Annotated in this window: 43 protein-coding genes and 2 pseudogenes (1 of these 45 running past the window's edge); 27 read left to right on the top strand and 18 right to left on the bottom strand. The window is 68.9% G+C overall.

Going from position 1 to position 57,671, the window contains the following annotated elements:
• On the bottom strand, positions 1 to 782 hold the start of the coding sequence (locus ACFWBQ_RS34675; RefSeq protein ID WP_385506597.1) for a SpoIIE family protein phosphatase. It extends 1,846 nt beyond the left edge of the window; the window shows 782 of its 2,628 coding nt (coding positions 1–782); its start codon is at positions 780 to 782; its stop codon lies off the left edge, out of view.
• 400 nt (positions 783 to 1,182) lie between these two features.
• On the opposite strand from ACFWBQ_RS34675, the gene ACFWBQ_RS34670 reads away from it, so the two are divergent.
• From ACFWBQ_RS34670 to ACFWBQ_RS34620, 11 genes are all read left to right on the top strand, one after another.
• Positions 1,183 to 6,615 carry a HAMP domain-containing protein gene (locus tag ACFWBQ_RS34670; protein ID WP_385506594.1) on the top strand — a complete coding sequence of 1,811 codons (5,433 nt, stop codon included), beginning with the start codon at positions 1,183 to 1,185 and terminating at the stop codon, positions 6,613 to 6,615.
• Between the two features lie 244 nt (positions 6,616 to 6,859).
• Positions 6,860 to 7,540 (top strand): two-component system response regulator, encoded by a 681-nt coding sequence (locus tag ACFWBQ_RS34665; protein ID WP_385506591.1) that lies wholly within the window; start codon positions 6,860 to 6,862, stop codon positions 7,538 to 7,540.
• Between the two features lie 109 nt (positions 7,541 to 7,649).
• Complete coding sequence (locus ACFWBQ_RS34660; protein WP_385506589.1) at positions 7,650 to 10,418, top strand: DNA translocase FtsK; 2,769 nt, start codon at positions 7,650 to 7,652, stop codon at positions 10,416 to 10,418.
• Positions 10,419 to 10,631: 213 nt separating this feature from the next.
• Positions 10,632 to 11,429 carry a helix-turn-helix domain-containing protein gene (locus tag ACFWBQ_RS34655; protein WP_385506585.1) on the top strand — a complete coding sequence of 266 codons (798 nt, stop codon included), beginning with the start codon at positions 10,632 to 10,634 and terminating at the stop codon, positions 11,427 to 11,429.
• A gap of 158 nt (positions 11,430 to 11,587) precedes the next feature.
• On the top strand, positions 11,588 to 13,066 hold the full coding sequence (gene rimO, locus ACFWBQ_RS34650) for a 30S ribosomal protein S12 methylthiotransferase RimO (protein WP_385506583.1): 1,479 nt from the start codon (positions 11,588 to 11,590) through the stop codon (positions 13,064 to 13,066).
• Positions 13,063 to 13,842: a CDP-diacylglycerol--glycerol-3-phosphate 3-phosphatidyltransferase gene (pgsA, locus tag ACFWBQ_RS34645; RefSeq protein WP_385506580.1), complete on the top strand. Its 780-nt coding sequence runs from the start codon at positions 13,063 to 13,065 to the stop codon at positions 13,840 to 13,842. Before rimO ends, pgsA begins: the two co-directional genes overlap by 4 nt.
• A complete protein-coding gene (locus ACFWBQ_RS34640; RefSeq protein WP_385506577.1) occupies positions 13,839 to 14,351 on the top strand; it encodes a CinA family protein in 513 nt (170 codons plus the stop codon). The genes pgsA and ACFWBQ_RS34640 overlap by 4 nt, the downstream gene beginning before the upstream one ends.
• 109 nt (positions 14,352 to 14,460) lie before the next feature.
• Positions 14,461 to 14,844, top strand: a complete 384-nt coding sequence (locus ACFWBQ_RS34635) for a helix-turn-helix domain-containing protein (protein ID WP_069169097.1) — start codon at positions 14,461 to 14,463, stop codon at positions 14,842 to 14,844.
• 208 nt (positions 14,845 to 15,052) lie between these two features.
• Entirely contained in the window at positions 15,053 to 15,523 is a 471-nt protein-coding gene (locus tag ACFWBQ_RS34630; RefSeq protein WP_385506572.1) for a Dps family protein, read from the top strand.
• A gap of 52 nt (positions 15,524 to 15,575) precedes the next feature.
• The gene (locus ACFWBQ_RS34625) at positions 15,576 to 15,752 is read left to right on the top strand and encodes a CsbD family protein (RefSeq protein WP_385506604.1); all 177 of its coding nucleotides are present in this window, start codon (positions 15,576 to 15,578) and stop codon (positions 15,750 to 15,752) included.
• 292 nt (positions 15,753 to 16,044) lie between these two features.
• Positions 16,045 to 16,257 carry a hypothetical protein gene (locus ACFWBQ_RS34620; protein ID WP_385506570.1) on the top strand — a complete coding sequence of 71 codons (213 nt, stop codon included), beginning with the start codon at positions 16,045 to 16,047 and terminating at the stop codon, positions 16,255 to 16,257.
• 39 nt (positions 16,258 to 16,296) lie between these two features.
• Here the strand turns inward: ACFWBQ_RS34620 and ACFWBQ_RS34615 are convergent, their stop codons facing one another.
• On the bottom strand, positions 16,297 to 17,103 hold the full coding sequence (locus ACFWBQ_RS34615; RefSeq protein WP_385506569.1) for an Fpg/Nei family DNA glycosylase: 807 nt from the start codon (positions 17,101 to 17,103) through the stop codon (positions 16,297 to 16,299).
• A gap of 68 nt (positions 17,104 to 17,171) precedes the next feature.
• Positions 17,172 to 21,857, bottom strand: coding sequence for a DEAD/DEAH box helicase (locus tag ACFWBQ_RS34610; protein ID WP_385506567.1), 4,686 nt, complete (start codon positions 21,855 to 21,857; stop codon positions 17,172 to 17,174).
• 102 nt (positions 21,858 to 21,959) lie between these two features.
• Here ACFWBQ_RS34610 and ACFWBQ_RS34605 point away from each other — a divergent pair, with 102 nt between their 5' ends.
• From ACFWBQ_RS34605 to ACFWBQ_RS34595, 3 genes are read left to right on the top strand one after another with little or no spacing between them, the layout of a single operon-like run.
• The gene (locus ACFWBQ_RS34605; RefSeq protein ID WP_385506564.1) at positions 21,960 to 22,823 is read left to right on the top strand and encodes an AraC family transcriptional regulator; all 864 of its coding nucleotides are present in this window, start codon (positions 21,960 to 21,962) and stop codon (positions 22,821 to 22,823) included.
• Positions 22,824 to 22,833: 10 nt separating this feature from the next.
• Positions 22,834 to 23,628, top strand: coding sequence for an AzlC family ABC transporter permease (locus ACFWBQ_RS34600; RefSeq protein WP_385506561.1), 795 nt, complete (start codon positions 22,834 to 22,836; stop codon positions 23,626 to 23,628).
• On the top strand, positions 23,625 to 23,930 hold the full coding sequence (locus ACFWBQ_RS34595; RefSeq protein ID WP_385506549.1) for an AzlD domain-containing protein: 306 nt from the start codon (positions 23,625 to 23,627) through the stop codon (positions 23,928 to 23,930). Before ACFWBQ_RS34600 ends, ACFWBQ_RS34595 begins: the two co-directional genes overlap by 4 nt.
• Before the next feature lie 13 nt (positions 23,931 to 23,943).
• On the opposite strand, the gene ACFWBQ_RS34590 is transcribed toward ACFWBQ_RS34595, so the two are convergent.
• On the bottom strand, positions 23,944 to 24,858 hold the full coding sequence (locus ACFWBQ_RS34590) for a hypothetical protein (protein ID WP_385506536.1): 915 nt from the start codon (positions 24,856 to 24,858) through the stop codon (positions 23,944 to 23,946).
• 79 nt (positions 24,859 to 24,937) lie between these two features.
• Here ACFWBQ_RS34590 and ACFWBQ_RS34585 point away from each other — a divergent pair, with 79 nt between their 5' ends.
• Together ACFWBQ_RS34585 and ACFWBQ_RS34580 are read left to right on the top strand one after the other, a co-directional pair.
• Entirely contained in the window at positions 24,938 to 25,132 is a 195-nt protein-coding gene (locus tag ACFWBQ_RS34585; RefSeq protein ID WP_385506528.1) for a DUF3046 domain-containing protein, read from the top strand.
• Positions 25,133 to 25,283: 151 nt separating this feature from the next.
• The gene (locus tag ACFWBQ_RS34580) at positions 25,284 to 26,405 is read left to right on the top strand and encodes an AI-2E family transporter (RefSeq protein WP_385506602.1); all 1,122 of its coding nucleotides are present in this window, start codon (positions 25,284 to 25,286) and stop codon (positions 26,403 to 26,405) included.
• Positions 26,406 to 26,515: 110 nt separating this feature from the next.
• On the opposite strand, the gene ACFWBQ_RS34575 is transcribed toward ACFWBQ_RS34580, so the two are convergent.
• On the bottom strand, positions 26,516 to 27,427 hold the full coding sequence (locus ACFWBQ_RS34575; protein ID WP_385506600.1) for an SDR family oxidoreductase: 912 nt from the start codon (positions 27,425 to 27,427) through the stop codon (positions 26,516 to 26,518).
• Between the two features lie 274 nt (positions 27,428 to 27,701).
• On the opposite strand from ACFWBQ_RS34575, the gene recA reads away from it, so the two are divergent.
• Both recA and recX read left to right on the top strand, forming a co-directional pair.
• On the top strand, positions 27,702 to 28,832 hold the full coding sequence (gene recA / locus ACFWBQ_RS34570; RefSeq protein WP_385506520.1) for a recombinase RecA: 1,131 nt from the start codon (positions 27,702 to 27,704) through the stop codon (positions 28,830 to 28,832).
• 3 nt (positions 28,833 to 28,835) lie between these two features.
• A complete protein-coding gene (gene recX / locus ACFWBQ_RS34565; RefSeq protein ID WP_385506515.1) occupies positions 28,836 to 29,528 on the top strand; it encodes a recombination regulator RecX in 693 nt (230 codons plus the stop codon).
• Positions 29,529 to 29,655: 127 nt separating this feature from the next.
• On the opposite strand, the gene ACFWBQ_RS34560 is transcribed toward recX, so the two are convergent.
• The 9 genes from ACFWBQ_RS34560 to ACFWBQ_RS34520 all read right to left on the bottom strand — a co-directional run bounded on the left by ACFWBQ_RS34560 (position 29,656) and on the right by ACFWBQ_RS34520 (position 36,857).
• Positions 29,656 to 30,291 carry a hypothetical protein gene (locus ACFWBQ_RS34560; protein ID WP_385506512.1) on the bottom strand — a complete coding sequence of 212 codons (636 nt, stop codon included), beginning with the start codon at positions 30,289 to 30,291 and terminating at the stop codon, positions 29,656 to 29,658.
• 229 nt (positions 30,292 to 30,520) lie between these two features.
• A complete protein-coding gene (locus ACFWBQ_RS34555; protein ID WP_385506509.1) occupies positions 30,521 to 30,928 on the bottom strand; it encodes a rhodanese-like domain-containing protein in 408 nt (135 codons plus the stop codon).
• Positions 30,925 to 31,476, bottom strand: a complete 552-nt coding sequence (locus ACFWBQ_RS34550) for a cysteine dioxygenase (protein WP_385506506.1) — start codon at positions 31,474 to 31,476, stop codon at positions 30,925 to 30,927. Before ACFWBQ_RS34550 ends, ACFWBQ_RS34555 begins: the two co-directional genes overlap by 4 nt.
• Positions 31,477 to 31,551: 75 nt before the next feature.
• Complete coding sequence (locus tag ACFWBQ_RS34545) at positions 31,552 to 31,638, bottom strand: putative leader peptide (protein WP_311605579.1); 87 nt, start codon at positions 31,636 to 31,638, stop codon at positions 31,552 to 31,554.
• A 32-nt stretch (positions 31,639 to 31,670) separates the two neighbouring features.
• Positions 31,671 to 33,305 (bottom strand): FAD-dependent monooxygenase, encoded by a 1,635-nt coding sequence (locus ACFWBQ_RS34540; protein ID WP_385506503.1) that lies wholly within the window; start codon positions 33,303 to 33,305, stop codon positions 31,671 to 31,673.
• Positions 33,306 to 33,493: 188 nt separating this feature from the next.
• On the bottom strand, positions 33,494 to 34,405 hold the full coding sequence (locus ACFWBQ_RS34535) for an amino acid ABC transporter permease (RefSeq protein WP_385506500.1): 912 nt from the start codon (positions 34,403 to 34,405) through the stop codon (positions 33,494 to 33,496).
• Positions 34,402 to 35,067, bottom strand: a complete 666-nt coding sequence (locus ACFWBQ_RS34530; RefSeq protein ID WP_385506498.1) for an amino acid ABC transporter permease — start codon at positions 35,065 to 35,067, stop codon at positions 34,402 to 34,404. Before ACFWBQ_RS34530 ends, ACFWBQ_RS34535 begins: the two co-directional genes overlap by 4 nt.
• A gap of 97 nt (positions 35,068 to 35,164) precedes the next feature.
• Positions 35,165 to 36,007, bottom strand: coding sequence for a glutamate ABC transporter substrate-binding protein (locus ACFWBQ_RS34525; RefSeq protein WP_385506496.1), 843 nt, complete (start codon positions 36,005 to 36,007; stop codon positions 35,165 to 35,167).
• A 64-nt stretch (positions 36,008 to 36,071) separates the two neighbouring features.
• Positions 36,072 to 36,857, bottom strand: a complete 786-nt coding sequence (locus tag ACFWBQ_RS34520; protein WP_385506494.1) for an amino acid ABC transporter ATP-binding protein — start codon at positions 36,855 to 36,857, stop codon at positions 36,072 to 36,074.
• Between the two features lie 343 nt (positions 36,858 to 37,200).
• On the opposite strand from ACFWBQ_RS34520, the gene ACFWBQ_RS34515 reads away from it, so the two are divergent.
• Positions 37,201 to 37,893 (top strand): response regulator transcription factor, encoded by a 693-nt coding sequence (locus ACFWBQ_RS34515; protein ID WP_385506493.1) that lies wholly within the window; start codon positions 37,201 to 37,203, stop codon positions 37,891 to 37,893.
• A gap of 15 nt (positions 37,894 to 37,908) precedes the next feature.
• Complete coding sequence (locus ACFWBQ_RS34510) at positions 37,909 to 39,303, top strand: sensor histidine kinase (RefSeq protein ID WP_385506491.1); 1,395 nt, start codon at positions 37,909 to 37,911, stop codon at positions 39,301 to 39,303.
• A 10-nt stretch (positions 39,304 to 39,313) separates the two neighbouring features.
• Here ACFWBQ_RS34510 and ACFWBQ_RS34505 read toward each other — a convergent pair whose 3' ends face one another.
• On the bottom strand, positions 39,314 to 40,312 hold the full coding sequence (locus ACFWBQ_RS34505; RefSeq protein WP_385506488.1) for a TAXI family TRAP transporter solute-binding subunit: 999 nt from the start codon (positions 40,310 to 40,312) through the stop codon (positions 39,314 to 39,316).
• Between the two features lie 99 nt (positions 40,313 to 40,411).
• On the opposite strand from ACFWBQ_RS34505, the gene miaB reads away from it, so the two are divergent.
• Positions 40,412 to 41,932, top strand: a complete 1,521-nt coding sequence (miaB, locus tag ACFWBQ_RS34500) for a tRNA (N6-isopentenyl adenosine(37)-C2)-methylthiotransferase MiaB (RefSeq protein ID WP_385506485.1) — start codon at positions 40,412 to 40,414, stop codon at positions 41,930 to 41,932.
• 103 nt (positions 41,933 to 42,035) lie between these two features.
• Positions 42,036 to 42,755 carry a class III extradiol dioxygenase subunit B-like domain-containing protein gene (locus tag ACFWBQ_RS34495; protein ID WP_385506483.1) on the top strand — a complete coding sequence of 240 codons (720 nt, stop codon included), beginning with the start codon at positions 42,036 to 42,038 and terminating at the stop codon, positions 42,753 to 42,755.
• Between the two features lie 112 nt (positions 42,756 to 42,867).
• Here ACFWBQ_RS34495 and ACFWBQ_RS34490 read toward each other — a convergent pair whose 3' ends face one another.
• Positions 42,868 to 43,122 (bottom strand): antitoxin, encoded by a 255-nt coding sequence (locus ACFWBQ_RS34490; protein WP_385506481.1) that lies wholly within the window; start codon positions 43,120 to 43,122, stop codon positions 42,868 to 42,870.
• Positions 43,123 to 43,285: 163 nt separating this feature from the next.
• Here ACFWBQ_RS34490 and miaA point away from each other — a divergent pair, with 163 nt between their 5' ends.
• Both miaA and ACFWBQ_RS34480 read left to right on the top strand, forming a co-directional pair.
• Positions 43,286 to 44,224: a tRNA (adenosine(37)-N6)-dimethylallyltransferase MiaA gene (gene miaA, locus ACFWBQ_RS34485; RefSeq protein ID WP_385506479.1), complete on the top strand. Its 939-nt coding sequence runs from the start codon at positions 43,286 to 43,288 to the stop codon at positions 44,222 to 44,224.
• A gap of 568 nt (positions 44,225 to 44,792) precedes the next feature.
• Complete coding sequence (locus ACFWBQ_RS34480; RefSeq protein ID WP_385506598.1) at positions 44,793 to 45,782, top strand: transposase family protein; 990 nt, start codon at positions 44,793 to 44,795, stop codon at positions 45,780 to 45,782.
• 64 nt (positions 45,783 to 45,846) lie between these two features.
• On the opposite strand, the pseudogene ACFWBQ_RS34475 reads toward ACFWBQ_RS34480, so the two are convergent.
• Positions 45,847 to 47,027: pseudogene (locus ACFWBQ_RS34475) on the bottom strand (ISKra4 family transposase); the annotation flags it as partial.
• Positions 47,028 to 47,163: 136 nt separating this feature from the next.
• Between ACFWBQ_RS34475 and ACFWBQ_RS34470 the strand changes: the two are divergent.
• Complete coding sequence (locus tag ACFWBQ_RS34470; RefSeq protein WP_385506477.1) at positions 47,164 to 47,994, top strand: glycoside hydrolase domain-containing protein; 831 nt, start codon at positions 47,164 to 47,166, stop codon at positions 47,992 to 47,994.
• 429 nt (positions 47,995 to 48,423) lie between these two features.
• Here the strand turns inward: ACFWBQ_RS34470 and ACFWBQ_RS34465 are convergent.
• Positions 48,424 to 49,988: pseudogene (locus tag ACFWBQ_RS34465) on the bottom strand (N-acetylmuramoyl-L-alanine amidase).
• A 521-nt stretch (positions 49,989 to 50,509) separates the two neighbouring features.
• Between ACFWBQ_RS34465 and ACFWBQ_RS34460 the strand changes: the two are divergent.
• A complete protein-coding gene (locus ACFWBQ_RS34460) occupies positions 50,510 to 56,755 on the top strand; it encodes a DNRLRE domain-containing protein (protein ID WP_385506475.1) in 6,246 nt (2,081 codons plus the stop codon).
• 130 nt (positions 56,756 to 56,885) lie between these two features.
• Positions 56,886 to 57,149 carry a hypothetical protein gene (locus tag ACFWBQ_RS34455; RefSeq protein ID WP_385506473.1) on the top strand — a complete coding sequence of 88 codons (264 nt, stop codon included), beginning with the start codon at positions 56,886 to 56,888 and terminating at the stop codon, positions 57,147 to 57,149.
• Positions 57,150 to 57,671: the final 522 nt, after the last annotated feature.

Raw genomic sequence — 57,671 nt, 5'->3', positions numbered from 1 at the left:
TAGTCGCGTACGAGAAGGCAGACCGTGGAGGGTTCGCCCTGGGTGTCGCGGACTCTGAGATGAGAGGCGTAGACGGGGATGACGCGCCCGTCGGCGCCCCGGATGCCGTAGCTGCCCTCCCATCTGGAGAGCTGCAGGGCATCGACGATGCCGGTGTTCGTGCCCGGTGTGTGCGGCCAGGCGGCGAAGTCGGTGAGCTGCTTGCCGATGACCTGCTCGGCGGCGTGTCCGAAAAGGAAGGCGGCGTCGTCGTTCCACGCGGCGATGGAGCCGGAGCGGTCGATCTGGACGACAGCGACACGTACGCGCTCGTCGGTGACCGGCAGCAGGGCCGTGGGCAGGACGGGACCCGCGGAGCGGATGCCCACGGGGCGTTCGGGAAGGTCGAGCTGGAACCAGACCTGCTTGTGCGTCGGCGTGTACTCGACGCCCCAGCGGGAAGCGAGCGCGGCGCAGAGCAGCAGGCCGCGGCCGCCTTCCCGATCCGGGCTGCCGAAATCCAGACCGGAGCTCTGAAGAGGGATCTCGCGTTCCGGGTAGTGGTCGGAGACCTCGACGCGTACGCCGTCCTCGGTGCGCAGGCAGAGCACATCGGCGGCGGTGCCCGCGTGCACCACCGCGTTGGTCACGAGTTCGCTGGTAAGGACGACGGCGTCGTCGACGACGTCGGTGTAACCCCACCCCTGCAGGGTGTCGCGGACAAATGCGCGGGCGGTCGCCACCGAGCGTCCGACCGGATCGAAGGTGGCAGCCGCGCGCGCGGTGATCACAGCACTCCCCATATGGTGTCTCGTCGCTTCCCCGAGTCCTGTGCCCGTTTCTCGCCGCTTCGATTCGCCTGCCAGGCTAGACGCTTGCCCGGCGTCCCGTGCACAGGAGGGCCGACTTGGGCGCCCAGGCCACCGGCGGTTGTGCAGGGGCGCACAAGTATGGGGCCCCTGGTGAGGGAAATGAGGCAACCGTGGGAGCTTGCACCCCGTCCGGTTCCGGCCTGGTACGTTTCAACGATTTGACGTCCGCATAGTCACCCGTCGACGGTGTGCTGTGGCGGTGAGTCAAAGTGGAAGTGGGCAAGCTTCCGGTTAAGGCCCGAGCGATACGGTCAACCCCTGCGGGAGGGACACGGTGGAGTCTGGCGTGGCGGCGCGGGGTTCAGGAACGCGCACAAAAGGCGGACAGTCCGTGAAGAAACAGCGCAATGGGACCATCGACGTGGATGCGGCAGCTCTGAACAGACTGCTCGCGGCTCTCGTGGCGATGCGCGACGGCAATTTCCGCAGGCGGCTTACCGTCTCGGGTGACGGCGTGCTCACGGAGATCGCGGCGGTCTTCAACGAGGTTGCCGACCGCAATCTCCATCTGACCGGCGAGCTGGCGCGCGTACGCCGCGTGGTCGGACGTGAGGGGAAGCTCACCGAGCGCCTGGAGACCGGCGCCTGCGAGGGCTCCTGGGCAGCTGCGATCGATGCCTCCAACGAGCTCGTCGATGATCTGGCGCGCCCTGTGTCCGAGGTAGGACGGGTACTTTCCGCGGTCGCCGACGGTGACCTCGAGCAGCGGATGGAACTGCGGTCGCACACGGCCGACGAGACGGTACGCCCGCTGCGCGGTGAGTTCCTGAAGGTCGCCCGGACGGTCAACAACCTGGTCGATCAGCTGTCCGCGTTCACCGAACAGGTGACGCGGGTCGCGGTCGAGGTGGGCACCGAGGGCAAGCTCGGCGGGCAGGCCCAGGTGCGCGGGATGTCCGGGTCGTGGAAGGACCTCACGGACTCCGTGAACACCATGGCGTACCGGCTGACCGCCCAGGTGCGCGACATCGCCCTGGTGACGACGGCGGTGGCCAAGGGTGATCTGTCGCGGAAGGTCACCGTCCATGTGGCCGGCGAGATGCTTCAGCTCAAGAACACCGTCAACACGATGGTCGACCAGCTGTCGTCGTTCTCCTCCGAGGTGACCCGGGTCGCCCGTGAGGTGGGCACGGAGGGCGAGCTCGGGGGACAGGCGACGGTGCCGGGGGTGGCCGGGGTCTGGAAGGACCTCACGGACTCCGTGAACACCATGGCCGGGAACCTGACGTCCCAGGTGCGCGGTATCGCAGAGGTGACGACGGCGGTCGCCAATGGTGACCTGTCGCAGAAGGTCACGGTGAGCGCCCGCGGCGAGGTCGCGCAGCTCGCCGAGACGATCAACCAGATGACCGAGACGCTGCGTACCTTCGCGGACGAAGTGACGCGTGTGGCGAGCGAGGTAGGTGGCGAGGGCCTGCTCGGCGGCCAGGCACAGGTGCCGGGCGCCGCGGGCACCTGGAAGGACCTCACCGACTCGGTGAACACGGTCTTCCGCAACCTGACGACGCAGGTGCGTGACATCGCGCAGGTGACGACCGCGGTGGCCAGCGGTGACATGACGCAGAAGGTCACCGTCGACGTGGCCGGCGAGATGCTGGAACTGAAGAACACCGTCAACACGATGGTCGACCAGCTCCAGGCTTTCGGTTCCGAGGTGACACGGGTCGCCCGGGAGGTCGGCGTCGAGGGCCGGCTGGGCGGACAGGCCGAAGTGCCCGGAGCGGCAGGCACCTGGAAGGACCTCACCGACTCGGTGAACACCGCCTTCCGGAACCTGACGGGCCAGGTCCGTGACATCGCGCAGGTGACGACGGCGGTGGCCAACGGTGACCTGTCGCAGAAGGTCACCGTCGATGTCGCCGGCGAGATGCTGGAGCTGAAGAACACCGTCAACACGATGGTGGCGCAGCTGTCGAACTTCGCCGACCAGGTGACCCGGATGGCGCGTGACGTGGGCACCGAGGGCCGCCTCGGCGGCCAGGCGCGTGTCGACGGCGTCTCCGGAACGTGGAAGGAGCTCACCGACTCCGTCAACTTCATGGCGGGGAACCTGACGTCCCAGGTGCGTCAGATCGCCCAGGTGACCACGGCGGTGGCGCGGGGTGACCTGTCGCAGAAGATCGACGTGGATGCCCGGGGCGAGATCCTGGAGCTGAAGAACACCATCAACACGATGGTCGACCAGCTCTCGGCCTTCGCCGACCAGGTGACTCGCGTGGCCCGCGAGGTGGGCACGGACGGGCGGCTCGGCGGCCAGGCACAGGTGCCCGGTGTGGCCGGCGTGTGGCGTGATCTGACCGACTCGGTGAACGGCATGGCGGGGAACCTCACCGCCCAGGTCCGCAACATCGCGCAGGTCGCCACGGCGGTGGCGCGGGGTGACCTGTCGCAGAAGATCGACGTGGATGCCCGGGGCGAGATCCTGGAGCTGAAGAACACCCTCAACACGATGGTCGACCAGCTCTCGAACTTCGCGGAGCAGGTGACCCGGGTGGCCCGCGAGGTGGGCACGGAGGGCATCCTCGGCGGTCAGGCGGAGGTGCAGGGCGTCTCCGGCACGTGGAAGGACCTCACACAGTCCGTCAACGGCATGGCCAACAACCTGACGCTCCAGGTCCGCAACATCGCCGAGGTGACCACGGCGGTCGCCAAGGGAGATCTCTCCAAGAAGATCACCGTCGATGCCAAGGGCGAGATCCTCGAACTGGTGACGACGGTCAACACGATGGTCGACCAGCTGCTCAACTTCGCCGACGAGGTGACGCGAGTCGCCCGTGAGGTGGGTACCGAAGGCATCCTCGGCGGTCAGGCCCGGGTACGCGGTGCGACGGGCATCTGGAAGGACCTCAGCGACAACGTCAACCTGATGGCCAACAACCTGACCAGCCAGGTGCGTAACATCTCGCGGGTCTCGTCCGCGGTCGCCAACGGCGACCTGACCAAGAAGGTCACTGTCGAGGCACGCGGCGAGGTCGCCGAACTCGCCGACACCGTCAACACGATGGTGACGACCCTGTCCTCGTTCGCCGACGAGGTGACCCGGGTGGCGCGCGAGGTGGGCACCGAGGGCGAGCTGGGCGGCCAGGCACGCGTCCCGGGTGTCGCGGGCACCTGGAAGGACCTCACCGAGTCGGTGAACTCGATGGCGTCGAACCTGACCGGTCAGGTCCGCCAGATCGCCACGGTCACCACGGCCATCGCCAAGGGCGATCTCACGAAGAAGATCGACATCGATGCGCGCGGTGAGATCCAGGAGCTGAAGAACACCATCAACACGATGGTCGACCAGCTCTCGTCCTTCGCCGAGCAGGTCACCCGGGTGGCCCGCGAAGTGGGTACCGAGGGGCAGCTCGGCGGTCAGGCCCGGGTCCGCGACGTCGACGGTACGTGGCGCGACCTCACCGAGTCGGTGAACGAGATGGCCGGAAACCTGACCCGTCAGGTGCGTGCCATCGCCGCGGTCGCCACCGCGGTGACCCGGGGTGATCTCAATCTCAAGATCGACGTGGATGCGGCCGGCGAGATCCAGGTGCTGCAGGACAACATCAATACGATGATCGCCAACCTGCGTGACACCACCCTGGCCAACAAGGAGCAGGACTGGCTCAAGGGCAACCTCGCCCGGATCTCGGGCCTGATGCAGGGCCGCCGCGACCTGGACGATGTCGCCTCGCTGATCATGAGCGAGCTGACGCCGGTCGTGTCCGCCCAGCACGGTGCGTTCTTCCTGGCCATGGCCACCGGTGACGGGGTCGAGGTGGGAGCCGACGGCGGCAAGGACAGTGCGTACGAGCTGCGCATGCGCGGCAGTTACGGCTACTCCGCGGGCTCCATGCCGACTTCCTTCCGGCCCGGAGAGACGCTCATCGGCACGGCGGCCGAGGAGAAGCGGACGATTCAGGTGGATCATGTGCCGCCGGGTTATCTGAAGATCTCCTCCGGCCTCGGCGAGGCACCGCCCGCGCACGTCATCGTGCTGCCGGTGCTTTTCGAGGGCAAGGTGCTCGGTGTGATCGAACTGGCCTCGTTCCAGCCGTTCACCCACATCCAGCGTGACTTCCTCAATCAGCTCGCAGAGATGATCGCGACGAGCGTCAACACCATCAGCGTCAACACGACGACCGAGAAGCTGCTGGAACAGTCCCAGGAGCTCACCGAGCAGCTGCGCGACCGGTCCGAGGAGCTGGAGAACCGGCAGAAGGCGCTCCAGGCATCCAACGCCGAACTGGAGGAGAAGGCCGAGCTGCTGGCCCAGCAGAACCGCGACATCGAGGTGAAGAACACCGAGATCGAGGAGGCCCGGCAGGTCCTGGAGGAGCGCGCCGAGCAACTCGCGGTCTCGATGCGCTACAAGTCCGAGTTCCTGGCGAACATGTCGCACGAGTTGCGCACGCCGCTCAACTCGCTGCTGATTCTGGCCAAGTTGCTCGCGGACAACGCCGAGGGCAATCTTTCGCCGAAGCAGGTGGAGTTCGCCGAGACGATCCACGGGGCGGGGTCCGACCTGCTCCAGCTGATCAACGACATCCTCGATCTGTCCAAGGTCGAGGCGGGCAAGATGGACGTCAGCCCGACCCGGATCGCTCTGGTCCAGCTGGTCGACTACGTGGAGGCGACCTTCCGGCCGCTCACCGCGGAGAAGGGGCTCGACTTCTCCGTACGGGTGTCTCCGGAGCTGCCCGCCACGCTGCACACCGACGAGCAGAGGCTGCTCCAGGTGCTGCGCAATCTGCTGTCCAACGCGGTGAAGTTCACCGACAGCGGTGCCGTGGAGCTGGTGATCCGGCCCGCCGGAGCAGATGTGCCGAACTCGATCAGGGAGCATCTGCTCGAGGCCGGTTCGCTGCGTGACGCCGATGGGGACCTCATCGCGTTCTCGGTCACCGACACCGGAATCGGCATCGCGTCCAGCAAGATGCTGGTCATCTTCGAAGCCTTCAAGCAGGCTGACGGCACAACGAGCCGCAAGTACGGCGGAACGGGCCTCGGCCTCTCCATCAGCCGTGAGATCGCCCGTCTGCTGGGCGGCGAGATCCACGCCGCCAGTGAGCCGGGGCGCGGTTCGACGTTCACGCTGTATCTGCCGCTGCATCCGAGCGAGCTGCCGCCGCAGGGCTATCCGCAGATGGGGCCCGGCCCCATCGAGGTCCACGGGAGTTCCGCCGAAGGAGCTCTCCATCTGGAAGCCTCACAGCGGACCCGTACCGAGCTGCCCCTGGGGGATCCGGCCAACTCCGCCGGGATGTTCCGGCGCCGGCGCAAGGCGCTGGGCGGGTCGGTGCAGCGCCCGGCCCTGGCGAACGGCAGGAGCGGCGAGGCGAGTTCCCCGCAGGCGGAGTGGGTGCAGGGAGCGCGGGAGGAGTCCGAACCACGCCGCACTTTCCGCTTCCACGGGGAGAAGGTGCTGATCGTCGACGACGACATCCGCAATGTCTTCGCGCTCACCAGTGTGCTGGAGCAGCACGGTCTGTCGGTGCTGTACGCGGAGAACGGGCGCGAGGGCATCGAAGTCCTCGAGCAGCACGACGATGTGACGATCGTGCTGATGGACATCATGATGCCCGAGATGGACGGATACGCCACGACCACGGCGATCCGCAGGATGCCGCAGTTCGCCGGACTGCCGATCGTCGCGCTGACCGCCAAGGCGATGAAGGGCGACCGTGAGAAGGCCCTCGACTGCGGGGCATCCGACTACGTCACCAAGCCGGTCGATTCCGATCATCTTCTGGCGGTAATGGAGAAGTGGATGCGCGGAGAATGACCGGACGCGGAGGGAATTCTCATGCGGTGTCGACCCGCTCTGCTCGAAAGGGTGTGAGTGCGGGGTATCCGGGGAACCTTCTGGTCTTCGACCGCGTTTCCGGTACGTGCACAGTGACATCGCGGTGACAGGGTGTGGTGACGGGCGGGGTGCGGCTACCATGACCGGCACAAGGACGGACGGCGCAAGGGAGTCGTCCCCTGGGGCGGCACCCGGTGCGATCCCGGGGCGAGGAGGACGGGCCATGATGCAGAAGGCCAAGATCCTCCTGGTCGATGACCGACCGGAGAATCTGTTGGCGCTGGAGGCCATCCTCTCTGCGCTCGATCAGACACTGGTGCGGGCATCGTCAGGGGAGGAAGCGCTCAAAGCGCTGCTCACGGACGATTTCGCGGTCATTCTGCTGGACGTTCAGATGCCAGGCATGGACGGATTCGAAACGGCCGCGCACATCAAGCGGCGTGAGCGGACCCGGGACATCCCGATCATCTTCCTCACCGCGATCAACCACGGTCCGCATCACACCTTCCGGGGTTATGCGGCGGGAGCGGTGGACTACATCTCGAAGCCTTTCGACCCCTGGGTGCTGCGCGCCAAGGTCTCGGTGTTCGTCGAGCTGTACATGAAGAACTGTCAGCTGCGTGAACAGGCGGCGCTCCTGCGGCTCCAGCTCGAGGGCGGCGCCCACGCGGGCGCGGACGAGAAGGAGCCGGCCGGTCTGCTGGCCGAGCTCTCGGCGCGGCTCGCCGCGGTCGAGGAGCAGGCCGAGGCGCTCTCCAAGCAGTTGGACGACGAGTCGGCGGACGCCGCGGCCGTGGCGACCGCCGCTCATCTGGAGCGCAAGCTCACCGGACTGCGCCGTGCACTCGACGCGTTGGAGCCCGGCACGGGTGGCTCCGCGGCCGCTCTGCCCTCCCAGAGCTGACCTGCAGCGGCTGAGGGCGCGTCAGTTCAGCGCCCGTGCAGGGCGACACGGTCGGGTGAAGCGGTAGGCACACGTGTCCCATGCCGTCGACACCGGTAACCTCAGGCACATGGCCTCACGTACGTCCGGCAAGGGTTCCCAGGGCACGGCGGGCACCGCGAAGCGTGCCGGCCGTACCCAGGGACCGGCGAAGAAAGCCGCACCCGCCAGGAAGACCGCGCCCGCGAAGAAAGCCCCCGCCAAGAAGGCGGTGGCCAAGAAGCCCGCGCCCAAGCCCGCGCCGTCCCCCACCGGTGGTGTGTACCGACTCGTCCGCGCCCTCTGGCTGGGCACGGCACACGGTGTGGGCGCGGTGTTCCGCTCCATAGGGCGCGGTGCGAAGGGACTCGACCCCGCGCACCGCAAGGACGGCCTCGCCCTGCTGCTTCTCGGTCTCGCGCTGATCGTGGCAGCGGGCACCTGGTCGCACCTGCGCGGGCCCGTCGGTGATCTCGTCGAGATGCTCGTGACCGGCGCGTTCGGCCGGCTCGATCTGCTCGTGCCGATACTGCTGGGCGTCGTCGCGGTGCGGCTGATCCTCTACCCGGAGAAGCCCGAAGCCAACGGACGTATCGTCATCGGCCTCTCCGCCCTCGTCGTCGGAGTGCTCGGCCAGGTCCACATCGCCTGCGGATCACCCGGCCGTGAGGACGGTACCGGCGCCATGCAGGACGCGGGCGGGCTGATCGGCTGGGCCGCTTCCAAGCCGCTCGTCTTCACGATGGGCGAGGTCCTCGCCGTACCGCTGCTTCTGCTTCTGACGGTCTTCGGTCTCCTGGTGGTCACCGCCACCCCGGTCAATGCCATTCCGCAGCGGCTGCGGCTGCTCGGCGTCAAGCTCGGCATCGTCGACCCGGTGTACGAGGCCGGTGAGGAGGACGGGAGCGACGGCGAACGCTACGACGAGCGATGGCGCGAAGCGCTGCCCGAACGCTCGCGACGCTCCCCGGCACGCCGTTCGGAGAAGGACGGCGACGTGAACCCGGAGCACGCGGAGGGGGAGGCCCTGGCCAGGCGGCGCCGACCGCGCCGGCGCTCCGCCCAGCCCGCCATGAACCGCACGATGGACGCCGTGGACGTGGCTGCCGCAGCTGCCGCCGCGCTCGACGGTGCGGTTCTCAACGGCATGCCGCCCTCGCCGGTCGTCGCCGATCTGACGCAGGGTGTGTCCGCGGAGCGGGACCGCGAGCGGACCGGGACGCCCGTGCCGGGGGCCAGGGCAGGCGAGAAGGTTCCTGCGGGTGACCGGGGCGCCGGAAAGGCCGCGTCGTCGCCCTCGGGCGGTGTACCCGACCTGACCAAGGCCGCCCCCGAGCGCTCCCAGCCGCTGCCACCCCGCGCCGAGCAGCTCCAGCTCGCGGGCGACATCAGCTACGCCCTGCCCTCGCTCGACCTGTTGGAGCGCGGGGGTCCCGGCAAGACGCGCAGCGCCGCCAACGACGTGGTCGTCGCCTCACTGACGAATGTCTTCACGGAGTTCAAGGTCGATGCGGCGGTCACCGGGTTCACCCGCGGCCCGACGGTCACGCGGTACGAGGTGGAGCTCGGCCCGGCCGTCAAGGTCGAGCGGATCACCGCCCTGACCAAGAACATCGCGTACGCGGTCGCCAGCCCGGACGTCCGGATCATCTCCCCGATCCCGGGGAAGTCCGCTGTCGGTATCGAGATCCCCAACTCCGACCGGGAGATGGTCAATCTCGGAGACGTCCTGCGCCTCGCGGACGCGGCCGAGGACGACCACCCCATGCTGGTGGCGCTCGGGAAGAACGTCGAGGGCGGCTACGAGATGGCCAACCTGGCGAAGATGCCGCACGTCCTGGTGGCGGGTGCGACCGGCTCCGGTAAGTCCTCCTGCATCAACTGCCTGATCACCTCGGTCATGGTGCGGGCGACCCCGGAGGACGTGCGGATGGTGCTCGTCGACCCCAAGCGGGTCGAGCTCACCGCGTACGAGGGCATCCCGCACCTGATCACGCCGATCATCACCAACCCGAAGAAGGCCGCCGAGGCCCTTCAGTGGGTCGTACGCGAGATGGACCTGCGCTACGACGACCTCGCGGCGTTCGGGTACCGGCACATCGACGACTTCAACCACGCCGTGCGCAGCGGCAAGGCCAAGGCCCCCGAGGGCAGCGAGCGGGAGCTCAGCCCCTACCCGTACCTGCTGGTCATCGTCGACGAGCTCGCGGACCTGATGATGGTCGCGCCGCGCGACGTCGAGGACTCCATCGTGCGCATCACCCAGCTGGCGCGCGCCGCGGGTATCCACCTGGTGCTGGCCACGCAGCGCCCCTCGGTCGACGTCGTGACCGGTCTGATCAAGGCCAATGTGCCGTCCCGGCTGGCCTTCGCGACGTCCTCGCTCGCCGACAGCCGCGTCATCCTCGACCAGCCCGGCGCCGAGAAGCTCATCGGAAAGGGTGACGGGCTGTTCCTGCCGATGGGGGCGAACAAGCCGACCCGTATGCAGGGGGCCTTCGTCACCGAGGACGAGGTCGCGGCGATCGTCCAGCACTGCAAGGATCAGATGGCTCCGGTCTTCCGCGAGGACGTGGTGGTCGGTACCAAGCAGAAGAAGGAGATCGACGAGGACATCGGCGACGACCTCGATCTGCTCTGCCAGGCGGCCGAGCTCGTCGTCTCCACCCAGTTCGGCTCGACATCCATGCTCCAGCGCAAGCTCCGGGTCGGCTTCGCGAAGGCCGGCCGGCTCATGGACCTGATGGAATCGCGCAACATCGTGGGTCCCAGCGAGGGCTCCAAGGCGCGCGACGTCCTGGTGAAACCGGACGAACTCGACGGCGTGTTGGCAGTGATTCGTGGGGAAACCGCTTCGTAAGAGTTTTGCGGGCAACCGTTTCGCCCGGCCGTACGTCAAGTTGAAGGAAGGAGCAGCGGGATGATCAGTTCTGCACTCCGTCCTCTGCCCTGCCCGAGGGGCTGCCCGGCGAACCCGATGGCGTACAAAGTCGTCCCTCCCGGTTGCCCCACCCTTTCGTACCACCCCTAGACTGAACATCCAGCAGGTGGCTCACGCTCGAAAGGCGCCCCCGTGTCCATCGGCAACTCCCCCGAAGACGACCGGCCTTCGATCGGTCACGCGCTCCAGCAGGCTCGTATCGCCGCAGGTCTGACGGTCGAGGAAGTCAGCAGCTCCACCCGGGTGCGCATCCCCATCGTGCACGCGATCGAGACAGACGACTTCTCCCGCTGCGGCGGCGACGTGTACGCACGCGGTCACATCCGCATGCTCGCCCGCGCCGTCCGGCTCGACCCGGATCCGCTGATCGCGCAGTTCGACGCCGAACACGGCGGCCGTCCTGCGCCCACTCCCGCGGCGCCGCTGTTCGAGGCGGAACGGATCCGCTCCGAACCCCGTCGGCCGAACTGGACCGCGGCCATGGTCGCGGCGATCGTCGCCGTGGTCGGCTTCGTCGGCTTCACGCTGTTCAACGGCAACGACGACTCCGGCACGGCCCAGGTCGCCGAAGGCTCGACACCCGACAAGACCACCCCCAAACCCACCGCCACCAAGCCGGCCGATCCCAAGCCCGTGCCCTCCGAAAGCGCCATCGCCGCCGCCCCGCGCAACAAGGTGACGGTGAAGCTGAGCGCCACCGAGGGCAAGAGCTGGGTCTCCGCCAAGGACCACAACGGGCGGCTGCTCTTCGACGGGCTGCTGCTCCAGGGCGACTCCAAGACCTTCCAGGACAAGGAGCGGGTCGACCTCGTCCTCGGTGACGCCGGAGCGATCGAGCTCTTCGTCAACGGCAAGAGGGTCGACGACCGGTTCGAGCCGGGACAGGTCGAACGGCTCTCGTACACGAAGGGCGACCCCGAGGTCGGCTGACCTCGCGTCCCACACATCTCGTTCGGTGAGCGTCCGGCGGCCCTGCCGGGTGCTCACCGTTCTTGTTTTCCTTCCGCGTCACCGGCTGTTCGGTCACTCCCTGTAGCAGTGAACCCTGCACGGCAGGACGTGGTCCGGGACAAAGTAGTCTTGAGCCCATGCCCGAACGCCGTACCGTCGCCCTTGTCACTCTTGGCTGCGCCCGTAACGAGGTGGACTCGGAGGAGCTCGCAGGCCGCTTGGCAGCGGACGGCTGGGAGCTCGTCGAGAACGCCTCCGACGCTGATGTCGCCGTCGTCAACACCTGTGGATTCGTCGAGGCCGCCAAGAAGGACTCCGTCGATGCCCTGCTCGAAGCCAATGATCTGAAGGATCACGGCAGAACCCAGGCCGTGGTGGCCGTCGGCTGCATGGCCGAGCGCTACGGCAAGGATCTTGCCGAGGCGCTGCCGGAAGCGGACGGAGTCCTCGGCTTCGACGACTACGCCGACATCTCCGACCGCCTGCAGACCATTCTCAACGGCGGCATCCATGCCTCCCACACCCCGCGGGACCGGCGCAAGCTGCTCCCGATCAGCCCCGCAGAGCGGCAGGACGCCGCCGTCGCGCTGCCCGGGCACGCCCAGGAGGTCACGCCGGCTCCCGCGGACCTGCCGGAGGGTCTCGCACCCGTCTCCGGTCCGCGGGCACCGCTGCGTCGCAGGCTGGGGACCAGCCCGGTCGCGTCGGTGAAGCTCGCCTCCGGCTGCGACCGCCGCTGCTCCTTCTGCGCCATTCCCTCCTTCCGCGGCTCCTTCATCTCCCGGCGCCCCTCGGACGTCCTGGGGGAGACACGCTGGCTCGCCGAGCAGGGCGTCAAGGAGGTCATGCTGGTCTCCGAGAACAACACCTCGTACGGCAAGGACCTCGGCGACATCAGGCTCCTGGAGACTCTGCTGCCGGAGCTCGCCGACGTCGAGGGAATCGAGCGGATCCGCGTCAGCTATCTGCAGCCCGCCGAGATGCGCCCCGGGCTGATCGACGTGCTCACCTCCACGCCGAAGGTCGCCCCCTACTTCGACCTCTCCTTCCAGCACTCGGCCCCCGGAGTGCTGCGAGCGATGCGGCGCTTCGGCGACACGGACCGTTTCCTGGAGCTCCTGGACACCATTCGTGGCAAGTCGCCGCAGGCCGGTGCCCGGTCGAACTTCATCGTCGGCTTCCCCGGTGAGACCGAGGCCGACCTCGTCGAGCTGGAACGCTTCCTCACCGGGGCGCGCCTGGACGCCATCGGGGTCTTCGGGTACTCCGACGAGGAGGGCACCGAAGCCGTCGGCTACGAGAACAAGCTGGACGCCGACGTCATCGCCGAGCGGCTCGCCCACATCTCGCAGCTGGCCGAGGAGCTGACCACGCAGCGTGCCGAGGAGCGGGTCGGCGAGACCCTTCAGGTCCTCGTCGAGTCCGTGGAGTCCGACGAGGACGGCCCCGTAGCGGTGGGCCGTGCCGCGCACCAGGCACCCGAAACTGACGGACAGGTCATCTTCACCGCACGCGAGGGTCTCGTGCCGGGCCGTATGGTCGAGGCAAAGGCAGTGGGCTCCGAGGGAGTGGACCTCGTGGCCGAACACCACGAGCTTGCGGAGGCAGCCAGATGACGGGAGTCCCGGCATCCGCGGCAGGCGGCTCCGGCGCGACGCCGGTACCCCGCGGCGGCAAGCTGGGCACGGCGGCCGTCAACCAGGCCGGTCTGTGGAACATCGCCAATATCCTGACCATGGTGCGGCTGCTGCTCGTCCCGGGCTTCGTGATGCTGCTCCTGCACGACGGCGGTTACGACCCGGTCTGGCGGTCGTTCGCCTGGGCGGCCTTCGCCGTCGCGATGATCACCGACCTGTTCGACGGTCATCTGGCACGCGCGTACAACCTCGTGACGGACTTCGGGAAGATCGCCGACCCGATCGCCGACAAGGCGATCATGGGTGCGGCGCTGATCTGTCTGTCCTCGCTCGGGGATCTGCCCTGGTGGATCACCGGCGTGATCCTCTTCCGGGAACTCGGCATCACCCTCATGCGGTTCTGGGTGATCCGCCACGCGGTGATTCCGGCCAGCCGCGGCGGGAAGATGAAGACGCTGGCACAGGGCACGGCTGTCGGGATGTACGTCCTGGTGCTGACGGGACCGCTGGCAACTCTGCGCTTTTGGGTGATGATGGCCGCCGTCGTGATGACGGTCGTCACCGGCCTCGACTATGTGCGCCAGGCCGTTGTACTGAGGCGCCAGGGGTTGGCGGCGGAGCGGTCCGCAGCCCTGGAGGCGGTTGCGGCGGCAGCGGATTCGGGCACGGGTCCGGGCGCTGCGAGCAGGGATGCGGGCGGAGGAGCCGTGGAGCCCGTGGTCGGGAACCGGGGTGCGGCGGAGGCCGAGCGGTGACTACCGTGCCGGCCCGCGTGCTGAAGCGGCTCGTGGAGCGAGGCGAGACGCTCGCAGTCGCCGAGTCCCTCACCGGCGGCCTGGTCGCGGCAGAGCTCACCTCCGTACCTGGCGCCTCCCAGTCCTTCCGGGGGTCCGTCACGGCGTATGCCACGTCCCTGAAGCGGGATGTGCTGGGCGTCGACGGAGTGCTTCTGGCCGATCGCGGCGCGGTGGACCCCGATGTCGCGCTCGCGATGGCAGCAGGCGTACGGCTGACCCTGGGCGCAGACTGGGGAGTGTCGACCACCGGGGTCGCGGGTCCCGAGCCACAGGACGGGAAGCCCGTCGGAACGGTCTACGTGGCGGTTTCCGGGCCGGGTGGCATACGGAAAGTAGCCGAGCTGAGGTTGAACGGTGAGCGGGCGGACATCCGTAGAGAGAGTGTACGGAGCCTGCTCGAGTTGCTCTCCGGCGAACTCGGTGAGGATGCGAGGGCACAGGATACGGAACAGAACGGGGGGAATTGATGTTTGCAGCCCTGAGTGAACACGACATCGCTCCCCGCACGGCCGCAGCGCGAGGCGGTACGGTGGGGCGTGAAGGATGCGGCTACGCGGTCCGAGGAGGGAGCCACCGATGATTCTGCTCCGTCGCCTGCTTGGTGACGTGCTGCGTCGGCAGCGCCAGCGCCAAGGCCGTACTCTGCGCGAAGTCTCCTCGTCCGCCCGAGTCTCGCTCGGTTATCTCTCCGAGGTGGAGCGGGGGCAGAAGGAGGCATCCTCCGAACTGCTCTCCGCCATTTGCGACGCGCTTGACGTACGGATGTCCGAGCTCATGCGTGAAGTGAGCGATGAACTGTCCCTGGCAGAGCTGGCCGAGTCGGCAGCGGCCAGCGACCCGGTGCCTGTGCCGGTACGCCCAATGCTCAATTCCGTCTCCGTGTCGTCGGTCGCAGGCGTGCCGACGGGACGAGTGACAATCAAGGCGCCCGCGGAAGCGGTGGATGTCGTCGCCGCTTGACCTGTGTGGTTCGTTGAGAACCGAAAGCCCCGGTCGACCCTCATGGGTCGACCGGGGCTTTCGGTGTGTGCGGGACCGTTCGCCGGGCAGGCGCGGAGTGAGGCGGTTCTCCGCAGCAGTGCGCAGCAGCCGCCCGCTGACTGTTTTGTGAGATATGTGCCATCGTGGACGAGTGGTACACCGAACAGCGATCTGATCGGAGAAGTGCATGTCTGTCGTGAAGAGTCCTTTGTCCGAGAGCGACCGCAAGGTCGTGGGGGACGCGCTGCAAGGCGCCCTGGTCGATCTGATCGACCTCTCCCTGGCGGCGAAGCAGGTCCACTGGAATGTGGTCGGGCCGCGCTTCCGGTCCGTGCACCTTCAGCTCGACGAGGTCGTGGACACGGCACGGCAGCATTCGGACACGGTCGCGGAAAGGGCTTCAGCGGTCGGCGTCAATCCTGACGGTCGGGCCCGGACTCTGGCCAAGACCACGGCCATCGATTCCGTGCCGGAGGGCTGGATCAAGGACGTGGACGCGGTACGTGCCCTCGTGGACGCCCTCCGTGTGGTGATCGACCGCATGCGGGAACGGATCGACGTGACCGGTGAACCGGATCCCATCAGCCAGGACATCCTGATCACGCTGACGGCAGACCTGGAGAAGCACGCCTGGATGTTCCAGGCCGAGAGCGCCTGACCTGCGACCAGCGGTACACGAGTGAGGAGTCGACGTGCGCGACAAGAACGCGATGGACAAGCTCAAGGGCAAGGCCAAGGAAACGACCGGCAAGTTGACCGGTGACCGCCGCAAGGAGACCGAGGGCAAGACCGACCAGGCGAAGGCCAAGGCCGAGGGGGGCATGGGTGAGGCCCGTGACCGCGCCGAGGGTGTCAAGGACTCGCTGACCGACGACGACGGGCGATAGGCCCCGTCAGGGCGATCTGTGGGTCGTGTCCGCCCCCGCTGACTGATGTCGCGGGGGCGAACGCATGCCAGGACGCATGCCGGTATGCATGCCGGTGCGTGGGATGCAGGCGGGGTCGTATCGGGGGAAACTGCGGGAGGGCCGCGGTTCACCCTCTCTCCCAGCTCCCAGCGGCCCGCGGGAGCGCGCGTCATCGTCTCGTTCGCGCCGCGCACGCCGGTAGTGCACCGGTGCGCCCTCCCTCAGCAGATCGTGCCGTACTAGCGTCCAGCGTCGGCCGGAGGAGGCAGCCATGGTGCGGCGGTGGGCGCTGGTGCTTGTCCTCGGCGGAGTGTGGTGGTGGGCCGTGCTCCGCCTGATACTGGAGCCGGAACAAGCCGGACTGGTCGAGGGCGCGGTGGCAGCCGGCGGCTGGGGACTGAGCCTGCTGCCCGTTCACGTGACGGCGACCGCACGGCCCGGGCGGGCGTCGGAGCGGGCTGCGCAGGGCCGTGGTGACCGGTGAGCTCGGGGCGGAGCGGCCGGCCCCGCTGTGGGCCGTCGCCTAACGCGTGGGCCCCGACTGGCAGCGCGGACACCAGTACGTGGGCCGGTTGTCCTGGTCCGCTCTCCGGATCGGCGTGCGGCACCTCAGACAGGGGCGGTGGGCCCGGCCGTAGACGAAGAGCCGCTCCCGCGTGGGGGCCCGGCCGAGGGCGGCGACCGGGCCGGTCGTCGTCCGTGTGGGGCGGTCACGGTTGGCATCGAGGAGCTGCTTGGCGGTCGTCACCAGTCGGCTGACCGTGGGTAGGGGCAGCTCTCCCACGGGCAGCCAGGGCGTGACGCGGGCCAGGAAGCAGAGCTCGCACTTGTAGACATTGCCGATGCCGGCCAGGTTGCGCTGGTCCAGGAGTGCTTCCCCGAGGGGGCGTACGGGGTCGGCGAGCAGATTACGCAGAGCCGTGTGCGGTTCCCAGTCGGGCCCCAGCAGATCAGGGCCGAGATGGCCGACGGCCTGCCCCTCGTCCCGGGTGCGGAGCAGCTCGAGGACGGGGAGCCGATAGCCGACGGCGGTGAGGTCCGCAGTGGCGAGTACGGCGCGGATCTGGTGGGCGGGCCCGCCGCTCCAGCGCTGTCCCGCGTCGTAGACGCGCCAGGCGCCGTCCATCCGCAGATGGCTGTGAAGGGTGAGACCGTCCTCGATGCGGGTGAGGAGATGCTTGCCCCGCGCGGTGACGTCGAGGACAGCACGGCCGGTCAGGTCTGCGGTGGCGAACCGTGGGACCCGTAGGTCGGAGCGGGTCAGCACATGACCTGCGAGCGCCGCGTCGAGACGCTTGGCGGTCTGCAGGACGGTGTCACCTTCGGGCATGTCTCCATGATGCGCGGCCCGTGGCGTGGACGGGAGCCGGCCGCAGGCAGCCGCCGCCACCGGAGGCCTCAGGCGCGCAGACGCAGCCCCCTCGGCGTGGCGAGGAAACCGGCGGCTTCCAGGGTGCGGCCCAGCGGGGAGGTGAGGGAGGAGGCACCGTTGGTGCGTTCCACCGTCACCGTGCCGAGGGTCCCGGCGCGGGCGGCCGCCGCCAGCGCCTCGGCCGCCGCCAGGAGTGCCGGATCGGCGGGGTCGGTCGGCCAGGCCAGCAGGGTCTTGCCGCCGCGCTCCATGTACAGCGTCAGCTCGCCGTCGACGATGACCACCAGTGCGCCGGCCTTGCGGCCCGGCTTGTGCCCTGCGCCGTCCGGGGAATCGGGCCAGGGCAGGGCGGCGCCGTACGCGTTGGCCGGATCGGCCGCCGCGAGGACGAGCGCGCGGGGGGCCGCGCCGGGGTCCGTACGGTCACGGGCGGTCGACGTCGCCCTGAGCCGGTCCACGGCACCGTCCATCGCGAACTGGGCTGCTCCCAGTCCCTCGACGACATACCCGCGGCGTGCCTGGCCGCTGTCCTCGAAGGCGGCGAGGATGCGGTACGTCGCGGAGAACCCGCCCTCAACGCCTTCCGCCTGCACCGCACCTCGGGTCACCACACCGTGGCGGTCGAGGAGCGTCCGGGCCAGGGCGTGTGCGCGGTGGGTCGGTTCGGGTTCGGCCGGGGGCAACAGGGACCAGCGACCCGAGACGGTTGGCGGGCCCGTGCGGGAGGCCGGGCGCGCGGCGGCGGTCAGCGACCCGTAACGGCCGCGCGGGACACTGCGCTTCGCGCGGTGGGCGGTGGAACCTGCCGTGCGTCCCGAGCCCAGGAGCGAGCGCAGCGGGGCGAGTGTGTCGTTGGTGAGGCGGCCGGACCAGAGCAGGTCCCAGAGCACGTCCGCCAGTTGTGGATCGGTGCAGTCGGGGTGGGTGGTGGCGCGGACCTGATCGGCGATCTGCCGGAAGAACAGGCCGTACCCGCCCAGGAGTGCGGTGAGGACCGACTCGTGCAGCGCGGTCTGCTCCAGCGGCTGGGGCGGTGGCAGGAGCAGAGGTGCACTGTCGGCAGGATAGAGAGAGATCCAGCCGTCCTTCCCTGGCAGTGCGCCCGCGCCGGCCCAGACGACCTCGCCGGTGGTCGTGAGCTCGTCGAGCAGAGCAGGGGTGTATCCCGCGACGCGGCTCGGCAGGATCAGCTTCTCCAGAGCCGATGCGGGGACCGGGGCACCCTGCAACTGCTCGATGGCGCGGGCCAGTCCGTCGATCCCCCGCAGGCTGTTGTCGCCAAGGTGCTGCCACTGGGGGAGGAAGCCGGCCAGGGCGGCGGGTGGCACGGGCTCCAGCTCCTGGCGGAGCGCTGCGAGCGAGCGGCGGCGCAGGCGCCGCAGGACCGTGGCGTCGCACCACTCCTGGCCGATGCCTGCCGGGTGGAACTCGCCCTGGACGATCCGGCCCGACGCGGCAAGCCGCTGCAGCGCGCCGTCCGTGACAGCGCTGCCGAGACCGAAGCGGGCAGCGGCCCGGGTGGTGGTGAACGGGCCATGGGTACGGGCATGGCGGGCCAGGAGGTCACCGAGAGGATCTTTCACCGGCTCGGTGAAGGCCTCGGGAACCCCTACAGGCAACGCGGTCCCCAGAGCGTCGCGCAGCCGGCCCGCATCCTCGATGGCTGCCCAGTGACCGGCTCCGGCGATGCGCACCCGGATAGCGCGCCGGGCCGACGCGAGCTCCGGCGCCCACTCGGACTCGGCACCGCGCTCGGCCAGCTCGGCGTCGGCGAGCGGACCGAGGACGCGCAGGAGATCGGCGACGCCTTCGATGTCCTTGATCCTCCGGTCATCCGTCAGCCACTGCAGCTCCCGCTCCAGTTCGTCGAGGACATCGGCATCGAGCAGCTCGCGCAGCTCCGCCTGGCCGAGCAGCTCCGCCAGGAGATGGGAGTCGAGCGAGAGCGCGGCGGCACGCCGCTCGGCGAGCGGGGAGTCACCCTCGTACAGGAACTGCGCGACGTAACCGAAGAGGAGCGAGCGCGCGAACGGCGAAGGCTCGGTGGTCGTCACCTCGACCAGACGGATACGGCGTGCTTCCAGGTCGCCCATCAGCTCTGTGAGACCCGGGACGTCGAAGACGTCCTGGAGGCACTCACGGACCGCTTCGAGAACGATCGGGAACGAGCCGAACTCGGAGGCCACCTGCAGCAACTGGGACGCTCTCTGGCGCTGCTGCCAGAGCGGAGTGCGCTTTCCGGGGCTGCGACGGGGCAGCAGCAGGGCACGCGCCGCACATTCACGGAACCTGGACGCGAACAGGGCCGACCCGCCCACCTGATCGGTGACGACCTGGCCGATCTCCCCCTTGTCGAAGACCACATCAGTGGCGCCGACGGGAGGCTGCTCGCTGTCGAATCCGGCACCAGGGAAGCCCGGGGCCCGGTCGCCCTGCCCGGGTTCACCACCCGGATCACGCCCGGGATCCGCTTGCACAGGATCGAAATCGAGGAGATCGAGACCCATCAGATCGGCGTCCGGAAGCCGCAGCACGATCCCGTCGTCCGCATGCATGATCTGGGCGTCCATGCCGTATCGCTCAGCGAGCCGGGCGGACAGGGCGAGTGCCCAAGGGGCGTGCACCTGGGCACCGAAGGGCGAATGCACCACGATCCGCCAGTCGCCGAGCTCGTCGCGGAACCTTTCGACGAGAATCGTCCGGTCGTCGGGGACATGACCGCAGGCGCGACGCTGCTCGTCCAGGTACGACAGGACGTTGTCCGCCGCCCAGGTGTCGAGGCCGGCAGCGAGCAGCCGGAGCCGGGCGTCCTCGGGCGACAGCCCGCCGATCTCCCGGAGAAAAGCGCCCAGTGCACGGCCCAGCTCCAGCGGACGCCCCAGCTGATCGCCCTTCCAGAACGGCAGCCGCCCCGGGACGCCCGGGGCGGGCGAGACCAGGACCCGGTCCCTGGTGATGTCCTCGATCCGCCAGGACGTGGTGCCCAGCGTGAAGACGTCGCCGATCCGGGACTCGTACACCATCTCCTCGTCCAGCTCGCCGACCCGTCCGCCGCCCTTCTTCGGGTCCGCTCCGGCGAGGAAGACCCCGAAGAGCCCGCGGTCGGGGATGGTGCCGCCCGAGGTGACGGCGAGCCGCTGGGCACCCGGACGGCCCGTGACCGTACCGGCGATGCGGTCCCAGACGACGCGCGGGCGCAGCTCCGCGAAGGCGTCTGACGGATAGCGGCCGGCGAGCATGTCGAGCACCGCGGTGAACGCGGATTCGGGGAGCGAGGCGAACGGGGCGGCACGCCGGGCGAGGGCCAGCAGATCATCGGCCTGCCAGGTGTCGAGCGCGACCATGGCAACCAGCTGCTGGGCCAGCACGTCCAGAGGGTTGGACGGGATCCGCAGGGCTTCGATGGCTCCCTCGCGCATCCGCTCGGTGACCACGGCTGCCTGCACCAGATCGCCGCGGTACTTGGGGAAGACCACCCCGGTGGACACGGCACCCACCTGGTGCCCGGCGCGGCCCACCCGCTGCAGACCCGAGGCGACGGACGGCGGGGACTCGACCTGGACCACCAGGTCGACCGCACCCATGTCGATACCGAGCTCCAGGCTCGAGGTGGCGACCACCGCGGGCAGCCGGCCCGCCTTGAGGTCCTCCTCGACCTGGGAGCGCTGCTCCTTGGACACCGAGCCGTGGTGCGCACGGGCGAGCAGAGCGGGCGCGCCTTTGGCCGCTCCCGACTCGGCCATGATCTCGGCGGGGGAGTGGGCCTCGGGCATGGCTTCGCCTGTCGCCCGCTCGTAAGCGATCTCGTTGAGCCGGTTGCACAGGCGCTCGGCGAGCCGTCGCGAGTTGGCGAAGACGATGGTGGAACGGTGGGACTGGACGAGATCGGCGATCCGCTCCTCGACATGCGGCCAGATCGACGGCTTCTCCGGCTGGTCCGCCCCGCCGTCCGTGGCGGGGGAGCCGCCCAGTTCACCGAGATCCTCGACAGGAACCACGACCGACAGGTCGAACTCCTTGGTGGACGGAGGCTGGACGATCTCCACCTTCCGCTGCGGCGACAGGAAGCGCGCCACCTCGCCGACCGGACGCACGGTCGCCGACAGTCCGATGCGACGCGCGGGCCGCGGCAGCAGCTCGTCCAGGCGCTCCAACGACACGGCGAGATGGGCACCACGCTTCGTGCCCGCGACGGCATGCACCTCGTCCAGGATCACCGTCTCGACCCCCGCGAGCGCCTCCCGGGCCGACGAGGTGAGCATCAGGAACAACGATTCGGGCGTGGTGATGAGGATGTCCGGTGGCTTGGTCGCCATCGAACGGCGCTCGGCCGGCGGGGTGTCGCCGGAACGGATCCCGACCCGCACGTCCGGCTCGGGAAGCCCCAGACGCACCGACTCCTGGCGGATTCCGGTCAGTGGCGATCGCAGATTGCGCTCCACGTCGACCGCGAGAGCTTTCAGCGGCGATACGTACAGCACACGGCAGCGCTTCTTCGACTCGGCGGGCGGCGGGACCGCGGCCAGCCGGTCCAGCGAGGCGAGAAACGCGGCGAGCGTCTTGCCCGAACCGGTCGGCGCGACGACCAGGACATCCGAACCTTCGCCGATGGCACGCCAGGCACCCTCCTGCGCCGCGGTGGGGGCGTCGAAGGCACCTGCGAACCAGCTGCGGGTCGCGGGTGAGAACGAATCGAGTGCGGAACCGGCCATGTCCCCCATCGTGCACCCCGCCACTGACAACGGCCGGTGAGCGTGCCCGACGCCCACCGTCCGGACCTGCGGGCACTGGCCCGGAGCTGCGAGAATGCGCGTATGGCCGCAGCGGGAGCAGCGAAGGAATGGGCGAGGTACTGGCAGCACGCCGAGCTGCCCGAGCTCGATCTGCTCCGTGCCCGGTATGTCCGCCACACCTTCCCGCGCCACAGCCACGAGGGCTACGTCTTCGGCACGATCACCCGCGGGATCGAGGACGTCGGGCTGCCCGACGGCACCGTGCACGCGGGTCCGGGCACCGTCGTCATGATCAATCCGGAGGTGCCGCACACCGCCCGGGCCGGAGACCCCGAAGGCTGGGTGTACGCCACGCTCTACCCGTCCGCCCAAGTGGTCAACGACATCGCTGCCGATCTGACGAGCCTGCGCGGCACGGTCGGTTTCGCCGAGACCAGCACCGTGGACCCGGAGGCGGCCCGGCTGATCACGGAGGTCCACCGGGCAGCGGAGGAGGGCAACGCGCTTGCGGCCGACAGCCTCCTGCGGGTTCTGGTCGCCCGGCTGCTGGCCTGCCACGGCCGTGCGCTGCCCACCCGTGCGCCCCGCTCCGCAGGCGCCGGTGACGCAGCCCGTGCGCGTGCCGCGCTGGAGGCGCGGATGGACCGGCCACCCACCTTGGAAGCACTCGCCGCCGAGCTCGGCACCAGCCCCTTCGCGCTGCTGCGGGCTTTCAAGAAGCAGTACGGAATGCCCCCGCACACCTGGCTCACCGACGCCCGGGTCCGCCGGGCGCGGCACATGCTGGACGCGGGGACCACGCCTGCCGATGCCGCCGCGGCTGTCGGCTTCACCGACCAGCCCCACCTCAACCGCCACTTCACCCGGATCGTGGGGGTGCCCCCGGGCGCGTACCGGCGCGAGCGTGCAAGAACGTACAAGACCGGCACGCATCTCGCCACGTAACGTTCCGGGCGTGGCAGAACAGACAGCACCTCCCGAAAGTACCGGCGCTCCAGGCTTCATAACCGGCGGCCCGCCCGCCGGCGAGGAGAAGACGGACGCGGCCGTCGTCCGCGACGCGCTCGGCGTCGGCATAGCCGTGGGGCTTTCCGGCTTCGCTTTCGGGGTCACCTCGGCAGGCTCGGGGCTGACCCTGCTCCAGACCTGCGTACTCAGCCTCCTCGTCTTCACCGGCGCCTCGCAGTTCGCCCTCGTGGGCGCGCTCGCGGCCGGCGGCAATCCCTACACCGCCGCGGCCGGAGCGTTCTTCCTCGGCGTACGCAACGCCTTCTACGGGCTGCGGCTGTCGCAGCTGCTCGCCCTGCCGCGCGCCGTACGGCCCTTCGCCGCCCACTGGGTCATCGACGAGACGACCGCGGTCACGCTGCCGCAGCCCACCCGCCGGGCCGCACGCATCGGCTTCACGGTCACCGGACTCACCCTCTACGTGCTGTGGAACTTGACCACGCTGGTGGGTGCACTCGGGGCGGAGGCGCTCGGCGACACCGACACCTGGGGTCTGGACGCGGCGAGTCCCGCCGTGTTCCTTGCCCTGCTCGCGCCGATGCTGAAGAGCACCACAGAGCGCGTCACGGCCGCCGTCGCGGTCCTGCTGGCACTCGGACTGCTGCCGGTACTGCCCGCCGGCGTGCCCGTACTGCTGTCCGCGCTGGCAGCCCCCGTCGTCCTCTTCCTGATGGGACGTGGAAAGACCGGAAAGGCCGAAGCCGCCGCAGGCGGTACGGAAGAGACCCAGGAGCGCCGATGAACGTCTGGATCGCCATCGGACTCACCGTGGCCGGCTGCTATCTCGCCAAGCTCGTGGGGCTGCTGGTTCCCGCCGGAGTGCTGGAACGACCGCTCGTCCAGCGACTGGCCGCGCTGTTGCCGGTGGCGCTGCTGGCGGCCCTCACCGCTCAGCAGACCTTCGGCGACGGACAGCAGCTGGTGCTGGACGCCAGAGCAGCCGGGCTCGCCGCAGCGGCCCTCGCACTCGTTCTGCGAGCCCCCTTCCTGATCGTCGTCGGCGCCGCTGTCGTGGTCACCGCTGGGGTACGCGCCCTGGGATAGGCGCCGACAGCGTTCAGCGGAGGCTGCGCCCGTGCGCCCGCAGGGTCTGCAGGGCCTTGAGTGTCACGATCGGGCGCCCCTCCAGAGCCGTGCCCGGTGCCCACTGCCGCCAGGTGACCGGCCAGCCGCCGTCCTCCTCCTGCCCGGCCGCCAGATGATCGAGCGAACGGTCCAGCTCGGCGTCGCTGAACCAGCGGCGTGCGAGCGACCCGGGCGCACGCACATAGTCGTACGGGAAGTGGTGCTCATCCGGCGCGTATCCGGGCGCCACCGGGTAGTCCGCGCACCGCTGCGGATCCAGTACCACCAGCCGCTGCTCACGCACCAGCCGCCCCAGACGGTCGGCGGCGGCTTCGGCGCGCGCCCGGTCCGGGACACCGTCCAGGAAGGCGACGGCCGCCTCGATCTCGTACGGGTGGGACTGCTCCAGCGCGTCCACGGCGGACCAGCAGAAATCCGTGGCCCGGAAGAGCCAGGCGTGCCACACCTGATTACGGTGCAGCAGACCGACGACGGGACCCGTGGCCAGCAGCTCGGCGGGCGGATCGTCGACGACCGGGATGAAGGGAGCGGCGGGATAGCCGCGCTGCGAGGGGTGGAGTGCGGGCAACGCGCCCTCTTTGGTCGATACATCGGTCAGATAGCGACAGATCCGTTCCACGCGCAGACCGCTGCAACGACCGATCGAATCGAGAACACTCAGCGCGTGAGCGGTGTGCAGCGGCTGGCTCACGGGCCCGCGAAGATCGGGTTCGAGCGCGTGCCCGTAGCCGCCGTCCTCGTTCAGATAGGCGGCGAGCGCGGTCTCGACCACATCCGCACTCCCGTCCAGGAAGTGATGGGCGAACCGCCGCTGCTCGAGGACACGTGCGGTGAGCCAGATGAACTGCTCGGCGCGGGCGAGGGAATTTGCTCCGGTTCCAGCCATGGACCGACCGTAGAGGGGAAAGCGCCGCCGGTAGGGCGTACCGGCCCGGCTGCACTCTCAGGAGCGGGATACTGAAGGCATGCGGTTGACGATTTTCTGGGAGCGGATGGCGGACCACTTCGGTGCCGGGTATGCGGAGTCCTTCGCGCGCGACCATGTGATGGCCGAGCTCGGCGGACGTACGGTGCACGAAGCACTGGCCGCGGGCTGGGAGACCAAGGACGTCTGGCGCGGGGTCTGCTCGGCTGTCGGCATCCCCGCCGACAAGCGCTGACCGGCAGGGCGGGCGGTCGGCTGTCACCAACGTGAGCGAGACTTGTCCCGTGGCACCGACAGACGAGACCGCCGAGATCCAGCCGCCCGACTCACCGCCCGTCCCGCCGGCCGCGCCACCGACTCCCCCGCCCGGCAGCGGTCCGCGCGGCATGCCTGCCTGGCTGCCGCGCGCGATGATTCTGGCCCTGGCGCTCTACGGGTGCTTCCAGCTCGGCAGCTGGGCGTTCGACCAGCTCATCGGGTTGCTGACCAACGTACTCATCGCCTTCTTCCTGGCGCTCGCCATCGAGCCGGCGGTCGGCCGCATGGCGACGCGCGGGATGCGCCGCGGACTTGCCACTTTCCTGGTCTTTCTCGGGGTACTGGTCGCCGGAGTCGGCTTTGTCGTACTGCTCGGCTCCATGCTCGCGGGCCAGATCGTCGACATGGTCGAGGACTTCCCCCAGTACCTCGACTCGGTGATCAACTGGGTCAACCAGACCTTCCACACCGAGCTCTCCCGGGTCGGGGTGCAGGACAGCCTGCTCCACTCGGACTGGCTCCAGAAGTACGTCCAGAACAGCGCGACCGGAGTGCTCGATGTCTCCACAACCGTGCTCGGCGGGCTGTTCCGGCTGCTGACGATCTTCCTGTTCTCGTTCTACTTCGCGGCCGACGGCCCACGGCTGAGGCGGACGCTGTGTTCGGTACTGCCGCCCGCCCGGCAGGCCGAGGTGCTGCGCGCCTGGGAGATCGCGGTCGACAAGACCGGCGGCTATCTCTACTCGCGCGGCCTGATGGCGCTGATCTCCGGAGTGGCGCACTACATCCTGCTGGTGATCCTCGGTGTGCCGTACGCGCCGGCGCTCGCAGTCTGGGTCGGTCTGGTCTCGCAGTTCATCCCGACGATCGGTACGTATCTCGCGGGGGCGCTGCCCATGCTGATCGCCTTCACCGTCAATCCCTGGTACGCGTTGTGGGTGCTCGGATTCGTCGTGGTCTACCAGCAGTTCGAGAACTACGTGCTGCAGCCCAAGCTCACCTCGAAGACGGTCGACATCCACCCCGCAGTCGCCTTCGGGTCCGTGGTCGCGGGTACCGCGCTGATGGGAGTGGTCGGTGCGCTGATCGCCATTCCCGCAGTGGCGACGCTCCAGGCATTCCTGGGCGCCTACGTGAAGCGCTACGCCGTGACGGACGACCCGAGGGTGCACGGCGGCCACCGCTGGCGCCGCGGCGAGTCGGTCCTGTCACGGATCCGTCGTGCGATCAGGGGCAGCGGCGAGCGATGACGCGGGGTTGCCGGCTCAGGAGCGACCGGTGACGCGGGGTTGCCGGCTCAGGAGCGACCGGTGACGCGGGGTTGCCGGCTCAGGAGCGACCGATGGCGCGGGCTGTCGGCTCAGCGGTAGCCGGTGACATCGGCGGGCAGTCCGGGATCCTGGACCTCGGTGACATATCTCCAGGCGTCGGGGCGGCTGCCGTCGAGATCGGTGAAGCCATAGATCTGGGCCAGCTGTCCGCTCGACAGCGAGTCCCCGTTCCAGCGAGCCGCCTCGGGGTCCTGGGCGAGCGCGACCACAGCCCGTCCGACGAACGCCGGCGACTCGGAGATGGCGAAGTGGGGCGAGTGGGCGACGGCGTCACGCCAGTTCGCCTCGGTGACCCCGTGGGCCTGGAGCATTGCCTCGGATCTGAGCCAGCCCGGAGTGAGTGACACAGCGGTCGCTCCGTGCGGCTCCACCTCGTGCCCGAGAGCGAAGGCCATCCGGTTCACCGAGGCCTTCGCGAGGTCGTAGAAGAACGACACCCGGTAGTTGGCAGCGTTGTACTCGTCCGTGCCGTCCGTCACCTCGACGACCAGACCACCCGGTGTAGCGATGAGGAGAGGGATTGCGAAGTGGCTGGTGATCGCGTGGGTGTCGACGGCCAGGCGCAGCGTGTGCAGCCCGGTCTCCAGGGACGACTCCCAGACGGACTTGTTCCACTCGATCTCGGCGCCCCAGATGTCGTTCACCAGGACGTGCAGAGCACCCTGCTCGCTCCGAATACGTGCCACCAGAGCGCTGACCTGGGAGGGCACGAGATGATCGACCCGGACGGCGATACCGTGACCGCCTGCCTCGTCGACGAGTGCCGCGGTCTCCTCGATGGTCTCGGGACGGTCCATCTCCGACCGCTCGGAACCACTGGTACGTCCGGTGACATACACGGTCGCTCCAGCCGCTCCCAGCTGAACGGCGATTCCCCGGCCGGCACCTCGTGTACCACCGGCGACAAGAGCGACTTTTCCTGACAGATCGCTCGGAGGCATCTTCATATCGCCGGAACCTAGCATGACGGCTGTCACCTTTTGTTGACTTGACCGGCAGTGACTGTTATAAGTCGCTACCCTCGGTTGTGTCGGCCCGGCGCGGTGTGCTTGACACTGAAATCGAACATCCATTCTCATGGGTTTCCGGCCGGGTTTTCCCGGGCCCGACCGTGGAGTTATCCACAGGCCGGGAGGACGTCGAGGCCCATTGTCAGTGGCAGGGGTTAGCGTCTTTGACGTGAAGCGATCGACTCAAGCAAATCGGGTGGAACCCATGGCAGGAACCGACCGCGAGAAGGCGTTGGACGCCGCACTCGCACAGATTGAACGGCAATTCGGCAAGGGCGCGGTGATGCGCCTCGGTGAGCGGCCGAACGAGCCCATCGAGGTGATCCCCACCGGGTCGACGGCACTCGACGTCGCGCTCGGCGTCGGCGGCCTGCCGCGCGGCCGTGTGGTGGAGGTGTACGGACCGGAGTCCTCCGGTAAGACGACGCTGACGCTGCACGCCGTGGCGAATGCGCAGAAGCTCGGCGGCACGGTGGCCTTCATCGACGCCGAGCACGCCCTCGACCCCGAGTACGCGAAGAAGCTCGGCGTCGACATCGACAACCTCATCCTGTCCCAGCCGGACAACGGTGAGCAGGCTCTCGAGATTGTGGACATGCTGATCCGCTCGGGCGCCCTCGACCTGATCGTCATCGACTCCGTCGCGGCCCTGGTGCCCCGTGCGGAGATCGAGGGCGAGATGGGCGACTCGCACGTGGGTCTGCAGGCCCGTCTGATGAGCCAGGCGCTCCGGAAGATCACCAGTGCGCTCAACCAGTCCAAGACCACAGCGATCTTCATCAACCAGCTCCGCGAGAAGATCGGTGTGATGTTCGGCTCGCCGGAGACCACCACCGGTGGCCGCGCGCTCAAGTTCTACGCCTCGGTGCGCCTCGACATCCGACGGATCGAGACGCTCAAGGACGGCACCGACGCCGTCGGCAACCGCACCCGCGTCAAGGTCGTCAAGAACAAGGTCGCGCCGCCCTTCAAGCAGGCCGAGTTCGACATCCTCTACGGCCACGGGATCAGCCGCGAGGGCGGTCTGATCGACATGGGCGTGGACAACGGCTTCGTCCGCAAGGCCGGCGCCTGGTACACGTACGAGGGCGACCAGCTCGGCCAGGGCAAGGAGAACGCCCGCAACTTCCTCAAGGACAACCCCGATCTCGCCGACGAGATCGAGAAGAAGATCCTGGAGAAGCTCGGCATCGGTGTCCGTCCGGAGGACCCGGCGAAGGAGCCCGCTGCCGATGCGACGGCCACCGATGCCGCCGCGGCCGACGGGACGGCGAAGTCGGTGCCCGCTCCTGCGACCAAGGCCAAGCCCGCCAAGGCTGCGGCGGCCAAGAGCTAGGCCGTGACGCGTCGCACGGAGTGGCAGGGCAGCGCCCCCGGCGCGGGTCCCGGCCCCGAATTCGCCGCAGAGTCCGCAGACGGTCCCCCGGGTTCCGGCCCGGGGACCGGGTTCGGCGAGGGAGCGGGCCGTCGTTCCCGCTCCCGTTCCAGAAGCAGCGGTTCCCCCGCCCCGTCGAGGGCCGGGAAGGGGGAACCGCTCGACCCGGTCGAGCAGGCACGCAACATCTGCCTGAGGCTGCTGACCGGGACCCCGCGCACGCGCAAGCAGCTGGCCGACGCCCTGCGCAAGCGGGAAGTCCCCGACGAGGCGGCTGAGGAAGTGCTGTCGCGCTTCGAGGATGTCGGGCTGATCAACGACGCGCGGTTCGCCGACGCCTGGGTCGAATCCCGGCATCACGGCAGGGGCCTGGCCCGTCGGGCTCTCGTACAGGAGCTGCGCACCAAGGGCGTGGACTCCGCGGTGATCGACGAGGCGGTCGGACAGCTCGATTCGGAGCAGGAGGAGGAGACCGCCAGGGAGCTTGTCGCGCGCAAGCTCCGCTCCACCCGGGGGCTGGACCGGGACAAGCGCCTGCGCCGGCTCGCGGGCATGCTCGCGCGCAAGGGGTACGGGGAAGGGATGGCCCTGCGCGTGGTCCGTCAGGCGATCGAGCAGGAGGGCGAGGACATGGAAGGGCTGGACGAGACCTACTGAGAAGTGGTCGGCGGTAGCGGAGGGGGCTGTCGCCGACCGGTGCCGGACCGGACCGGCATCCCGCAGGCAGGTTCAGAGTCCTACCGGCTCGGCGTGCCGCGTACGGGAGGTTCAGAGTCCGGCAGGCTCAGTGTCCGGCCAGGGATGCCCGGCGGATCGTGGCGTCGAGCAGGGCCAGTGCATCCGAGGCCGTACGGCCGGGATGCCGGTTCCACGGGCCGATCAGTCCGGTCCAGCCCTGTGAGCGCAGTTCGGTGATCAGCCAGGCGCCCGCACGGTCCACAGTGTCCAGAGAGCCGTAGCCGAGCCTGTGTGCGGTCAGCATGGCCCCGCACACGCAGCGGGCACCACGGGCGTTGCGCAGGCGGTACGGCGTGTTCTGCCAGCCCCACTCGGTCAGGATCTGCCGCGCGTAGCCGAGATGGGTGGAAGGGCGGACGTCGGGCTGCCCGATGCGGCGCCACGCATGAAGGCGCTCGGGCAGGACCGCACCCAGCCGCCCGGGGAGCGGGCGCTCGCGGGGCGGTGTGACGGGCACAGTCCGCAGCGACTCGTGGATGAGCCGGTCGACGGGCACGGACAGCAGATCCCGCCAGTCGGCCGGAGTCCGGGACGGTGCTGCGTGTGAAGGCGTGGGTGCCGGAAGGCCGGGCTCGAGGGCGGTGCGCTCCCAGCCCGTGACGATCTGCTGCCAGGCCTGCGTGTCATGGAGCAGCAAGGCGTGGGCGTCGAGCTGGTCAGGGGTGAGGCCTGCGGTTTCCATCGGCGCGACATCTCCGTACATTTCGATCCTCAGTGATGAGGCGAATGTCCGTCGCGCGAGGCGAATGCTCCACCGGGGAGCAGCGTTCGGGTGGGTCGGGGCATCATTCGGTCCTGCGAGCAGCCGCGTGGCCTGCCTCCGCGTCACCCGGACTGCGGCCGGTACCGGGGGCTCCGAGCGGAGCCCCCGGTACCCGTACAGGTACAGCTGCCAAGCCGGGAGCCGTCGGTCAGAGAGTGACCGGGAGGCCGGCGGTGCGCCACGCCTGGAAGCCGCCGACCAGGTCGGTGGCCCGGTGCAGTCCCAACTGCCGCAGGGAATCGACCGCGAGACTCGACGCGTATCCCTCGTTGCAGATCACCACGACCCGCAGATCGTGGCTCACGGCCTCCGGAGCGCGGTGGCTTCCCTGCGGATCGAGCCGCCACTCCAGCTCATTGCGCTCGACGACCAGTGCCCCCGGGATCAGGCCGTCCGCCTCGCGCAGCGCCGCGTACCGGATGTCGACCAGCAGCGCCCCGTCCGCCGCTGCTGCGGCGGCGTCCTCGGGGCCGATCCGCTCGTAGCCGGCCCGGACCCGGTCCAGCAGCTCGTCGATCCCCACCGGCTCCGCCCGCTGCTCGTGTGCGCTGCTCACTGCCAGTCCTCCGGGCGTTCGGTCTGCTCCAGGCGGAGCACCGCACCCGTCCGGCTGAACCGGCGGATCTGCGGCAGCGGCGGGTAGTAGGCGTGCACCGATACGGCGTGTTCGTGGTCGGACTCGTTGAGCACCTCGTGCACATGGTGCCGGCCGAACGCCCTGCCCCGGCCCTTCGCAAGCTGCCGGGTCCGGTCGATCCCTTCGGTCAGCTCAAGGGTCTTCCAGCCATCGGCGGGCAGCCGGGCGGCCAGCGAGTGCTCAGTGAGGACGCCTGCGGCCAGGGTGAACGCGCCGATCGACTCGGCGTGGTCGTGCCAGCCGGTGCCGGTACCCGGCGGCCAGCCGATCAGCCAGGCCTCGCTGCCATCCGGGCCGTCGAGCCGGAGCCAGGTGCGGCCCTCGGGATCGAGCGGGAGCGAAGCGATGAGCGCGGCGTCGTCCGCGGTACGGCGGACGAAGTCGAGGAGCTCCGTGGCCGTCGGCCCGGGGGCGCTGGTACCGACGGCGGACGCGGGCGTGGGTACGGAGGGGGAAGGTGCAGACACAGTGACCGTCCTGAGAGTTCGCTTGGAGGCACGCGTCCGTACGGAAAGCAGCACGGCGCGGCATGACGAGGCGATTCAGCAGGACGGGCGACACACGCAGCCCGCGTAGCGGACGAGGTCCATGTGGACCCTCCGCCACAGGCGCACATCGGTGTCGGTCATGATCTGGAGTACACCATGTGCGCGGGGGACGGTCAATTGACGTCCGCGGTCCGGTCGGAGTCCGCGGTCGCGGGAGCCGCGTCCCCGTCAGTGCTGTCCACGGCACCGCCGCGCGCCGCGTCGGCCGCGGCGTAGAGCTCCGCGGACCGAACCCCGCTGAACGCCGCCACGAGGTGCCCGTCCGGCCTGACCAGCAGCACAGTGTGCGCCGTCGCACCCGGATAGCTCTCGGTCACCAAAAGTTCGGCCTTCACGGGCAGCGCGTCCACCGCCTCGACGAGCCGGGGCATGACACCGGCGGTCAGCCAATGCCGGCGGTCCCACACCCCTGTGCCTGGTGCGACCAGGATCACCAGCAGATGCCCCTGCCCCAGCCGGTCGCGCAGCCGCACCGTCTTCCCGTCGGGCGCCGTCACCCGCGCATCGGCGACCGGCGCACCCGGGGGCGTACCCACGTGAGTGTGCGCCCCGGCGCGTTGAGGTGAAAGAGGGGACTGGGTGTACGAAGGGGGCGCACCCAGGGGGCCGCATCCCAGATGGCCATCGGCCAGCAGGGTGTCGTGCCCGCGTCCACTGCCCGGCACCAGCGTCCGCAGGCCCGGCCCGCCACGCAGTATGGGCAGCGACTGATCGGCGGCGCGCAACCGGGAGGCGACGGCAGCCCTTCGCTCCGCCTGGTAGCTGTCGAGCAGCAGCTCGGAGGCACCGTGGTGCCAGGCCTGCGCAAGCTTCCAGGCCAGGTTCTCGGCATCCCGCAGTCCCTCGTCCAGCCCCTGGGTGCCCAGAGCCCCCAGCAGATGGGCGGCGTCGCCGGCCAGGAAGGCCCGCTTCGACCGCCAGCGCAGGGCGAGGCGGTGGTGCAGCGTGTACACGCCGGTGTCCAACAGCTCATATGCCGGGGTTTCGCCGCACCAGCCCGCCAGGGTGTCGCGGATCCGGGTGACCAGAGCATCAGGGGTGACGAGCTCACCGCGAGGCGGAAGGAGCCAGTCCAGCCGCCAGACGCCGTGGGGCAGGGGCCGCGCGGTGACCTCCGCACCCCCGGTACGCCACGGCGGCGCCCGGTGCAGCACGGCCTCGTCGGGCCACGGCAGTTCGGCGCGGAGCGCGGCCACGGCATGCCGTTCCACCGCCGTACGGCCGGGAAACCTGATCTCCAGGAGTTTGCGCACGGTGGACCTGGCGCCGTCGCAGCCGACCAGATAGCTTCCGCGCCACCACGTCGAGCCGGGCTCCCTGGTGTGCACGGTGACACCGTGCGGGTCCTGCTCCAGAGTGTCGATCCTGCTGAACGGGACCATGCTGATCAGGTGCTGCGTCGAGGCTGCGGCCCGCAGGCCCCGGGTGAGGGCATGCTGGGGAAGATGAACGGGGGAGGGCAGCGGAACAGGACCTTCCGCGTTGCCGAGCGGAACCGCGCGTACCAGCTGCTTGCGCCGCACCGACCGCCATCCCGCCCAGCGCAGCCCCTCGTCGCGGAGGCTCTCGCACCCGAGCCGCTCGACCAGGTCCGCGGTGTCCTCGCGCAGAACCACGGTGCGGGCGGGGCGCGGTTCGTCCTTGCCCGGCCCCTCGTCGAGTACGACGGAGGGGACGCCCTGAGCTGCGAGGGCGAGCGACAGTGCCAGGCCGACCGGCCCGGCACCGACCACGATCACCGGGTCCACGGTGTGAACCCTCCGGCGCTGGCGGTCGACGGCGTACGGGAGGAAGGCGTTGCGGCGGCGGAGGCTGGGGGCGCGATCACAGAACGTATGCAACCTACTGCCGGTGCTTGCGTCAAGTGACAACGGAACGTGGCGGGGGGCGCGGCATCTGCGCCGGCGCCCCCCAGTGATTTCTGACCGACGATCCGTCAGACCTTGCGTGTGCCGTCCGACTTGACCGGCGGTGCCTCGATGGTCGCCAGACCGCCGTCCGGCGCGGCGCCGACCACTGCGCCAGTGCTCTTCTTCGCGCGGCGCAGCCTGCCTTCGAGCCAGCTCGCGAACGAGGTGAGTGCGAAGTTCACCACGATGTAGATCAGCGCGACGATGGTGAAGCACGCGATGGTGTTCGCACCGTAGTTCGCGCTCATCGGACGGACCGATGCGAGCAGCTCGGGGAAGGTGAGCACCGCACCGCCGAGTGCGGTGTCCTTCACGATGACGACGATCTGGCTGACGATCGCAGGCAGCATGGCGGTGACCGACTGCGGCAGCAGCACGTACCGCATGGTCTGGCCCTTGCGCATGCCGATCGCCTTGGCGGCATCCGTCTGCCCCTGCGGGAGGGACAGGATCCCCGCCCGCACGATTTCCGCGAGGACCGATGCGTTGTACAGCACGAGACCCGTGACGACGGCGTACAGCGGACGCACGTCACTGCTGATGGTCGTGAACTCCGAGTACGCGGCGTTCGCGGCGATCATCAGGATCAGCACCGGGATGGCGCGGAAGAACTCCACGACGATGCCGGACGGCATCCGCATCCAACGGTGGTCGGAGAGCCGGCCGATACCGAACAGCGCTCCGAGCGGCAGAGCGATCAGCAGGGCGAAGAACGCGGCCTTGAGCGTGTTCTGGAGCCCGGGCCAGAGGTACGTCTGCCACGGCAGGGAACTCGTGAAGAACGGCTCCCACTTCACCCAGTCCAGCTGGTGCTTCGAGTTCAGACCGTCGTAGACCCACCACAGCACGCCGGCGAAGGCGATCAGGAAGAGGACGGAGTACAGGACGTTGCGCCGCTTGGCGCGGGGCCCCTGTGCGTCGAAGAGGACGGATGTCATCGCTTCACCGCCACCTTCTTGCTCACCCAGCCGAGGACAAGCCCGGTCGGGAGGGTGAGGCAGATGAATCCGAACGCGAAGACGGCAGAGATCAGAATCAGTTGAGCCTCTGCTTCGATGATGGTCTTCATGAGCGACGCGGCCTCGACGACACCGATCGCCGCGGCGACGGTGGTGTTCTTGGTCAATGCGATCAGCACATTGGCCAGCGGATTGACGACCGAGCGGAACGCCTGCGGGAGGATGATCAGCCGCAGCACCTGGGTGAAGCTCAGCCCGAGTGCGCGGGCGGCCTCGGCCTGGCCCGCGGGCACCGTGTTGATACCCGAGCGCAGCGCCTCGCAGACGAAGGCGGCGGTGTAGAGGGAGAGCGCGAGTACCGCGAGCCGGAAGTTGATGACCTTGAAGTCGTCGGACCCGAAGGTGATCCTGAGCGTCTGGAAGAGGCCCAGCGACGCGAAGACGATGATCACGGTCAGCGGGATGTTGCGGACAATGTTCACGTAGGCGGTTCCGAAACCGCGCATCAGGGGGACCGGGCCGACCCGCATGCCGGCCAGCAGCGTTCCCCATATGAGGGCACCGAGGGCGGAGTAGACGGTGAGTTTCACCGTCACCCAGAAGGCCCCCAGTAGGTCGTAGGGCTCAAGAAAGTCGAACACGATCTCCCGTGCTTCCGCGTGTGGGGAGGGCTCGGTGCGCCGCCTCGACGGCGGCGCACCTCATCGGCCCAGCTTCGGACCGCCCGCAATGGGGGTCTTACTTGACGATGTTGCCGATCTCCGGCGCCTTCTCGTTCTTGTAGTTGGCCGGGCCGAAGTTGGCCTCGACCGCCTTGTCCCACGAACCGTCCGAGACCATCTTGGTGAGCGCGGCGTCGATCTTCTTCTTGAGGTCGGCGTCGCCCTTCTTCAGGCCGATGCCGTAGTTCTCGTTGCTCATCTTGAAGCCGGCCAGCTTGAACTTGCCCTGGAACTGGGCCTGCGCGGCGAAGCCGGCCAGGATGGAGTCATCGGTCGTCAGCGCGTCGACGGCCTCGTTCTCCAGGCCGGTCAGGCACTCGGAGTAGCCGCCGTACTCCTGCAGCTGCGCCTTCGGGGCGAGCTTCTCCTTGACGTTCGCCGCAGAGGTCGAACCGGTGACGGAGCAGAGGTTCTTCGAGTTCAGGTCCGCCGGGGACTTGATCGAGACGTCATCGGCGCGGACCAGGATGTCCTGGTGCGCCAGCAGGTAGGGGCCGGCGAAGTCGACCTTCTGCAGGCGCTCGTCGTTGATCGAGTAGGAGGCGGCGATGAACTTCACGTCGCCTCGCTCGATCGCGGTCTCGCGGTCGGCGCTCTTCGTCTCCTTGAAGACGATGTTCTTGGCGTCGAAGCCGAGCTCCTTGGCGACGTACGTGGCGACATCGACATCGAAACCGGTGTACTTGCCCTCGGGCGTCTTCAGACCGATGCCGGGCTGGTCGATCTTGATACCGATCGTGATCTTCTTGCCGCCGCCGGAGCCCGCGGCGTCGCCCTTGTCTTCGGAACCACAGGCGGTGGCGGTGAGGGCGAGCGCGAGCACGGCGGCCGAGGCGGCGGTGATCTTACGAAGCTGCATGGTGAAATTCCCTGGGTTGACGCGATGTGAGTGTTCAGCTGGTCCGGAGAACAGTCGTACGGGATCAGTGGTGAAGGATCTTCGACAGGAAGTCCTTGGCCCGGTCGCTGCGCGGGTTGCTGAAGAACTGGTCGGGCACTGCCTCTTCGACGATCTTTCCGTCCGCCATGAAGACGACCCGGTTGGCCGCCGACCTGGCGAAGCCCATCTCGTGGGTGACGACGACCATGGTCATTCCGTCCCGGGCGAGCTGCTGCATGACCTCCAGCACCTCATTGATCATCTCCGGGTCGAGCGCGGACGTCGGCTCGTCGAACAGCATGACCTTGGGGTCCATCGCCAACGCACGAGCGATGGCGACGCGTTGCTGCTGACCGCCGGAGAGCTGCGAAGGGTACTTGTCGGCCTGCGTGGCCACGCCCACCCGGTCGAGCAGCGAACGTGCCTTGTCCTCTGCGACCGCTTTGTCCATCCTGCGGACCTTGAGCTGGCCCAGCATCACGTTCTCGAGCACCGTCTTGTGCGCGAAGAGATTGAACGACTGGAAGACCATGCCGACGTCGGCGCGCAGCTTGGCCAGCTCCTTGCCCTCCTGGGGCAGCGGCTTGCCGTCGATCATGATCGCGCCTGAGTCGATCGTCTCCAAGCGGTTGATCGTGCGGCACAGCGTGGACTTCCCGGACCCGGAGGGCCCGATGACGACGACGACCTCGCCACGGGCGATGGTCAGGTCGATGTCCTGGAGCACATGCAGCGCGCCGAAGTGCTTGTTGACGTTGCTCAGTACGACAAGGTCGTCTCCCGCAGGTGCGGCATCCTCGGCGGCCTTGGTCACTGAAACTCCGCTCATCGGCTTTTTGCTCCGTCCTCCTCGGTTAGGGAAAGACCCTAATGACGCAGTGCTACCAGCGTCATTACATCTGAGCGGAAATTGAGGATAACGATCCGGCTGCAACCGGACACTCCGTGTGAACGGGACGCCCTGAAGCGCACGTCGGAGTACCGGGTGGGTAACGGAAACCCGGTGGTAACGGGCTGGGTCTTGACTCGCATACCCGTCATCGGAGTGGATGCCCTGGTACGGGATGACGTGAATCGTCGCTGTACGAGAAGGTCCGCAGGGCGGAACACCTGCACAACATCACACATTGTTTTCAATCGTCCCGAAATGTCGGGAAGCGGAGAGGGGGGCCATGAGACTGCTGCTCGTCGAGGACGACGACCACGTCGCGGCGGCCCTGTCCGCCGTGCTCGCGCGGCACGGATTCCAGGTCGTGCACGCCCGCAACGGCGAGGAAGCCCTGCAGGCGCTGCTGCCTGCGGACAAGGAGCCCTTCGGGGTCGTACTCCTCGACCTCGGGCTGCCCGACCAGGACGGCTACGAGGTGTGCGGGAAGATCCGCAAGCGCTCGGCGATCCCGGTGATCATGGTGACCGCGCGTGCAGACGTACGCTCACGGATCCACGGCCTCAATCTCGGCGCGGACGACTATGTCGTCAAGCCTTACGACACCGGCGAGCTCCTTGCCCGGATCCACGCGGTCGCCCGGCGCGGGTCGTCCGGCGAGGACACCGGGCAAACCCCCCTCGCGGCACTGCGGATCGGCCCCGTGCACATCGAGCTGCCGACCCGCAGGGTCAGCGTCGACGGCAATGAGGTCCAGCTCACGCGCAAGGAGTTCGACCTCCTCGCGCTGCTCGCACAGCGTCCCGGTGTGGTCTTCCGCCGGGAGCAGATCATCAGTGAGGTATGGCGGACCAGCTGGGAGGGGACGGGGCGCACGCTCGAAGTGCATGTCGCGTCACTGCGCTCCAAGCTGCGGCTTCCCGCACTGATCGAGACCGTGCGGGGCGTCGGCTACCGGCTCGTTCCGCCGTCCGCGTAGGGGCGAACGTTTCCGGTGCGTACCCGTCTGCTTCCCCTGCTCATCGTCCTGATGGCCGCCGTGCTGCTCGCGTTGGGCTTTCCGCTGGCCGTGCGGGTGGCCGCCGCCGAACAGCAGCGGGTCGTCATCGACCGGATCGACGACACCGCGCGCTTCGCCGCACTCGCCCAGTTCGTCGGCGAGCCCGTCGGGGGCAACGACGATCGGCAGCGGATCCTCCAGACCGAACTCGAGGCCTACGACTCGGTGTACGGGATCAGAGCGGGCGTCTTCTACCGGGACGACAGGGCCCTCGCGAAGGCCCCTGCCTCCTGGGCCCTGCCCGTCGGGGGGGAGGGGCGTGAGGCGTTCGAGGAGGCCCTGCTCGGCCGCCGTTCCCATGACCCGCCCCAGGTATGGCCGTGGCAGAACGGCCGGGTCGTCGTCGCCTCGCCCGTGGTGCGTGACGGCGACGTGGTCGCTGTCGTGGTGACTGACTCGCCCACCGGCGAGATGCGGTCCCGGACCCTTCGGGGCTGGCTGCTGATCGCTCTCGGCGAGGCCGTGGCGATGCTGGTGGCGGTCGGCGCCGCGTTCCGGCTCACCGGTTGGGTGCTGCTGCCCGTACGGATTCTGGACGCGGCGACCCACGACATCGCCAGCGGCCGGATGAGATCCCGGGTCGTCGCGTCCGGAGGACCGCCGGAGCTCAGGCGCCTGGCACGCTCGTTCAACGAGATGGCCGACAACGTCGAGGACGTGCTGGAGCAGCAGCGCGCCTTCGTCGCCGATGCCTCGCACCAGTTGCGCAACCCCCTGGCCGCTCTGCTGTTGCGGATCGAGCTTCTCGCGCTCGAACTCCCCGAGGGCAACGAGGAGATCGCCTCGGTGCGCACGGAGGGCAAGCGCCTGGCCCACGTCCTGGACGATCTGCTGGATCTGGCGCTGGCCGAGCACGCCGCAGCGGACCTCCAGCTCACGGACATCGGGGCGCTCACCGGCGAGCGCGTCGCCTCCTGGCGTCCGCTGGCCGAGGACAAGGGCGTACGGCTGGTGCTGGACGGTGCGTCCGCCGTGACCGGCTGGGCCGACCCGATCGCGCTCTCCAGCGCCTTGGACGCCGTCGTCGACAACGCGCTGAAGTTCACCCCGGAGGGCGAGGAGGTCAGGGTCACCGTCGTCTCCGACGGCGCGGTTGCCACGGTCGTCGTCGCCGACCGCGGGCCCGGGCTGACCGAGCAGGAGCTGGAGCGCATCGGTGACCGGTTCTGGCGCAGCAACCGGCACCAGAACGTCAAGGGATCGGGCCTGGGGCTCTCCATCGCCCAGGTGCTGCTCGCCGCAGGCGGCGGGACCGTGGGCTACGACAAGCACGAACCGCACGGTCTGCGGGTGACACTCAGCGTGCCGCGCAACCTTCCGCACGTTTGATACGGAGGGTTCAGGGCTTGGCCGAGCGGTAGTAACGCTTGGCGCCTTCGTGCAGTGGCAGCGGATCGGTGTAGATCGCGGTCCGCAGGTCCACCAGTTGCGCCGCGTGCACCTCGCGGCCTATCCGGTCCCGGCTGTCGATCACGGTCCGGGTGAATGCCTGGGTCATCAGCGGGTCCGTGCGATCCGTTGTGATCAGCAGATTGGCGACCGCGACCGTCTGCACGGTCTGCCCCTGTTGCGCGTGAAGATAGGCGTCGGCGGGCATCACGGCCGAGCGGTAGTGGCGGGTGGACCCACCGGCTGACTGGAGCTCGGTGACCAGTGGGCCCTCCAGCGGTACCAGCCGGATGGCGAACTGCTCCGAGAGTTCCTGCACCGCGCCGGTCGGCAGGCCGCCCGACCAGAAGAAGGCGTCCAGCCGGCCGTCCATCAGCCTGGCGGGCATCGTGTCGATACCGGCGGGGACCGGAGTGATGTCCTCGGCCGGGTCGACGCCCGCCGCTGTCATCAGCCGGTCGGCGACCAGGCGCACCCCGGATCCCTTCTGGCCCACGCCCACCCGCTTGCCCCGCAGATCGGCGACCTTCTGGACCTTCGAGTCCCTGGGCACGATCAGCTGGACGTAGTCGTCGTACAGCCGGACGCAGCCGCGCAGCCGTGCGCCACCGGGTTTGCCGCTCTGCAGATAGGTGGTGACGGCATCGGCGGTGGCGATGGTGAAGTCCGCCTTCCCCGTTGCGACCCGTTCGATGTTCTGCTGCGACCCCTCGCTGTTCTGCAGCTGTATCGACACCTTGGGCATGTCCTTGGCCAGCGCGCCCTCGAGGCGCTGCCCGTAGCGCTGGTAGACCCCGCTGCGTACGCCGGTGGAGAAGGTCAGCGATCCGCTCGGCTCCGGCTCCCCGAGCGGAAGGACCCACCACAGCAGCAGCCCGAGAACGACAGCGGCGGCAGCGCCCCCCTGAAGGGTGCGGCGTCGGCCGAATCGGGACAGTGCATGCAGCATGGCGCGATCCTGCCAGGCCGCGCCTCGTCCTGGCCAGGCCGGACGGCGGGCAGAGGCTCCGGCGGCGGGAGGGGCGTCGTCACCGCCTACCCTTGTCCCATGAGCAGCGGCAACCGGAGCGAAGCAGTGGACGTCCAGAAGAGCTACGAGGTACGCACTTACGGGTGCCAGATGAACGTCCACGACTCCGAACGCTTGTCGGGGCTGCTCGAGGACGCCGGATATGTGCGTGCCCCGGAGGGCTCCGACGGTGACGCCGATGTCGTCGTATTCAACACCTGTGCGGTACGTGAGAACGCCGACAACAAGCTCTACGGCAACCTCGGCCGCCTCGCCCCGATGAAGACCAAGCGTCCCGGGATGCAGATCGCCGTCGGTGGCTGCCTCGCGCAGAAGGACCGCGACACCATCGTGCGGCGGGCTCCCTGGGTGGACGTCGTCTTCGGTACGCACAACATCGGCAAGCTGCCGGTGCTCCTGGAGCGTGCGCGCATCCAGGAGGAGGCGCAGATCGAGATCGCCGAGTCCCTGGAGGCGTTCCCCTCCACACTGCCCACCCGTCGCGAGTCCGCGTACGCCGCGTGGGTGTCGATCTCCGTGGGCTGCAACAACACCTGCACGTTCTGTATCGTCCCGGCGCTGCGGGGCAAGGAGAAGGACCGCCGTACCGGCGACATCCTGGCCGAGATCGAGGCCCTGGTGGCCGAGGGCGTCAGCGAGATCACACTGCTCGGCCAGAACGTGAACGCGTACGGCTCCGACATCGGTGACCGCGAGGCCTTCTCCAAGCTGCTGCGCGCCTGTGGCGGGATCGACGGTCTGGAGCGTGTGCGGTTCACCTCGCCCCACCCGCGCGACTTCACGGACGACGTGATCGCGGCGATGGCCGAGACGCCGAACGTGATGCCGCAGCTGCACATGCCGATGCAGTCGGGCTCGGACACGATCCTGAAGGCGATGCGGCGCTCGTACCGTCAGGACCGCTTCCTCGGGATCATCGAGAAGGTGCGTGCCGCGATGCCGGACGCTGCCATCTCCACCGACATCATCGTGGGCTTCCCGGGTGAGACCGAGGAGGACTTCGAGCAGACGATGCACGCGGTGCGCGAGGCGCGCTTCGCGAACGCCTTCACCTTCCAGTACTCCAAGCGTCCCGGGACCCCGGCCGCCGACATGGAGGGCCAGATCCCCAAGGAGGTCGTCCAGGAGCGCTACATGCGCCTGTCCGCCCTCCAGGAGGAGATCTCCTGGGAGGAGAACAAGACGCAGGTCGGCCGCACCCTGGAGGTCATGGTCGCCGAGGGCGAGGGGCGCAAGGACGGTGCCACGCACCGCCTCTCCGGCCGGGCACCGGACAATCGCCTGGTCCACTTCACCAAGCCGGACCAGGAGGTGCGCCCCGGGGATGTGGTGACCGTCGAGATCTCCTATGCGGCGCCGCACCACCTGCTCGCGGAGGGCGCGCCCCTGGGCGTACGGCGCACCCGGTCGGGTGATGCCTGGGACAAGCGCGCCGGGGCGGCTGCCGCCGAGCCGGCCGGAGTGATGCTGGGTCTGCCCGGCATCGGCGCCCCGGCTCCGCTGCCCGCCGCCGCGGCCCCGGGGTGCGGCATCGGCTGACGGCAGCCTGTCCGGGCGACGACCGCAGCGGATGCCCCGGGGTAACCGCTCGGGTTGGCTGCCCGGGGTAGCTGCCCGGGATGGCCGCAGTACGCTGACCGGCATGCTTGTCGCCGCCGCCGTCTGTCCGTGCCCGCCGCTCCTGGTCCCCGAGGTAGCCGCAGGAGCCGCGCCCGAGCTCGACGCCGCGAGGGACGCGTGCGTCGACGCACTGGGGGTGCTCGCCGCCGCGCGGCCCGATCTGCTGATCGTGGTCGGGCCCGCAGAGCCGGAGGCCCGCGGGCCGTATCCCGCAGGCTCACCCGGCTCCTTCGCGGGGTTCGGCGTCGACCTCGCTGTGCGGCTGGGGGAGGTGCCCGCGGGGGCCGCGGTTCCCGAACGCCCGCTCCCGGTGTCCCTTGCCGTCGGCGCCTGGCTGCTGGCCCGCGCCCGGTGGGCCGGCGCCCCCGTCGAAGCCGTCGGGGTGGGTGAATCGCTGGCTGCCGACCGCTGCGTGCAGGCCGGGCGGGATCTGGCTGCCAGGGCTGACCGGGTGGCCCTGCTGGTGATGGGTGACGGCAGCGCCTGCCGCACGGTCAAGGCGCCCGGTTACCTGGACGAGCGCGCGGTCGACTTCGATACGGCGGTGGCCCGTGCGCTGGGCGCCGCGGATCTTGCCTCACTGGGCTCACTGGACGAGTCGCTCGCGTACGAGCTGAAGGCGGCGGGCCGGGCGCCGTGGCAGGTGCTCGCGGGTGCGGCGCAGGGGGCCGGGCTCGGAGGGCACCTGCTGTACGAGGAGGCTCCGTACGGCGTGGGTTATGCCGTTGCCGCCTGGTCGTGATCCGCAGGAAGAAGTCGTGATCCGCAGGAGGGCCAGGAACGGCCGGCGACAGACCTGAGGGCCCGTGGAGCGCACGCGCTCCACGGGCCCTCAGGGGCGGTTCACTCCCGGGTCAGGAAGCGGGAGGTGCAGGCGGTGCAGGCGGCGTACCACCCTCGTTCTTGTGACCCAGGCGGTCGACCGCGTCCTTGGCCTTCTGCGTGCCGGACACGATCTTGTCGCTGTATTTGCCCTTGGTCTTTTGGTCGACTGTCCGAGCGGCCTTGTCGAGGCCCTGGTCGATCTTGCCCCCGTGCTGGTGCGCGAGGTCGCCGACCTTGTCCTTGGCCGGGGCCAGCTTGGCCTTCAGGTTGTCCAGGAAACCCATGGGTGACCTTCCGTGCTGGGGGACTGTCGTCACATTTTACTCGTGTGAGAGGGAAAGTGCGTGACGCGGAGTGTTCGGTTGAGCCGACCGGGCAACGGGTCCGGACCCGGAGTGTGAAACGCAGTCGTTCGGGAAGCCTCCCCGGGTTTGGGACACTGTCGCGGTGAGAAGATCAGCTCCCGCGCCCCGCGTCATCACCGTCGTCGGTCCCACCGCAGCCGGAAAGTCCGATCTGGGGGTGTTCCTTGCCCAGCAGCTCGGTGGTGAAGTGGTCAATGCCGACTCCATGCAGCTCTACCGGGGGATGGACATCGGCACAGCGAAGCTGACGGTCCCCGAGCGTGGTGACATTCCCCACCATCTGCTGGACATCTGGGATGTCACCGAGGCCGCCAGTGTCGCCGAGTACCAGCGCCTCGCCCGCGCGGAGATCGACCGGCTGCTGGCCGAGGGGCGTACGCCTGTTCTGGTGGGCGGCTCCGGTCTCTACGTGAAGGGCACGATCGACGCCCTGGAATTCCCCGGTACGGATCCCGAGGTGCGCGGCCGGCTCGAACAGGAGCTGACGGAACATGGCTCCGGCGCGCTGCACGCCCGCCTCGCCGCAGCGGATCCCGACGCCGCCCGAGCCATTCTGGCCAGTAACGGACGCCGCATCGTCCGCGCCCTGGAGGTCATCGAGATCACGGGCAAACCCTTCACTGCGAACCTCCCGGGGGACGAAGCGGTCTATGACGCCGTCCAGATCGGTGTGGACGTCGAGCGCCCGGAACTCGACGAGAGGATCAGCGTCAGGGTGGACCGGATGTGGGCGGCCGGACTCGTGGAGGAGGTGCGCGCCCTGGAGGCCCTGGGGCTGCGCGAGGGGCGCACCGCCTCCCGTGCGCTCGGCTATCAGCAGGTGCTCGCGGCGCTCGCAGGGGAGTGCACCGAGGACGAGGCGCGCGCCGAGACCGTACGCGCCACCAAACGCTTCGCGCGCCGCCAGGACTCGTGGTTCCGGCGTGACCCGCGCGTCCGATGGCTGAGTGGTGCCGAGGAACATCGCGGGGAACTCCCGCACCGGGCGCTGGCGTTGGTCGAACGAGCGGTTACAGCCTGATCGCATGACGGGAGAGCGACGTGTAGCAGGAACCCTCAGCGCTGCATCGACGCAGGTCAGAGAGAATCCTGGGTTGCGGGGCTTCATGAGACTCGACGATCTGGAACAGCCCTTGCGGATGGGTGCTGACCTCTTGCTGACTTTACTGATGGGCGGTCAGTTGCACGGGGTTGACTGCGGGTGGGGTACTGGAGTTTGCTGCGCGATCTGACTGTGATTCTCAGCCCAGGGTCGTGGCGGTGGATTAACGATGATGCGCGGGATCGCCGGTTTGGCCAACCGGGGATCCCGCGCTATGTTGCCCCGCTCTGACGTATTGGTGGTCAGCCTGTACGGATGGCGGCGAGGCCGGCCATGGCGGGTGGTGGAGTGCGCAGGCCCCGCGCGATGGAGGGCTGTTCTTCGCAGGGCCTGCGCCTACGGCACGAGCAATAGGAGCACCTTCTCCACACCCGCCTGCACGATCCGGAAGGCGGAGGGCTTGGAACCTTCCTGCCGCGCTAACGACCTCGTGCATGGTTAGCGGTGACGATGGCAGCGCTGGCTCGTTGGGCCGGTCGTGGTGGGGATGCAGGCGCGTGGGTTGATCATGTCGGAGCGTCGGGTCACGGGGCTTTCAGTGGCTGTGATCGCTGATCTGGTAGCGGAGTTGGGGCCGGTGTGGCAGGCCCGGAGAGATGCCGAGCTACTCGACCGACCGCGCCGGCGTGCGGTCGGAGCGGGCGCGAAGTACAAGCTGGTCTTCGTCGACCGACTCCTGGCTACTCTCGTTCATCTGAGGCACGGCGTTACCCACGACGTGCTGGCCTGCTGGTTTCAGGTGGACCGGTCGACCATCACCCGTGCGGTTGGCGAGATCCGGCCTCTGCTCGCCGACCGCGGATGTCGCATTGAGGGCGGCCTGCGACTTCGCACGCTTGCCGATGTGATCGCCCATCTCGGCGCCACCGGTCAGACCGCTCTGATGGATGCCACCGAGATCAGGGTCCGTCGCCCGGGCGCACACCGCGGCGGACGCAGCCGGTTTATCTCCGGCAAGAGCCGCATCAACGCCATGAAAGCCCTCGTCGTCACTGATGAGCGCGGACGACCACTGTTCTGCGGCGAGGTCCGGGCCGGATCCGTCGCCGACATCACCCAAGCACGTGACGCCGGCCTGGTCGACCTGCTCGCCGACACCATGGACCTGCAGATCCTTGCCGACGCCGGCTATCAGGGCCTCGCGGCGCAAACCTACGGTCAGGTCGTCACCCCACCACGCAAGCGCCGCGGCAAACACCTCGAACATCTGCAATGTCTGATGGCACACCACGAAGCCGCCCGCTTCGCCCACTCCTCAGCCAGAATCCCCGTCGAACACGGCATCGCCCACCTCAAGAACTGGAGGGCCCCGACGAGACAACCTGCCCGACACCATCCGAGCCGTCGCCGGACTCCTGACCGACCAACAAGCAACCCACCGCACGAAGGCACTCGCACTGCCCGTCACGCCCGCGTGATCAAAACGCCAGCTACAAGCTCAACACGCCCTCACCCCAACCATGCACGAGCTCGTTAGTCACCGAGGAAGGAACCCAAACAGTGGGGCAGGTCAACCTGTCACCCAACCCTGCATCAGACCCCTGGTGTTCGCGGGTGTGGTGGTAGGCGAGGTAGGGGTCGAGGTCGTTGTTGGCGTGGACGGCGCGGAGTTTGAGGACGGCTTCGGCACCGGCGAGGCCCCAGCGGGCGCCGGTGATGTCGAGGCGGTCACCGATGAGATGCCGGCAGGCACCCTCGACCGAGCCGGTGGCGATGGGCCAGCCCGCCTCGAGCGCGGTGTCGTAGTGCAGCTGGTCGAGGTGCCCGGTGAGGTAGTTGACGCTGGTGGTGACGGTGTCGCGTTCCGCGGAGGTGAGGTGTCCCTCTGCGGCCTGGGTGGTCATCTCGTCGGCGACGCGGGCGGCGTGTCCGTGCAGGATCGCGGTGAGTTTCTCGGCGGCGAAGGTCTCGGCGGCCTCGCTGCCGACGGGATGGAAGGCGTGAGCGGCGCTCCAGACATACTCTGCGACGTGGACGAAGTCGATCAGGATGTCGACCCTCACATGCCGGCGGGCGGCTTCGGCCTTGATCAGGTCGAGTTGGTGCCGGGCCCCTCGACCAGGACGAGCGAGGGCCGGTGCTGTCCAGGATCACGGTCGGCGGCCTGGGCGAAGGCTTCGGCGATCACGTCGTCGGGATCGTGGATCAGCGAGGCGGTGCACCACCGGTTCACAGCCTTGGGCCCCGGGTTCACCTCGCGCCGTCCGCTGCGGCCTTCGGGCGGGTGGACGATGTCGTGCGGACGACGCCTGGCGGTGGTGCTGTCGTGGACGGTGGCGATCGTCGCCATGCGTTTGCGGTTCGGCTTCTCGCCCGGCGCGAGCCGGGCCTGGCGGCCCTGCTGCTTCTTGCGGATCGCGGCCCTGCGGGTGGCCTCGCGCAGGGCTTCGGGCCGCATCACCACGCTCTTGCCGTCGACCTGGATGACCAGCGGCATGTCGGCCGTGCACGGCAGTGCGATCTTGTGGTGGTAGAAGGCGTCGATATCGGCGGCGGCCTCGACGACCAGGGACTGGGCCCGGCGTTTGCCCAGCACCCGCCCGCACCGGTCCCCGATCGCCTCCAGGGCCTGGCCGTAGGAGGAGCGGATCGCCTCGCGGACCGCGAGGCGTTTGATGCCCGCACTGCGCCGGCCGCGTGGCAGCGACAGGGCCGCATCCGCCGGGTGCACGTCGGGCCGGCCCCGGCTCCGCCAGGCCAGCCCGGCACAGTACTCAGGCCCCCTGCGCGACCCACCGCGGTGTCAGGAGCCCTTACAACTGTCGGCGACCCTGGCCGGGGCAGCGGGCAGTGCGTGGCCTACACATATGATGATCGGGCTCCGGGGGCCCGGGGCCTGAATGTTTGTGGGGCGGGGAATGTCGAAGCACCGGTTGTCCAGAAAAAGCCGCTACATCGCTCTCGCAACGACAGGTGTCGTCGTCGTGGCCGGTGCCGGGGTCGCGGCGCAGACCTCGATGGCGGCCACGACGTGGCCGGCCCAGAAGACATATACGGGCCGGGCGTTCGACGCCTGTACGGCTCCCTCCCTCGCGGCGATGAGCGCGTGGAAGAAGGACAAGTACTACAGCGGTGTCGCGGTCTACATCGGCGGGAAGAACCGCGGCTGCGCCCAGCCCAACCTGACCAGGTCCTGGGTGAAGTCGGTCGACACGGCCAGCTGGCGGGTCATCCCTCTTTACGTCGGCGCTCAGCCGCCCTGCCAGAAGAGCGGCAACAAGGAGCGGTTCACCGCGGCCACCGCCGCCTCGGTCGGGGTGAACAACGCCAACGACGCTGCCGCCAGGGCCGCGGCGCTCGGCATGAAGCCCGGCAGCCCCATCTACCTCAACATGGAGTCCTACGACACCGCGGACAAGACCTGCAACAACGCCACCCTGACCTACGTACGGGCCTTCACCAAGACCCTCCGCACCAAGACCTACCGCGGCGGCCTCTACGGCTTCAGTACTTCCAGCGCCAAGGCGATCGCCACCGCCAAGGACCGCACGGACCTGCCCGGTAACCTCTGGTACGCCCTGTGGAACGGCCAGGAGACCACCACCAAGGACTGGCCCTGGGACCCCAAGCTTTACACCGACCACAGCCGCGGCCACCAGTACAAGGCCAACAGCAAAGAGACCCGCGGCGGCCACACCATCACCGTCGACCGCAACGCCTGGGACGCCCCGGTCGCCATCATCGGCTGACCGAGGCGCCGACAAGACGCTCGAGTCCCGCGCGTCGGGCCCGTACCAGCTCGGTCAGCGGGGAATCGGGCCGTCCGGTACGGACTAGTATCCACCGTTGTTATCGTGCAGTAGCGAGCGATCGGACCTCGAAGTGCCCGACGTTCGCGGACGGATACCCGACAGTGGTGTGCGCAGCGATGAGGCGCTACGTGCTCAGGTGGCCGCTCTGCGACCGCCCGAGGCTTCTGGCTCTGCGACCGCTCTCGCCCGCACGCCCCGCATCTCTGCGCCCTGAGTCTGGATCCGGGTGACGGCACCTCGCCAGGGCCGTCGTACCGCGGGTGCCGTCACCCGGAAGAGCGGCGTGCTGAGTGCCGGCTTGCGGCACGACGGCCCGGAATGGAGTTCGGGGATGTTACTTGAAGGCTGATGACGGCCGCGTTGGGGTTATTTGAGGTACAGCAGGCCGTCCACCGTGACGGCGGGACGGCCCGAGGTGCCGGCCACGACCACCTTCACGGTGTGCTTGGCACTGCTGGACCACGTCTTGGTCCACAGCGCGTCGCGGTACTTGGTGGTCGCCGACCTGAGGTCGACGGTGGCCGTCTTCACCCCGTCGACGTAGACGTACGCCTGTCCCGACGTCGCCGCGCGCGACACCGTCCAGGCGACGGAGCGGCCGGTGAACGTCCAGGTGAGCGAGGAGTTCTTCGTCGAGCTGGAGTACGACTTGCCGCCCAGGTAGCTCGTCGACGACTTCGACGTCCAGGTACCCGTCCTGACGGCCGAGCTCTCCTGGAGGATCACCGGCGTCGCGGAGACCCCGGCGGACGCGGTGTTCTCCGCCAGGTTGTGGGCCGCGAGGGACCAGGCGGTCGCGGCGCCGGACCTGACCGTGTGCGCGGCGCTCGTCGTGGTCGGGCCGTACGTCCTGGCGGCCGGAACGGACAGGCGCACCTCCTTCAGGGCCGCGTTGTCGGCGGCCTTCCAGCTCAGGGTCACCGGCACCGCGGTGGTGTTCACCGTGCCCGTGCGCAGGGACAGGGCGGGCTTGGCGGAGAAGGGCGGGGCGGTCGTCTCGGCGACGACCGTCGCGGCGGCGCTGGTGGAGGTCCTGCCCGAGATGTGCGTGGCGCGGACGGCGACCTTGTGGGTGCCCGCGGCGAGAGTGGCCTTGGCGGAGGCGGCCGTGCCGGCGACGGCGGCGACCGGCTTCCCGTCGACCAGGAGCTCGTACTGCTTCACCAGCGCGGCGGGGGTGGTCGACGCCCAGGACACGGTGACGCCGGCCCTGGTGTAGTACGCGCTCCCGGCCAGTCCGGCACCGGTGACGGACTTGACGGTCAGGCTGCTCACCGATCCTGCGGCCCAGGTGCGGACAGTGCCCAGTTGACCGTAGAACGCGTCGCCGGGGCACTGGGTGTTGTACCCCGTCGCGGTGGCCGTGAACGGCCGGAAGGGTGAGCTGCGCGCCCTTGGTCCAGCTCTTGCGGAAGTAGTTGGTGCCCGCATCCCCGGCGGTCAGGGTCGCGGTGCCGGCCGGACTGACCCCGTACTGGCCCGGCTTCCAGGCCGCCAGACGTGCCACGGAGACCAGGGCGGCCTGCGGGGGCGCGGTGTCGGTGTAGGTGCCCAGGACGGAGATGCCGGGCTGCGGCGCCTCTGGCTCGCCGCTCGACGGGAGCGGCTCGCCGGTCTCCTCCACGGAGAAGGCGGCGGGCTCCATGGCGGAGCCGACTTCGCCGGTGCCGGGCTCCACCATGTCGAGGCGCAGGCCGCGCGGCAGTCCGGCCGACGTCCTGCCGCCGCCGGAGTTCACCCGGGCCTCGACGCCGTCGGACGGGCCGAACCACGCCGGCTCCGTACCCGCGCGCGGCGCCGTCCTCCCCCTGCCCGCTGTCGCCGTCCAGCCGCACCCACGTCGACCACCGGCCGCTCCCCATGGCGCGGGTACGGACCTCGACACGACCAGTGATCCGTGCGCCGGGGTCGGTCCACGTCACGCTCAGCATGCTGAACGGCTCGGTGTCACGACGGCCCAGGGTCGCGTCCGATCCGTCCGCGCCCGCCGCCAGTCGCACTGAGCGTGTCCCGGTCTCGACCGGACCCGCCTTGGAAGTCGTTCGGGGGGCGTTGTCAGCCGGACCGGCCTCACCCTGATAGACGAGAGTTCCGGTGATCCCGGCCGCCCCAACTGCTGCCGTGACCCATATGCGCTGCCGCTTCACGCAGCCCACCCCTCGGTTCATCGCCACGGCGGTCATTACCACCAGCAGCACCTCGGCCTCACAGATTCGCCAGAACCTATACCTGGCAGCAAACCCGACTTCACGCCGAACAGGAGGTGTACTGCGCGAGAACAAGGGAACACGTACTTTTCTGACGTTCCGTCAGTGAGATACCTCACGCGAGGTTTGCACTTGGCATTCCCTCGGTCTGGATGTGATTGCCACGGTTTTCGACCTTCTTCTCCTCGCTATCTTCATATCTGCACCACATAAGTGGCATGCGCACAGCAAGAGACCGAGGAATGATGACGCTTCACATACCCGCGCCAAAAGAGCGCGGCCGCTCATGGTCGGGGGCGAGCCTGCGCCACATCGCGGGCAGTATCGCTCTCGCCTTAGCGGTGACCCTCGTCGACGGGACGAGTACCGCGTTCGCCGACGCCCCCCGGATGGACACCGCCCCGAAGAACCCGGCGGCGACTCAGGCTGCGGACATCCCTTCCGCCAGGGTGGCTGCGAGGCTCTCCGGCAAGCGCGTCGAGGCCCTCTCCGAGCGCACGGAGACTTCGACGACCTGGGCCAACAAGAACGGTTCACTCACCACCGAGCTCACCGCCGGACCCATCCGGTTCGAGGACAAGGCAACAGGCAAGTGGAAAGGGGTCGACCTCGACCTCGTCCGTGACTCCGACGGTTCGATCTCGCCCAAGGCTCACCCTCAAGGGCTGCAGCTCGCCGGCAAGACCGGCACCCGCGCCACATCGCTGAAGACGGCCCAAGCCGCTCAGGCCACGGATCTGGTGACTCTCGGCGAGGGCGACGAGCAGATCACATTGCAGTGGAAGGGGGGCCTGCCCGCCCCGAAGCTCGACGGCACCCGAGCTACCTACGCCGAGGCTGTTCCCGGCGCGGACGTGATCGTCGAGGCGACGCGGACCGGCTACGAGCAGTTCGTCGAAATCCAGAAGCGCCCGACAGTCGACGGCTACACGTACACGCTGCCGCTGAAGGCCAAGGGCCTGAAGGTCAAGCAGCAGGCGGACGGAAGCCTGCTGTTCACCGACAGGAAGAACAAGAAGCGGGCGGTCATGCCCGCCCCGGTCATGTGGGACGCGAAGGTCGACAAGGTCTCCGGCGAGCACGTCAACCGGGCCGCGGTCGGCATGGAGGTCGTCCAGCGCAAGGGCTCGGTCGATCTGGTCCTCACGCCGGACGCGAAGTTCCTCACCGACCCCGACACGCTGTACCCGGTGACGGTGGATCCCTCCACCTCCGCCCTGGGCAACGTCTTCGACACCTACGTCCAGCAGGGCGAGAGCGTCGACTGGTCCGCCGACACCGAACTGGACCTCGGCCACCCCGGCACGACCAACAGCGACGGCACCCCGCGCACCGCGCGTTCCTTCATCACCTGGAACACCGCCCCGATCTCCGACGCCCTGGTCTCCAGCGCGAAGCTGAGCCTGTTCAACTTCCACTCCGGCAACACCACCTGCACGGCCCAGCCCTGGGAGGTGTGGTCCGCCGGCAAGGCGTCGACCGCCTCGCGCTGGACCTCGCAGCCTGCCTGGACGGCGAAGAAGGCCACCTCCACGGAGACCAAGGGCAACCCGTCCTGCACCGCCGCCCCTGACGGCTGGATCAACGCCGACGTCACCACCCTGGTCCAGGAATGGGCCTCGGCGAAGAACGCCACCTCGGGCATGGGTCTGCGCGCCACCAGCGAGACGAACACCGCACAGTGGAAGCGGATCAACTCCGCCAACAACGCCGCCAACCCGCCCACGCTGGTCGTCACCTACAACTACCGGCCCCGCACCGGAACCAGGCAGGAGGCCGGGCCGCCGTACTTCTCCTACACCGGCGCGTACACCGTCAACACCGTGACCCCGACGCTGCGCGACACCTTCGTCGATCCCAACGGCGACAAGGTGAACGGCACGTTCCAGATCTTCGACGGCACCAGCGACACCCAGGTCGGCGAGGTCCTGGTGTCGCCTTACGTCCCTTCGGGGCAGACCGCCTCAGTGAAGGTCCCGGCCGGTGTGCTGGCCAACGGCAAGACGTACACCTTCCGGACCTCACCGTACGACGGTGTCCACTACAACCTCGGCTGGTCGGCGCGGAAGACCTTCACCGTCGACACCTCGGCCCCGTCCGCTCCGACGCGGGTCGTCTCGACGGACTATCCGTCGGGCTCGTGGGTCAAGGGAGCGGGCCAGGCCGGTGTCTTCACGGTCACCCCGCCCGCCGCCGACCACCAGTGGCTGGAGTGGTCACTGGACGATGTGACCTGGACCAAGGTCTCCACCAGCGGCTCGACGGCGGCCAAGGCCATCTCCGTCACCCCGCCGCGTGACGGCGCTCATACCCTGTACGTCCGCAGCGTGGACAAGGCGGACAATAAGTCCGAGGCCATCGAGTACACCTTCAACGCCGGTCCCGGCGGGTTCCTCCAGCCCTCTGACAGCGAGCGCACCGCACGGCGCCTGCCGCTCGTCGCCGAGGCGGACGCGGCCAAGTACAACGCCGTGTCGTTCTCGTGGCGACGCTCCGAGGCGGATGCCTGGATCGCGATCCCGGTGGCGCACGTCACCGCCGGCGGTGTGCCACTGACGGCCTGGCCCGTCCCGTTGACGAACGGCAGGAACGCTCCGCTGGTCTGGACTGCCGCCACCACGGTCGACCCTGACGGCACGGTGCAGATCAAGGCCGATTTCACCGGCGCGACCGCCGTGTCCGGCAGCAGCAACCCGCTCACCGTTGTCGTCGACCGCGACGCCGACGAGGCCGCGGCCGAGGAGATCGGGCCCGGCTCGGTGAATCTCCTCACCGGTGACTACACGCTGTCCGCCTCCGACGTCTCGTACTACGGGCTTTCGGTGACCCGGACCGCGTCCTCCCGTACCCCGCAGGCCGGGGCGGAGCAGCAGGGCCAGGCCGCGATTTTCGGCCCCCAGTGGGTCTCCGGCACGACTGCCGAGCTGACCGAATCCGACTACGCACACATCCGCAGGATCTCCGACACCGCCGTCGCCGTGGTCAAGGCCGACGACACCGAGGTCCATTTCACCGCGAATTCCGGCAGAACCGGGTGGATTCCGGAACCGGGCTCACAGGACCTGATCCTGAAAGGCAGCATCAGCGGCTCCTTCACGCTGTCGGACTCCGAAGCCGTGGTGACCGAGTTCGCCAAGCCTGATCCGGCTGTCGTCACCTGGCAGGTGGTCTCTACACGCCTCGAAGGGCTAGACGTCTCCACGACGACCATGTCGACCGAGACCGTACTGACAGGCGGCAAGACCCTTGCCCGCCCCAAGCGGATCGTGGCCCCGACCTCGGCGAACACCAACGCCGTCTGCCTCGCCACGCCCACTGCCAAGGGCTGCCGAGTGCTGGAGTTCGTCTACGCCACCGCCACCACGGCAACCGCCACCGCCTTCGGCGACTACCAGGGCCAGGTCAAGGAGGTTCAGCTGTACGCCTCCGCGAAGTCCGACACCTCGGCGACCGCCCGCGCGGTGGCCACCTACCAGTACGACGACGCCGGACGCCTGCGCCAGGAGTGGAACCCGCTCCTGGCCCAGTCCACGCAGACGCAGTACGCCTACGACAGCGCGGGCCGCGTCATCACCTACCAGTCCACGACGGACCAGCCGTGGACCTTCACGTACGGCAAGGTGGGCACCGGATCGACCGCGGGGGAGGGCATGCTGCTCAGGTCGTCGCGCCCGGCGCTGAAGCAGGGCACAACCAGCACCCTTGAGGGCACCGCGGCCACGACCCTCGTCTATGACGTCCCGCTGACCGGGACAAGCGCTCCGTACAAGATGGGCGCGGCGGATGTGAAGGGCTGGGGTCAGACCGACGCCCCGACCGATGCCACCGCCGTCTTCCCGGCGGATGCCGTGCCGTCGTCCAACACCGGCGCCGGTCTCACCGCCACCTCCTACGCCCGCGCGAACATCAGCTACCTCGGTGTCTCGGGGCGCACGGTGAACTCTGCGGCACCCGGCGGCCATATCTCGGCCTCGGAGTCCGACAGGTTCGGCAACACCGTCCGGGATCTCACTCCGGTCAACCGCGCCGTCGCCCTGGGAATCACACCCGCGGACAGAGCCGCCCAGGCCGACCTCGGCATCGCTCAGCTCACCTCTGCCGAGCGCGCCAGGCTCCTGTCGACCAGCTCCGTGTACGACGCCGCCGGCACCCGGGAACTGGAGGAACTGTCCCCGCTGCGCAGGGTCGACCTCACCGCGGACCTGAAGTCCGGCACCACCACACTGGTTCCCTCGGGCACGTCCGTGACCGCTCGCGGCTGGACGGTGAACGAGTACGACGCGGGCCGTCCCACAGACGGCACCGCCGGCGTCAAGGACCAGATCACCAAGATGACCGTCGGAGCCCAGGTCCGTGAGCACCCCGGGGTCCAGGGCGAGACCAGGGCCACCCAGACCGTCTACGACTGGACCCGGGGCCTGCCGGTCAAGAAGATCCAGGACCCGGGTGGCCTGGCCATTACCACCACCTACGAGTACGACGCGAAGGGCCAGGTGATCAAGGAACTATCACCCGGAGCCACCGGGACCGACGCGGCCACCCGTGTGACGAAGTACTGGTCCGCCACGGGCACCGCCGCCTGCGAGGGACGTCCCGAGTGGGCCGACCTGTTGTGCTCCATCGGTCCCGGCGGGGCCATCACCGGCGGAGGCAGTAACCCCAGCCAGCTCGCCACCAGCACCTATGAGTACGACGCCTGGGGTAACACCACATCGATCAGCAACAACGCCAACGGCGTCACCCGCACCACCACCACGACGTACGACGGCGCGGGCCGCGCCACCACGGTCGTGGTGACCGGCGGAGTGGGTGAGACCGTCCCCACCACCACCACCGGCTACGACAGCGTGACGGGCCGGGTTCTCACCGTCGGTTCCCCGACGGCCGGGACGATCACCAAGGCGTACGACACCCTCGGCCGCCTGATCTCCTACACCGACGCGGACGGCGGCAGGACCACGACGGAGTACGAACTCCTCGACCGCCCCGCCAAGGTCAGCGATACCGTCCCCTCCGTTCTCACCTTCACCTACGACCACACCGTGGAACCCCGCGGCCTCGCGACCAAGCTCACCGACTCCGTCGCCGGAGTGTTCAGCGCCACGTACGACCCCGAAGGCAGCCTCCTCACGGAGAAGCTGCCGGGCGGCTACACCATGACCGTCCGCAACGACTCGATCGGAACGGCGATCGACCGCACGTACACCCGGGACAGCGACTCGGCGGTCGTCTACTCCGACAGCACGACCGCGTCCGTCCACAACCAGACCACCAGCCACGCGGGCTGGTCCGACCAGACCTACCGGTATGACGCCGCCGGGCGTCTGGTGACCGTCCAGGACACGTCCGACACGGTCTGCACCCGTCGCGCCTACGGCTTCGACGCCCGCACCAACCGCACCACGGTCACGAAGGCCACGGCGGTTGCAGGCGTGGACTGCCCGACCAGCGGCGGGACCGCGACGACCACGACCTACGACTCGGCCGACCGGCTCAACGCCACCGGCTACACGTACGACGCCTTCGGCCGCACCACAGCGTTGCCGGGCAGTGTGACCGTCGGCTACTACGCCAACGACATGGCCCGTCAGGAGACGACCAGCACCCGGCGCCAGACGTGGGCCATGGACGCGGCCCTGCGGTTGCGCTCGTGGACCGTCGAGGCCAACACCTCGGGCACCTGGGCGAACGTCGCTACGAAGACCAACCACTACGACTGCGACTCCGACAACCCGCGTTGGGTTGTCGAAGACGCCTCGACCGGCGCGGTGACCCGCAATCTGACCTCGCTCGCGGGAGGTCTTGCCGCGACGACCAGTGCCACCGGCTCCACGGTTCTCCAACTGTCCACGATCCACGGGGATATCGCCCTGCAGCTTCCCCTGGACGCGGCCCAGGCCCCCGTGGCGCTGGACACGGACGAGTACGGCACGCCCAGGGCAGGGCAGGCCGCCACCCGATACGGCTGGCTGGGCACCAAGCAGCGCTCCGCCGAAACCGTCACCGGGCACACCCTCATGGGTGTACGGCTCTACAACTCCACCACCGGCCGGTTCCTGTCTGTCGACCCGGTCCACGGCGGTGGAGCCAACCGTTACGGCTATCCTGGTGACCCGGTCAACCAGAACGACCTCGACGGTCGCAAATGGAAGTGCAAGGCCAAGTGCAACATCGAGGGCAAGGGTTCGCACTGCACCGGCCACCTCTGGGGCGCTGGCTCCGGAAAGACGAAGGACGGCGCGGTGAAGGACGCGAAGCGGGACGCCACCCAGCAGGCGCCCCGTGGCTGCTATGCCCGTCATTGCCGGGCGTATGACTGCACCAAGAACCGGGTCAGGCAGTGGTGGGACGGCAACTACGACCCACGCACCATGCACCGGCACAATGCGCCGAACTGGATGAGGCGCGCCAACCACAACTCCTGGGGAATCCTGTTCCGCGGCGAGGTGTGGAGGGGTACTTACGGCAGCTTCTGCGGCTGCAGCCCCTGATCCCTGCCTATGGTGCGCGGCCTGTGTTCTGACCTCCGCCCGGGGTACCGCCCCGGGCGGGTCCAGGTCCGCGGCGCGCGGCACACTGGACCCCTGCTCGCTAGCCCAGTTCGGAACGAGGACCCACATCATGAGCGACGCCGACGCAGAAGTCGCTGATACGACAACGGAGCCCAGGCTGTGGCAGGTGAATATCGCCTTGCTTGCGACAGCCGCCCAGCATGAAGAACTGATGGACCGGCTGGTGGAAGCGCTGTGCCCGGACTGCTCGCACGAAGGGCCATGCCCCATTCCCTGGGGCATGCACAGCGTGAACGGAGACTCTCTTTCCAAGAAGAGGCAGAAGGCTCTCCGGGAGGAAATCGCCGAGACCAACGGCCCGGATCCGGTCTGACCGACGCTGCGAGCCCGGTTCCGCATGCCATGCGGAACCGGGCTCGTTCGCGTGGACATCCGCCTCACTGAAGGCCGGGTAGTTAGCGTTTTCGCAGGCATCGGCCAGTGCATGTCCAGCCAGCCGGCGTCCGGGTGGTGACGATCGGAGCGCGGCCCGGCATCGGCTCCCGCCCGGCGTCGGGCGAAGTCCTCGTACCCGGTGGGTGGTGCCGGGGCAGTTCTTCAGGAATTTGTCCAGTGCGGGTTCGGTCACGACGCAGAAAGTCATCAGACGCTGTTCGAGGCCAACCTGGGGGATCGTCACCGGCCCCGCCCAATCCATCCCGAGCTTTGCGAGGGCCCCGGCCCGCTCGTGCCTAAACGGCTCCCTGCCCGCGCAGGTGCGCCGCCAGATCACACCATCGAGCTCGCGCGGGGGCGCTGTAAGGGCGTGCAGATCATTAACTCGTGGCTTTCCGCTCGGCGAGTCGTTGGTTTGGTATGAGCAGGTTGGAAGGACAACGGGCCGGGTTGGCAGCCA

The sequence above is a fragment of the Streptomyces sp. NPDC060035 genome, from assembly GCF_042736635.1.
Lineage (GTDB): Bacteria > Actinomycetota > Actinomycetes > Streptomycetales > Streptomycetaceae > Streptomyces.
Note: the sequence above shows the minus strand (reverse complement) of the source record. Positions and strands in the feature narration are given on the sequence as shown.

What these genes read in the sequence shown, in the direction of transcription:
- ACFWBQ_RS34460 (WP_385506475.1), top strand. Translation starts at nt 50,510, where the DNA reads ATGACGCTTCACATACCCGCGCCAAAAGAGCGCGGCCGCTCATGGTCG.
- ACFWBQ_RS34455 (WP_385506473.1), top strand. Translation starts at nt 56,886, where the DNA reads ATGAGCGACGCCGACGCAGAAGTCGCTGATACGACAACGGAGCCCAGG.
- pgsA (WP_385506580.1), top strand. Translation starts at nt 13,063, where the DNA reads ATGACGGGAGTCCCGGCATCCGCGGCAGGCGGCTCCGGCGCGACGCCG.
- ACFWBQ_RS34605 (WP_385506564.1), top strand. Translation starts at nt 21,960, where the DNA reads ATGGCCGCAGCGGGAGCAGCGAAGGAATGGGCGAGGTACTGGCAGCAC.
- recA (WP_385506520.1), top strand. Translation starts at nt 27,702, where the DNA reads ATGGCAGGAACCGACCGCGAGAAGGCGTTGGACGCCGCACTCGCACAG.
- ACFWBQ_RS34590 (WP_385506536.1), bottom strand. Translation starts at nt 24,858, where the DNA reads ATGGCTGGAACCGGAGCAAATTCCCTCGCCCGCGCCGAGCAGTTCATC.
- ACFWBQ_RS34660 (WP_385506589.1), top strand. Translation starts at nt 7,650, where the DNA reads ATGGCCTCACGTACGTCCGGCAAGGGTTCCCAGGGCACGGCGGGCACC.
- ACFWBQ_RS34610 (WP_385506567.1), bottom strand. Translation starts at nt 21,857, where the DNA reads ATGGCCGGTTCCGCACTCGATTCGTTCTCACCCGCGACCCGCAGCTGG.
- ACFWBQ_RS34470 (WP_385506477.1), top strand. Translation starts at nt 47,164, where the DNA reads ATGTCGAAGCACCGGTTGTCCAGAAAAAGCCGCTACATCGCTCTCGCA.
- ACFWBQ_RS34560 (WP_385506512.1), bottom strand. Translation starts at nt 30,291, where the DNA reads ATGGAAACCGCAGGCCTCACCCCTGACCAGCTCGACGCCCACGCCTTG.
- miaB (WP_385506485.1), top strand. Translation starts at nt 40,412, where the DNA reads ATGAGCAGCGGCAACCGGAGCGAAGCAGTGGACGTCCAGAAGAGCTAC.
- ACFWBQ_RS34575 (WP_385506600.1), bottom strand. Translation starts at nt 27,427, where the DNA reads ATGCCTCCGAGCGATCTGTCAGGAAAAGTCGCTCTTGTCGCCGGTGGT.
- ACFWBQ_RS34635 (WP_069169097.1), top strand. Translation starts at nt 14,461, where the DNA reads ATGATTCTGCTCCGTCGCCTGCTTGGTGACGTGCTGCGTCGGCAGCGC.
- ACFWBQ_RS34580 (WP_385506602.1), top strand. Translation starts at nt 25,284, where the DNA reads ATGCCTGCCTGGCTGCCGCGCGCGATGATTCTGGCCCTGGCGCTCTAC.
- ACFWBQ_RS34520 (WP_385506494.1), bottom strand. Translation starts at nt 36,857, where the DNA reads ATGAGCGGAGTTTCAGTGACCAAGGCCGCCGAGGATGCCGCACCTGCG.
- ACFWBQ_RS34505 (WP_385506488.1), bottom strand. Translation starts at nt 40,312, where the DNA reads ATGCTGCATGCACTGTCCCGATTCGGCCGACGCCGCACCCTTCAGGGG.
- ACFWBQ_RS34630 (WP_385506572.1), top strand. Translation starts at nt 15,053, where the DNA reads ATGTCTGTCGTGAAGAGTCCTTTGTCCGAGAGCGACCGCAAGGTCGTG.
- ACFWBQ_RS34515 (WP_385506493.1), top strand. Translation starts at nt 37,201, where the DNA reads ATGAGACTGCTGCTCGTCGAGGACGACGACCACGTCGCGGCGGCCCTG.
- ACFWBQ_RS34615 (WP_385506569.1), bottom strand. Translation starts at nt 17,103, where the DNA reads ATGCCCGAAGGTGACACCGTCCTGCAGACCGCCAAGCGTCTCGACGCG.
- rimO (WP_385506583.1), top strand. Translation starts at nt 11,588, where the DNA reads ATGCCCGAACGCCGTACCGTCGCCCTTGTCACTCTTGGCTGCGCCCGT.
- ACFWBQ_RS34545 (WP_311605579.1), bottom strand. Translation starts at nt 31,638, where the DNA reads ATGACCGACACCGATGTGCGCCTGTGGCGGAGGGTCCACATGGACCTC.
- ACFWBQ_RS34620 (WP_385506570.1), top strand. Translation starts at nt 16,045, where the DNA reads ATGGTGCGGCGGTGGGCGCTGGTGCTTGTCCTCGGCGGAGTGTGGTGG.
- ACFWBQ_RS34525 (WP_385506496.1), bottom strand. Translation starts at nt 36,007, where the DNA reads ATGCAGCTTCGTAAGATCACCGCCGCCTCGGCCGCCGTGCTCGCGCTC.
- ACFWBQ_RS34585 (WP_385506528.1), top strand. Translation starts at nt 24,938, where the DNA reads ATGCGGTTGACGATTTTCTGGGAGCGGATGGCGGACCACTTCGGTGCC.
- ACFWBQ_RS34535 (WP_385506500.1), bottom strand. Translation starts at nt 34,405, where the DNA reads ATGACATCCGTCCTCTTCGACGCACAGGGGCCCCGCGCCAAGCGGCGC.
- ACFWBQ_RS34625 (WP_385506604.1), top strand. Translation starts at nt 15,576, where the DNA reads ATGGACAAGCTCAAGGGCAAGGCCAAGGAAACGACCGGCAAGTTGACC.
- ACFWBQ_RS34490 (WP_385506481.1), bottom strand. Translation starts at nt 43,122, where the DNA reads ATGGGTTTCCTGGACAACCTGAAGGCCAAGCTGGCCCCGGCCAAGGAC.
- ACFWBQ_RS34480 (WP_385506598.1), top strand. Translation starts at nt 44,793, where the DNA reads ATGCAGGCGCGTGGGTTGATCATGTCGGAGCGTCGGGTCACGGGGCTT.
- ACFWBQ_RS34595 (WP_385506549.1), top strand. Translation starts at nt 23,625, where the DNA reads ATGAACGTCTGGATCGCCATCGGACTCACCGTGGCCGGCTGCTATCTC.
- ACFWBQ_RS34665 (WP_385506591.1), top strand. Translation starts at nt 6,860, where the DNA reads ATGATGCAGAAGGCCAAGATCCTCCTGGTCGATGACCGACCGGAGAAT.
- ACFWBQ_RS34495 (WP_385506483.1), top strand. Translation starts at nt 42,036, where the DNA reads ATGCTTGTCGCCGCCGCCGTCTGTCCGTGCCCGCCGCTCCTGGTCCCC.